General features: G+C 59.3%; 38 protein-coding genes (2 of these 38 only partly in view). 27 read left to right on the top strand and 11 right to left on the bottom strand.

Annotation, left to right across the window (positions count from 1 at the left end):
- The 14 genes from murB to QZ766_RS02615 form a co-directional block, all read left to right on the top strand.
- Positions 1–924, top strand: partial view of a UDP-N-acetylmuramate dehydrogenase gene (gene murB, locus QZ766_RS02680; protein WP_297196963.1) — the 3' portion only. The gene continues 105 nt to the left of window position 1, outside the view; 924 of the gene's 1,029 nt are visible here — the last part of the coding sequence; its start codon lies beyond the left edge, outside the window; the stop codon is at positions 922–924.
- Entirely contained in the window at positions 921–1,883 is a 963-nt protein-coding gene (gene birA / locus QZ766_RS02675; RefSeq protein WP_297196962.1) for a bifunctional biotin--[acetyl-CoA-carboxylase] ligase/biotin operon repressor BirA, read from the top strand. The genes murB and birA overlap by 4 nt, the downstream gene beginning before the upstream one ends.
- Before the next feature lie 619 nt (positions 1,884–2,502).
- The gene (gene dppA / locus QZ766_RS02670) at positions 2,503–4,110 is read left to right on the top strand and encodes a dipeptide ABC transporter periplasmic-binding protein DppA (RefSeq protein WP_297196960.1); all 1,608 of its coding nucleotides are present in this window, start codon (positions 2,503–2,505) and stop codon (positions 4,108–4,110) included.
- A gap of 160 nt (positions 4,111–4,270) precedes the next feature.
- On the top strand, positions 4,271–5,290 hold the full coding sequence (gene dppB / locus QZ766_RS02665; RefSeq protein WP_297196957.1) for a dipeptide ABC transporter permease DppB: 1,020 nt from the start codon (positions 4,271–4,273) through the stop codon (positions 5,288–5,290).
- Positions 5,291–5,299: 9 nt separating this feature from the next.
- The gene (gene dppC / locus QZ766_RS02660; protein WP_297196955.1) at positions 5,300–6,199 is read left to right on the top strand and encodes a dipeptide ABC transporter permease DppC; all 900 of its coding nucleotides are present in this window, start codon (positions 5,300–5,302) and stop codon (positions 6,197–6,199) included.
- Positions 6,200–6,209: 10 nt separating this feature from the next.
- Complete coding sequence (gene dppD, locus QZ766_RS02655) at positions 6,210–7,193, top strand: dipeptide ABC transporter ATP-binding protein (protein ID WP_297196954.1); 984 nt, start codon at positions 6,210–6,212, stop codon at positions 7,191–7,193.
- A complete protein-coding gene (gene dppF, locus QZ766_RS02650; protein WP_297196952.1) occupies positions 7,190–8,206 on the top strand; it encodes a dipeptide ABC transporter ATP-binding subunit DppF in 1,017 nt (338 codons plus the stop codon). The genes dppD and dppF overlap by 4 nt, the downstream gene beginning before the upstream one ends.
- Before the next feature lie 459 nt (positions 8,207–8,665).
- Positions 8,666–9,193, top strand: a complete 528-nt coding sequence (gene bcsO / locus QZ766_RS02645) for a cellulose biosynthesis protein BcsO (protein ID WP_297196950.1) — start codon at positions 8,666–8,668, stop codon at positions 9,191–9,193.
- Entirely contained in the window at positions 9,184–9,987 is an 804-nt protein-coding gene (gene bcsQ / locus QZ766_RS02640) for a cellulose biosynthesis protein BcsQ (protein ID WP_297196948.1), read from the top strand. The genes bcsO and bcsQ (QZ766_RS02640) overlap by 10 nt, the downstream gene beginning before the upstream one ends.
- A gap of 17 nt (positions 9,988–10,004) precedes the next feature.
- The gene (gene bcsA / locus QZ766_RS02635; protein ID WP_297196946.1) at positions 10,005–12,131 is read left to right on the top strand and encodes a UDP-forming cellulose synthase catalytic subunit; all 2,127 of its coding nucleotides are present in this window, start codon (positions 10,005–10,007) and stop codon (positions 12,129–12,131) included.
- On the top strand, positions 12,128–14,734 hold the full coding sequence (bcsB, locus tag QZ766_RS02630; RefSeq protein WP_297196944.1) for a cellulose biosynthesis cyclic di-GMP-binding regulatory protein BcsB: 2,607 nt from the start codon (positions 12,128–12,130) through the stop codon (positions 14,732–14,734). Before bcsA (QZ766_RS02635) ends, bcsB (QZ766_RS02630) begins: the two co-directional genes overlap by 4 nt.
- Positions 14,734–18,771 carry a cellulose biosynthesis protein BcsC gene (locus QZ766_RS02625; protein ID WP_297196943.1) on the top strand — a complete coding sequence of 1,346 codons (4,038 nt, stop codon included), beginning with the start codon at positions 14,734–14,736 and terminating at the stop codon, positions 18,769–18,771. Before bcsB (QZ766_RS02630) ends, QZ766_RS02625 begins: the two co-directional genes overlap by 1 nt.
- 1 nt (position 18,772) lies before the next feature.
- Positions 18,773–19,240: a cellulose biosynthesis protein BcsD gene (bcsD, locus tag QZ766_RS02620; protein WP_297196941.1), complete on the top strand. Its 468-nt coding sequence runs from the start codon at positions 18,773–18,775 to the stop codon at positions 19,238–19,240.
- Positions 19,241–19,257: 17 nt separating this feature from the next.
- On the top strand, positions 19,258–20,250 hold the full coding sequence (locus QZ766_RS02615) for a glycosyl hydrolase family 8 (protein WP_297196940.1): 993 nt from the start codon (positions 19,258–19,260) through the stop codon (positions 20,248–20,250).
- Between the two features lie 105 nt (positions 20,251–20,355).
- On the opposite strand, the gene bcsG is transcribed toward QZ766_RS02615, so the two are convergent.
- Genes bcsG through bcsE form a run of 3 tightly spaced genes read right to left on the bottom strand, consistent with a single transcriptional unit; the run spans position 20,356 to position 23,725 of the window.
- The gene (gene bcsG / locus QZ766_RS02610) at positions 20,356–21,990 is read right to left on the bottom strand and encodes a cellulose biosynthesis protein BcsG (protein WP_297196937.1); all 1,635 of its coding nucleotides are present in this window, start codon (positions 21,988–21,990) and stop codon (positions 20,356–20,358) included.
- The gene (gene bcsF / locus QZ766_RS02605) at positions 21,987–22,169 is read right to left on the bottom strand and encodes a cellulose biosynthesis protein BcsF (protein ID WP_297196935.1); all 183 of its coding nucleotides are present in this window, start codon (positions 22,167–22,169) and stop codon (positions 21,987–21,989) included. The genes bcsG and bcsF overlap by 4 nt, the downstream gene beginning before the upstream one ends.
- The gene (bcsE, locus tag QZ766_RS02600) at positions 22,166–23,725 is read right to left on the bottom strand and encodes a cellulose biosynthesis protein BcsE (RefSeq protein ID WP_297196933.1); all 1,560 of its coding nucleotides are present in this window, start codon (positions 23,723–23,725) and stop codon (positions 22,166–22,168) included. Before bcsE ends, bcsF begins: the two co-directional genes overlap by 4 nt.
- A 207-nt stretch (positions 23,726–23,932) precedes the next feature.
- On the opposite strand from bcsE, the gene bcsR reads away from it, so the two are divergent.
- The 8 genes from bcsR (at position 23,933) to QZ766_RS02560 (ending at position 38,480) form a co-directional block, all read left to right on the top strand.
- The gene (gene bcsR / locus QZ766_RS02595; RefSeq protein ID WP_297196931.1) at positions 23,933–24,133 is read left to right on the top strand and encodes a cellulose biosynthesis protein BcsR; all 201 of its coding nucleotides are present in this window, start codon (positions 23,933–23,935) and stop codon (positions 24,131–24,133) included.
- Positions 24,134–24,883 (top strand): cellulose biosynthesis protein BcsQ, encoded by a 750-nt coding sequence (gene bcsQ / locus QZ766_RS02590; protein WP_297196929.1) that lies wholly within the window; start codon positions 24,134–24,136, stop codon positions 24,881–24,883. It begins immediately after the preceding gene.
- Positions 24,880–27,480, top strand: coding sequence for a UDP-forming cellulose synthase catalytic subunit (bcsA, locus tag QZ766_RS02585; RefSeq protein WP_297196927.1), 2,601 nt, complete (start codon positions 24,880–24,882; stop codon positions 27,478–27,480). Before bcsQ (QZ766_RS02590) ends, bcsA (QZ766_RS02585) begins: the two co-directional genes overlap by 4 nt.
- A 16-nt stretch (positions 27,481–27,496) precedes the next feature.
- The gene (bcsB, locus tag QZ766_RS02580) at positions 27,497–29,782 is read left to right on the top strand and encodes a cellulose biosynthesis cyclic di-GMP-binding regulatory protein BcsB (RefSeq protein WP_297196925.1); all 2,286 of its coding nucleotides are present in this window, start codon (positions 27,497–27,499) and stop codon (positions 29,780–29,782) included.
- A gap of 5 nt (positions 29,783–29,787) precedes the next feature.
- Entirely contained in the window at positions 29,788–33,135 is a 3,348-nt protein-coding gene (gene bcsC, locus QZ766_RS02575; RefSeq protein WP_297196924.1) for a cellulose synthase complex outer membrane protein BcsC, read from the top strand.
- A gap of 154 nt (positions 33,136–33,289) precedes the next feature.
- Positions 33,290–35,287: a sensor domain-containing phosphodiesterase gene (locus QZ766_RS02570; RefSeq protein ID WP_297196922.1), complete on the top strand. Its 1,998-nt coding sequence runs from the start codon at positions 33,290–33,292 to the stop codon at positions 35,285–35,287.
- Positions 35,288–35,421: 134 nt separating this feature from the next.
- A complete protein-coding gene (locus tag QZ766_RS02565) occupies positions 35,422–36,702 on the top strand; it encodes a dicarboxylate/amino acid:cation symporter (protein WP_297196920.1) in 1,281 nt (426 codons plus the stop codon).
- A gap of 281 nt (positions 36,703–36,983) precedes the next feature.
- Positions 36,984–38,480, top strand: coding sequence for a pitrilysin family protein (locus tag QZ766_RS02560; RefSeq protein ID WP_297196918.1), 1,497 nt, complete (start codon positions 36,984–36,986; stop codon positions 38,478–38,480).
- A 41-nt stretch (positions 38,481–38,521) separates the two neighbouring features.
- Here QZ766_RS02560 and QZ766_RS02555 read toward each other — a convergent pair whose 3' ends face one another.
- Positions 38,522–39,451, bottom strand: coding sequence for a sugar kinase (locus QZ766_RS02555; protein WP_297196916.1), 930 nt, complete (start codon positions 39,449–39,451; stop codon positions 38,522–38,524).
- Positions 39,452–39,677: 226 nt separating this feature from the next.
- Here QZ766_RS02555 and QZ766_RS02550 point away from each other — a divergent pair, with 226 nt between their 5' ends.
- On the top strand, positions 39,678–41,717 hold the full coding sequence (locus QZ766_RS02550; protein WP_297196914.1) for an AsmA family protein: 2,040 nt from the start codon (positions 39,678–39,680) through the stop codon (positions 41,715–41,717).
- 43 nt (positions 41,718–41,760) lie between these two features.
- Here the strand turns inward: QZ766_RS02550 and QZ766_RS02545 are convergent, their stop codons facing one another.
- The 7 genes from QZ766_RS02545 to QZ766_RS02515 all read right to left on the bottom strand — a co-directional run bounded on the left by QZ766_RS02545 (position 41,761) and on the right by QZ766_RS02515 (position 51,181).
- Positions 41,761–43,083 (bottom strand): MFS transporter, encoded by a 1,323-nt coding sequence (locus tag QZ766_RS02545; RefSeq protein ID WP_297196913.1) that lies wholly within the window; start codon positions 43,081–43,083, stop codon positions 41,761–41,763.
- A 242-nt stretch (positions 43,084–43,325) separates the two neighbouring features.
- A complete protein-coding gene (yhjD, locus tag QZ766_RS02540; protein ID WP_297196911.1) occupies positions 43,326–44,375 on the bottom strand; it encodes an inner membrane protein YhjD in 1,050 nt (349 codons plus the stop codon).
- Positions 44,376–44,420: 45 nt separating this feature from the next.
- The gene (locus QZ766_RS02535; RefSeq protein ID WP_297196910.1) at positions 44,421–45,326 is read right to left on the bottom strand and encodes a LysR family transcriptional regulator; all 906 of its coding nucleotides are present in this window, start codon (positions 45,324–45,326) and stop codon (positions 44,421–44,423) included.
- Positions 45,327–45,469: 143 nt separating this feature from the next.
- Positions 45,470–46,003, bottom strand: coding sequence for a GNAT family N-acetyltransferase (locus QZ766_RS02530; RefSeq protein WP_297196908.1), 534 nt, complete (start codon positions 46,001–46,003; stop codon positions 45,470–45,472).
- Between the two features lie 152 nt (positions 46,004–46,155).
- A complete protein-coding gene (locus tag QZ766_RS02525; protein ID WP_297196906.1) occupies positions 46,156–47,817 on the bottom strand; it encodes an alpha,alpha-trehalase in 1,662 nt (553 codons plus the stop codon).
- Positions 47,818–47,946: 129 nt separating this feature from the next.
- Complete coding sequence (locus tag QZ766_RS02520; RefSeq protein ID WP_297196904.1) at positions 47,947–49,587, bottom strand: AarF/UbiB family protein; 1,641 nt, start codon at positions 49,585–49,587, stop codon at positions 47,947–47,949.
- Between the two features lie 184 nt (positions 49,588–49,771).
- Positions 49,772–51,181 (bottom strand): hypothetical protein, encoded by a 1,410-nt coding sequence (locus QZ766_RS02515; RefSeq protein ID WP_297196902.1) that lies wholly within the window; start codon positions 51,179–51,181, stop codon positions 49,772–49,774.
- Positions 51,182–52,129: 948 nt separating this feature from the next.
- Between QZ766_RS02515 and QZ766_RS02510 the strand changes: the two genes are divergently transcribed.
- The 4 genes in view from QZ766_RS02510 to QZ766_RS02495 are tightly spaced (at most 10 nt apart) and all read left to right on the top strand, a layout consistent with a single transcriptional unit that may run on beyond the window.
- Complete coding sequence (locus QZ766_RS02510) at positions 52,130–53,674, top strand: aspartate aminotransferase family protein (RefSeq protein ID WP_297196972.1); 1,545 nt, start codon at positions 52,130–52,132, stop codon at positions 53,672–53,674.
- Between the two features lie 10 nt (positions 53,675–53,684).
- Positions 53,685–54,977: a SidA/IucD/PvdA family monooxygenase gene (locus QZ766_RS02505; protein WP_297196900.1), complete on the top strand. Its 1,293-nt coding sequence runs from the start codon at positions 53,685–53,687 to the stop codon at positions 54,975–54,977.
- Between the two features lies 1 nt (position 54,978).
- Positions 54,979–57,333 carry a GNAT family N-acetyltransferase gene (locus QZ766_RS02500; RefSeq protein WP_297196898.1) on the top strand — a complete coding sequence of 785 codons (2,355 nt, stop codon included), beginning with the start codon at positions 54,979–54,981 and terminating at the stop codon, positions 57,331–57,333.
- A 10-nt stretch (positions 57,334–57,343) separates the two neighbouring features.
- Positions 57,344–57,671: the 5' portion of an MFS transporter gene (locus QZ766_RS02495; RefSeq protein ID WP_297196896.1), read on the top strand. Its footprint extends 908 nt past the window's final position; 328 of the gene's 1,236 nt are visible here — the first part of the coding sequence; the start codon lies at positions 57,344–57,346; the stop codon falls past the right edge of the window.

Below are 57,671 nucleotides of genomic sequence, written 5' to 3'. Positions count from 1 at the left end.
GCTATCGCCGACGGCCTGCCGGCAATCATTCTCGGGGAAGGGAGTAACATCCTGTTTCTGGAAGACTATGCAGGTGCGGTTATCATTAACCGCATCAAGGGCATAGAGATAAATGAGACACCGGATGCGTGGCTTCTGCACGTGGGCGCCGGAGAGAACTGGCACCAGCTGGTCAGCCTGGCTCTGGAAAAGGGGATCGCGGGACTGGAAAATCTGGCACTGATCCCCGGCTGCGCAGGTTCGTCCCCCATTCAGAATATCGGCGCCTATGGCGTTGAGCTAAAACAGGTCTGCGACTATGTGGACTGCATCGAGCTTGCCACGGGCACAACTAAACGGCTGATGGCCGACGAGTGCCGCTTTGGCTACCGGGACAGCATCTTCAAGCATGAATATCAGGATCGCTACGCCATCGTGGCCGTTGGCTTCCGGCTGGCCAAAAAGTGGCAGCCGGTACTGAGCTACGGCGATCTCACCCGGCTCGATCCCGCTACAGTCACGCCGCGTCAGGTATTTGATGCCGTCTGCCAGATGCGCAAGAGCAAGCTGCCGGATCCTAAAGTGAACGGTAACGCAGGCAGTTTTTTCAAAAATCCCGTTATCAGCGCCGCCAGGGCGGATGCCCTGCTGGCACAGTTCCCGAACGCGCCGCATTATCCCCAGCCCGGCGGGGAAGTGAAGCTCGCCGCCGGCTGGCTTATCGACCAGTGCCAGCTTAAGGGTACCGCCATGGGCGGTGCCGCCGTGCATCGCCATCAGGCGCTGGTGCTGATTAATGAAAATCACGCCACCAGTGGCGATGTCGTCGGCCTGGCACGCTACATTCGCCAGCAGGTGGGCGAGAAATTCGACGTCTGGCTGGAGCCCGAAGTACGCTTTATGGGTAAAACCGGTGAAGTTAACGCCGTGGAGGCCATTTCGTGAAGGACAACACGGTACCGCTGACGCTCATTTCGATTCTCTCCGACGGCGAGTTTCACTCTGGCGAACAGCTGGGCGAAATGCTCGGCATGAGCCGCGCGGCCATCAACAAACATATCCACACTCTGCGGGACTGGGGCATCGATGTTTTCACCGTGCCCGGAAAAGGCTACAGCCTACCGGAGCCCATCCAGCTGCTGGACAGCGAATTTATCCGCGGGCAAATCAGCGACGACTCCGTCACCGTTTTGCCGGTTATCGATTCTACCAACCAGTATCTGATGGACCGCATCGCCACCCTCCGATCCGGTGACGCCTGCATTGCCGAATATCAGCAGGCCGGCCGCGGACGCCGCGGCAGAAAATGGTTTTCCCCTTTTGGTGCCAACCTCTATCTCTCCATGTACTGGCGCCTTGAGCAGGGCCCGGCCGCCGCAATCGGCCTGAGCCTGGTGATCGGAATTGTGATGGCCGAGGTATTGCAGAGCCTCGGCGCGCAAGATGTTCGGGTGAAGTGGCCTAACGATCTCTATCTTAACGATCGTAAACTTGCGGGTATCCTGGTGGAATTGACTGGAAAAACCGGCGATACCGCGCAGATCGTGATTGGCGCGGGCATTAACCTGGCCATGCGTCGGGTCGAGTCGGATATCGTCAATCAGGGCTGGATCAACCTGCAGGAAGCGGGTATTGCCATTGACCGCAACACTCTGGCGGTACGGTTAATTAATGAGCTGCGCGCCGCGCTGCGTCTTTTCGAGCAGGAAGGCCTCGCGCCTTACCTGTCACGCTGGGAAAAGCTGGACAACTTTATTAACCGCCCGGTCAAATTGATCATCGGTGATAAAGAGATCTACGGTATTTCCCGCGGTATTGGCTCACAGGGCGCGCTGCTGCTTGAGCAAAACGGTGAAACAAAACCGTGGGTTGGCGGCGAAATCTCTCTGCGCAGCGCCGAGTAACACCGCGCTACCGGCCTGGATCCACATGCGCATCCAGGCCTGTTTTTCATCATTTTTGATGAAACTTTCCAAAATCTCCTTCAGTTCTCTTTCCTTCCCTGAACGCGCTATTTTGTGACAGATTCCATTGTATTTTTTTATATTACATTGGTATTTATTTGGCGTTACTTATGGCTAAGCCCAGCATTTTCCCCTGTCGACATTCATATTCACACCATGAATCGTTTATATAATCATCATTTCGCAATAATTTTTTATCTTCGTATAAATTTGTTAATCACTGGTTATTTCAACGTATCAAGTAGATTGTGCTGGCATTGAGCCGCTAGCATAAATTTCTCTGCTGATAAGGAGCGCCTGAGGTTTTTTTAATCTTTGCCTGCCGATTCTCAACGCGGTTGTAAATCCCGGTTGTCTGTATTGACGTATTCACATTCTGTTGACAGATTGTAGGGCACGAGGGGCATTTCAGGGAGAATCTGCGCTGCAACTCTGCTGTTCTCCTGAAAGGAATCTCCACGCCTCCCGGTGCCTGCGGGCACAACTGCCGAGACCGGTCAAAACATAAATAAAGGTCCGGCGGCTAATACAACAACAACATCACATTTGGAGCAGAATAATGAGTATTTCCTTGAAAAAGTCAGGGATGCTGAAGCTTGGTCTAAGCCTGGTGGCCCTGACCGTTGCAGCCAGCGTTCAGGCGAAAACCCTGGTGTACTGTTCTGAAGGCTCGCCGGAAGGCTTTAACCCACAGCTCTTTACCTCTGGTACCACCTATGACGCCAGCTCGGTGCCGATTTATAGCCGACTGGTTGAGTTCAAAACAGGAACTACCGAAATCATTCCGGGCCTGGCTGAGAAGTGGGAAATCAGCGACGACGGCAAAACCTACACTTTCCACCTGCGCAAAGGCGTGAAGTGGCAGGACAATAAAGATTTCAAACCGACCCGCGACCTGAACGCCGATGACGTGGTATTCAGCTTCGATCGTCAGAAAAACGACAAAAACCCCTACCACAAAATTTCCGGCGGCAGCTACGAATACTTTGAAGGTATGGGCCTGCCTGACCTGATCAGCGAAGTGAAAAAAGTCGACGACAGCACCGTTCAGTTCGTACTGACCCGCCCGGAATCGCCGTTCCTCGCGGATCTGGCGATGGACTTTGCCTCTATCCTTTCCAAAGAGTATGCCGACAACATGCTGAAAGCCGGCACGCCGGATAAAGTGGATCTCAACCCGATCGGTACCGGTCCGTTCCAGCTGCTGCAGTATCAGAAAGACTCCCGCATTCTCTATAAAGCCTTCCCGGGCTACTACGGTACCAAGCCGAAAATCGATCGCCTGGTCTTCTCCATCACGCCAGATGCCTCCGTGCGCTATGCCAAGCTGCAGAAAAACGAATGTCAGATTATGCCGTATCCGAATCCGGCCGACATCGAACGCATGAAGCAGGATAAGAGCATTACCCTGATGCAGCAGGCGGGGCTCAACGTGGGCTATCTCTCCTTCAACACCGAGAAAAAGCCGCTGGATAACGTCAAAGTTCGCCAGGCGCTGACCTACGCGGTCAACAAAGAAGCCATCATCAAAGCGGTCTATCAGGGCGCCGGTGTTGCCGCGAAAAACCTGATCCCGCCAACCATGTGGGGCTACAACGACGACATCAAGGACTACTCCTACGATCCGGAAAAAGCCAAACAGCTGCTGAAAGAAGCGGGCATGGATAAAGGCTTCACTGTCGATCTGTGGGCGATGCCGGTTCAGCGTCCGTATAACCCGAACGCGCGCCGCATGGCGGAAATGATCCAGGCCGACTGGGCGAAAGTGGGCGTTAAAGCCAACATCGTCACCTACGAATGGGGTGAATATCTCAAGCGTGCGAAAGCGGGCGAACACCAGACGGTGATGATGGGCTGGACCGGCGACAACGGGGATCCGGATAACTTCTTCGCCACCCTGTTCAGCTGCGACGCGGCAAAAGACGGCTCCAACTACTCACGCTGGTGCTACAAGCCGTTTGAAGATCTGATTCAGCCGGCCCGCGCTACCGATGACCACAACAAGCGTATCGAACTCTACAAACAGGCCCAGGTCGTGATGCACGACCAGGCGCCGGCGCTAATCATCGCGCACTCCACGGTGTACGAGCCGGTACGTAAAGAGGTCAAAGGCTACGTGGTGGATCCGTTAGGCAAGCACCACTTCGATACCGTCTCTTTCGAATAACAACAGGCACGGCGCTTTATTCCCTCTCCCGTTCGGGAGCAGGCCAGGGTGAAAGGCAGTACGCCGCTTCACCCTGGCCTTTCTTTACGGGAGCGGAAAAGCATTTGAGCAATTAAAGACGCTGGCGCCAGGCCAGTCGTCACTATAGAGAATCCGGGTTATGTTGCAGTTCATCTTCCGACGTCTGGGGCTGGTTATCCCGACGTTTATCGGTATTACCCTGCTTACCTTTGCCTTCGTTCATATGATCCCCGGTGACCCGGTTATGATTATGGCCGGCGAGCGCGGTATCTCACCCGAGCGCCACGCGCAGCTCCTGGCGGAGCTGGGCCTCGATAAGCCCATGTGGCAGCAATATCTGCACTATATCTGGGGCGTCCTGCACGGCGACCTGGGCATTTCATTAAAAAGCCGCCTGCCGGTGTGGGAAGAGTTCGTCCCGCGCTTCCAGGCGACGCTGGAGCTTGGCGTCTGCGCCATGATCTTTGCCGTTGCGGTCGGTATTCCGGTCGGCGTGCTGGCGGCGGTAAAACGCGGCTCAATCTTCGATCACACCGCGGTGGGCCTCGCGCTGACCGGCTACTCCATGCCCATCTTCTGGTGGGGCATGATGCTGATCATGCTGGTCTCGGTGCAGCTCAACCTTGCCCCGGTGTCCGGGCGCATCAGCGATTCGGTGTTCCTTGACGATACCCTGCCGCTGACCGGTTTTATGCTGATTGATACCGCCATCTGGGGTGAACCCGGCGACTTCACCGACGCGCTGGCGCACATGGTGCTGCCGGCGGTGGTGCTGGGCACTATCCCGCTGGCGGTGATCGTGCGCATGACTCGCTCGGCGATGCTGGAAGTGCTGGGCGAGGACTATATCCGCACCGCGCGCGCGAAAGGCCTGACCCGGATGCGGGTGATCATTGTTCACGCGCTGCGCAACGCCATGCTGCCGGTGGTGACGGTTATTGGCCTGCAGGTGGGAACCCTGCTGGCGGGGGCGATTTTGACGGAGACCATCTTCTCCTGGCCGGGCCTCGGGCGCTGGCTGATTGACGCGCTGCAGCGCCGCGATTATCCGGTGGTGCAGGGCGGCGTGCTGCTGGTGGCGACGATGATCATCCTCGTCAACCTGCTGGTCGATCTGCTGTACGGCGTGGTGAACCCGCGTATCCGACACAAGAAGTAAGGGGCCGTCATGTCACAAGTCACTGAAAATAAAATTGCAGCGCCGGTGCCGATGACCCCGCTGCAGGAGTTCTGGCACTACTTTAAGCGCAACAAAGGCGCGGTTGTTGGGCTGGTCTATGTCGTGGTGGTGATGCTTATCGCCATCTTTGCCAACTTTATCGCGCCGCACAACCCGGCAGAGCAGTTTCGCGACGCGCTGCTGGCGCCGCCGGTCTGGCAGGACGGCGGGACCTTAACGCACCTGCTCGGCACTGACGATGTGGGCCGCGACGTACTGTCGCGCCTGATGTACGGCGCCCGCCTGTCGCTGCTGGTGGGCTGTCTGGTGGTGGTGCTGTCGCTGGCGCTGGGCATCGTGCTCGGCCTGGTAGCGGGCTACTTCGGCGGCCTGGTGGACAATATCATCATGCGTGTTGTCGATATCATGCTGGCCCTGCCGAGCCTGCTGCTGGCGCTGGTACTGGTGGCAGTCTTCGGCCCGTCAATCAGCAACGCCGCGCTGGCGCTCACCTTCGTGGCGCTGCCGCACTACGTGCGCCTGACCCGCGCGGCGGTGCTGGTGGAGGTCAACCGCGACTACGTCACCGCCTCCCGGGTTGCGGGCGCGGGCGCGATGCGCCAGATGTTCATCAACATTTTCCCCAACTGCCTCGCGCCGCTGATAGTCCAGGCGTCGCTCGGCTTCTCAAACGCCATTCTTGATATGGCTGCTCTTGGCTTTCTGGGCATGGGCGCGCAGCCGCCAACGCCGGAGTGGGGCACGATGCTCTCCGACGTGCTGCAGTTTGCGCAAAGCGCCTGGTGGGTGGTGACCTTCCCGGGTCTCACTATCCTGCTGACGGTGCTGGCATTTAACCTGATGGGCGACGGTCTTCGCGACGCGCTCGATCCCAAGCTGAAGCAGTAAGAGGCATGCAATGGCGTTATTAAATTTAGATAAACTCTCCGTGCACTTCGGTGACGAAGGCACACCGTTTCGCGCCGTCGACCGCATCAGCTACAGCGTCAATCAGGGTGAAGTGGTCGGCATCGTCGGCGAATCCGGCTCCGGAAAATCCGTCAGCTCGCTGGCGATCATGGGGCTGATTGATTATCCCGGCCGGGTGATGGCGGAAAAGCTTGAGTTCAACGGCCGCGATCTGCAGCGCATCTCCGAAAGAGAGCGCCGCCAGCTGGTAGGTGCCGAGGTGGCGATGATCTTCCAGGATCCGATGACCAGCCTCAATCCCTGCTACACCGTGGGTTTCCAGATTATGGAAGCCATTAAAGTGCATCAGGGCGGTAACCGGAAGACCCGCCGCCAGCGGGCTATCGATCTGCTCGATCAGGTCGGCATTCCCGATCCGGCCTCGCGTCTCGACGTCTACCCTCACCAGCTTTCCGGCGGTATGAGCCAGCGGGTGATGATTGCGATGGCGATCGCCTGCCGGCCGAAGCTGCTGATTGCCGATGAACCGACCACCGCGCTGGACGTGACCATTCAGGCGCAAATCATCGAGCTGCTGCTGGAGCTGCAGCAGCAGGAGAACATGGCGCTGGTGCTGATTACGCACGATCTGGCGCTGGTAGCCGAAGCCGCGCACAAAATCATCGTGATGTACGCCGGTCAGGTGGTTGAGACCGGCGCGGCGCAGGAGATCTTCCGCGCGCCCCGCCATCCCTACACGCAGGCGCTGCTGCGCGCCCTGCCGGAGTTCGCCCAGGACAAGGCTCGGCTCGCCTCGCTGCCGGGCGTGGTGCCGGGCAAGTACGATCGCCCCACCGGCTGCCTGCTCAATCCGCGCTGCCCCTACGCTAACGACAAGTGCCGCGCCCAGGAGCCGGAGCTGAATACCCTCAGCGGCGGACGCCAGTCCAAATGCCACTATCCCCTCGATGATGCCGGGAGGCCCACACTATGAGTACGAAAGAGGCTATTGGGCAGCAGCCGCTGCTGCTGAAGGCTATCGATCTGAAAAAACACTACCCGGTCAAGAAGGGCATTTTCGCTCCCGAGCGGCTGGTAAAAGCGCTGGACGGCGTGTCGTTCACGCTGGAGCGCGGTAAAACCCTGGCGGTGGTCGGCGAGTCCGGCTGCGGCAAGTCCACGCTGGGCCGCCTGCTGACCATGATCGAAACCCCGACCGGCGGCGAGCTGTATTATCAGGGACAGGATCTGCTCAAGCACGATCCCCAGGCCCAGAAGCTGCGCCGCCAGAAGATCCAGATCGTGTTCCAGAATCCCTACGGATCGCTTAATCCGCGCAAGAAGGTCGGGCAGATCCTCGAAGAGCCGCTGCTGATCAATACCGAACTCAGCAAAGCGCAGCGCCGGGAAAAAGCGCTGGCGATGATGGCGAAAGTGGGGCTCAAAACCGAGCACTACGACCGCTATCCGCACATGTTCTCCGGCGGCCAGCGCCAGCGTATCGCCATTGCCCGCGGGCTGATGCTTGACCCCGATGTGGTGATTGCCGACGAGCCGGTATCCGCGCTGGACGTGTCGGTGCGGGCGCAGGTGCTAAACCTGATGATGGATCTCCAGCAGGAGATGGGGCTCTCTTACGTGTTTATCTCCCACGATTTGTCGGTGGTGGAGCACATTGCCGATGAAGTAATGGTGATGTATCTCGGACGCTGCGTGGAGAAGGGCACCAAAGAGGAGATTTTCAGCAACCCGCGTCATCCTTATACCCAGGCGCTGCTTTCGGCTACGCCGCGTCTGAATCCGGACGACCGCCGCGAGCGCATTAAGCTTACCGGCGAGCTGCCCAGCCCGCTGAACCCGCCGCCGGGCTGTGCGTTTAGCGCCCGCTGCCGCCGCCGATTTGGGCCGTGCACTCAGCTTCAGCCGCAGCTGAAATCTTACGGCGGCCAGCTGGTGGCCTGTTTTGCCGTGGAGCAAGATGAAAACGTTGAAAAGCCTACCGCATAGTCATTAAATCATTAAAAAAGCCGGAGCATATTGCTCCGGCTTATTGGCGTAACACCCTGCCATTATTCTTATCTGCTTCGTTAATTAGTATTAATTGTTATGTTACCGTCACTGGAAACGGCTAAATATATAATATTGCATTAATCACTCTACGGATTTATTCAGCCAAACATAGTTCCCGCGCGCACCTACAAAAATTGATGTTATTGGCGCTAAACTACAGATTCTCCTGGCATTACATACCAAAAATTATTTACACTCAGACACGTCTTAACAAAGCCCGCGATTTTTCCTACAGCATTACTTATCAACTCTGGTTATCCAGCCCCGCAGACAAGCGACAGTACCGCTGAGGTTTTATACTCAATCGGGAAAAATACACTATGCTGTAGGGAAGAGATGTAACAATAAAAAACAATCTGTGATTACTTTTAATCTTTTCCAAATCATGGGGTTAGAATGAACCGTTATGATGATTTGCAGCGATTCAAGGATAAGACGCATACGCAAAGTTTGACCTTTAAGGACCTTTCAGGCCAGTCCTCCGCCGCCGAGCGCGGAGACTGGGCTATTGTGAACCAGCTCTCTCCCTCCGCCGATGGCGATGAGAAGAAAGCTCTCGGTTCAGGCGGCTCCGTTGGCCAGGCAATCCCCCAGCCGGTTTCCAGCGACACATTCGCTTATAGCGGGCCGCCGCCGGCACCGGTACGCCCGGCGATCCCCGAAAGCCGCGTTACTGCACCCCAGGTGCCAGCCAGCCAGCCCACCGTTGCCGAACAGCCCGCGCCCGCTGCAGCCCAGCCGGCTGCGCCAGCCGCTCCCAGCGTTGTACCGGCTCAGGCCCCGCGCCCGGCCGCAGCCGCAGGACCGCTAAATTATTCGCAGCTCTTTGCTGCTCAAAAAGACTCCGCTGCGGACATTGCGGAGAAACAGGCAAAAGATCTGCCACTGAAATCTCTTCTGGAAAGGATTGCTTCATGCCGTTAATTTGCGTCTGCTCTCCCAAAGGAGGCGTTGGTAAAACGACTCTTACGGCCAATTTAACCTATGCCCTGGCCCGTACCGGCAGCAAAGTGCTGGCGCTGGATTTTGACGTGCAAAACGCGCTCAGGCTGCAGTTTGGCGTACCGCTTGCCGACGAGCGCGGCTACGTCGCTGCCTCCTCCGAGTCTTCGGACTGGAGTCAGAGCGTACTGAGCGCCACGAGTAATATTTTTGTCCTGCCTTACGGTGAAGTGAGCGAATCCCAGCGGCTGGAGTTTGAAGACAAGCTGGCCCACGACGAGCATTTCGTCAGCCGCGGCCTGAACGCGCTGCTGAACTATCCCGGCCTGATTATCATTGCCGACTTTCCTCCTGGCCCGTCGCCGGCGCTGAAGGCCCTCTCGCCGCTGGCGGATCTGCACGTGGTCACCCTGCTGGCGGACTCTGCCTCAATGGCGGTGCTGCCGCATGTGGAAAACCATCGTCTGACCGGCGCGCCCCTCAACCAGCGCCAGGGCGAATATTTTGTGATCAACCAGACCGACAACCGCCGGCAGGTGAGCCGCGATATTGCCGCCTTTATGGAAGAGCGATTAGGCGATCGTCTGCTGGGCGTCGTCCACCGGGATGAAAGCGTGATTGAAGCGAACGCCTCGCAAAAATCGATTTTCGATTTTAACCCCAATTCCGCGGCGGCATTTGATATCGAAATTATCGCTAAAAAAATTGCGGCAAAACTGGGCATTCAGGTAGGAGACGGTACGGTTCACGCCATGCCGCGCATGTCCGGGCTTTAATCTATTCAGGGCCACATATGAAAAAGTTACTTTTCTGGATGCTGCTACTGGCACTGTCGCCGGTCGCCTTGCTGATCATCACGACGCCGATGGATAGCCAAAAACAATTTATCTTTGGCGCGCTCAGTATTGTTATTTTGCTGTTACTGGGTTTCAGTAAAAAACGCAGCATTTCCGTTATTATGGTGGTGACATCGCTGCTGATGTCCACCCGCTATATGTATTTCCGACTGACCCAAACCCTGCATTTCAATTCCGAAATTGAAACTATTCTCGGGCTGGGCCTTTTTGTCGCCGAAGTTTATATCTGGGTCATGCTGCTGCTGAACTATTTGCAGACCGTCTGGCCGCTCAACCGCGGCATCGTGCCGATGCCGGACGACATGTCCAAATGGCCGACGGTAGATGTTTATATTCCGACCTATAACGAGCCGCTGGACGTGGTGCGCGACACGGTGCTGGCCGCGCAGTGCATCGACTATCCCAGCGACAAGATGAAAATCTACATTCTCGATGACGGCTCGCGCAGCGAATTTGCGGTGTTCGCCGCGGATGTCGGCGTAGGCTACATCACCCGCGCTGAGCACAACCATGCGAAGGCGGGCAACCTCAACCACGCGATGACCATCACCAAAGGCGAGCTTATCTGCGTCTTTGACTGCGATCACGTCGCCACCCGCATGTTCCTTCAGTCCACCGTCGGCGGCTTCCTCGAAGATCCGATGCTGGCGCTGGTGCAGACGCCGCACTACTTCTATTCGCCGGACCCGTTCGAGCGCAACCTGTCGGCGGGACGTGATATTCCCAACGAAGGGATGCTGTTCTACGGCCCGATTCAGAAAGGCAACGATAACTGGAACTCCACCTTCTTCTGCGGCTCGTGCGCCGTGATTCGCCGCGCCGCGCTGGATGAGATCGGCGGCTTCGCGGTTGAGACAGTAACCGAAGATGCCCACACCGCGCTGAAAATGCAGCGCCTGGGCTGGAAATCGGCGTTTCTGGCGATCCCGCTGGCGGCAGGTCTTGCCACCGAGCGGCTGGTGGTTCACGTTATCCAGCGTAACCGCTGGGCGCGCGGCATGACGCAGATATTCCGCGTTGATAATCCGATGTTTGGCCGCGGGCTTACTTTCCAGCAGCGCTGCTGCTACCTCAGCGCGATGCTCTACTATCAGTTTGCCCTGCCGCGCGTGGTGTTTGTCACCGCGCCGCTGGCCTACCTGCTGTTTAACCTCAACATTATCCACGCCTCGGCGAGTCAGATTCTGGCCTATTCCCTGCCGCACCTGTTCCTCGCAATTTACGTGGGGTCGAGAATGAACGGCCGCTACCGCTACAGCTTCTGGGGTGAAATCTACGATATCGTGCTGGCGTTCCACCTGGTGCTGCCGACCATGATCACCATGATTTTCCCCAAGCGCGGCAAGTTTAACGTGACCGACAAAGGCGCGCTGCTGGACGTCGGCTTCTTCGATTTCCGCGTGGTGCGCCCGCACATCATCGTCGCCGTTCTGCTGGCGATAGCGATTATTGCCGGTATTACCCGCGCCGTGGGCTATCAATACTTCGATGTCGATCCGTGGGTTATTGCGCTCAACGTCGGCTGGGGGCTGTACAGCCTTATCTTCCTGCTGGCGGCGATTGCCGTTGCCCGGGAAACCCGCCAGGTGCGTAAAACCATCCGTATTGACGTCGATGTACCGGTACTTATTCACTACGCCAGCGGCGTGGTTTCCCGCAGCTCGAGCGTTGACCTGTCGATGGGCGGCTGCCGCATTCTGGCCCCGGACGATCGCCACAAAACCGATGAAGTGGAAGAAGTTGAGCTGATGCTGGCCTCCGGTTCTATCTCGATTCCGGCCAAAATGATCTCCTTTGACGACCGCTACATTCGCCTGATGTTTGCCGAGGATATTCCTCTTGGCCGCCGCCGGGAGCTGGTGCGCGTAGTGCTGGCCCGCGCCGACGCGTGGATCCAGCCGACCCGCCCGCAGGATAACCCCCTGCGCTCCTTCGGTATCATCCTGAAATCTGTATTTGAACTGTTTTGGCTAAGCTGGAAGTCACGCAAAGAGAACCGGCGCCTGCGGCGCGCGGCCGCCGTTGCTGCCGCGACAGCAGGTGAAGAGGACGGCAATCTATGAAGCGCGTGACCATGTTAACGCTGGTGGTGGGCAGTTTACTGACCCCGCCTCTGCACAGCGAAGAGGCACAGCCCCAGGAGCAGCGCACCCTGAGCTTCCCGTCGCTGGTGCCGGATAACGCGGGCGACGCGCCCGCCACCTCCGCGGCACCGGCAGGAGCTTCAGCTGCGCCGGCTGGCAATTCATCCACAGCAGGCACGTCTGCCGCGACAGCGCCTGGCGCGCAGGCGGGCACGCCCGCTGAGCCGGCAGCCTCGGCGCCCGCAGCGGCTTCTCCTGCTGCGCAAACTCCTGCCGCGTCTGCGCCGACTGCATCGTCAACGCCAGCGGTGCCCGACGCGGCGGCCAACCCGACAGTCTCTGCCCCGGCTGATGCTTCAGCCGCACCCGCTTCGGATACTGTAAACGCCGCTGCTGACGCCACTCAGCCCGACGGCGCGGACGCGCTGGCGGGCATGGCACCGACCGTGGTCAGTAGCCTGACCTTCGCCCAGATGGGGATGCCAAAAGGCGTCTCCCTCAGCGGCGGCCAGCTGCTGGGCGGCGCGAACTTCACGCTGCCCGGCGATCAGGTGGTCACCAGCGCCCAGCTGCGGCTGGACGTTAAAGTCACGCCGGAGATGGCTGCCCGCAATGCCACCCTTGAGCTGATGCTTAACGGCCAGTCCCTCGGCAGCCTGCCGCTCGGTGCGGAAGGCGAGGACGTCTCCCACTACCAGCTCGATGTCCCCGGCCAGCTGATGGTGTCGAGCAACAACCTGAGCTTTCGCATTAGCGACGGCGAGGCGCAGCAGTGCATCCGCGATCTGAACAACCGCTATGGCGTCACCATTCTTCCCGAATCCCGCTTCTCGTGGGAAGGGCAGCAGCTCGACGTTGGCGACGATCTCAGCCACTTCCCGCGGCCGTTCTTCGACAGCATGCAGATGACGCCGGCCAGCATCGCCATGAGCTTCCCGGCGAAAATGAGCAACGACGAAGTCAGCGCCGCAGCGCTGGTCTCCTCGTGGTTCGGTATCCAGACCGACTATCGCGGCATCTCCTTTGATGCCCTGCGCGATAAACTGCCGGAAAAACACGGGATCGTCATCGGCCATCCCGGCGAGCAGGTGGGGGAGCTGACGCTGCCGCAAACCGCGAAGCCGCTGCTGAAAATCGTCGATAACCCGAACAATCCGGTCTACAAGCTGCTGCTGATTGTCGGTCGCGACGACAGCGCGCTGCGCGCCGCCGCCTGGCGCCTGACCCGGGGCGGCTTCACGCCGCAGACCGGCAGCGCGGAGGTGGCCGCCCAGAGCATTCCGCTCAGCAAGCCGTACGACGCGCCGCGCTGGATAAGCACCGATCGTCCGATAAAAATCAGCGAGCTGCTGCGTAAAGATCAGAGCATGACCGTGAGCGGCGTCTGGCACGATCCGCTGCGGGTGGCGTTTCGCGCCGCGCCGGATCTCTATCTGTGGGACGGCGAGAGCATCCCGCTGCAGATAAGCTACCGCTTCCCGTCAGAGAGCTGGATCAACGAGCAGAAAACCCAGCTCAGCGTCACGCTAAACAACACCTTCCTGCGCAATCTGCCGATGAACAAGCAGGGCCTGCTGGAGTCGCTGTGGCACCATCTCGGCGGCGATGCGCGGCAGGAGAAAATGATGCTGCCGCTGGAGCCGTACCTGATTTACGGCGACAACCAGCTGCAGCTCTATTTCAACGTAGTGCCGAAAGACAACGCGCCGTGCGCCGTGCTGCTGAACAACAACATCAAGAGCCGAATTGCGGATGACTCATGGATAGACCTGAGCCACACCCGCCACTTCTCGATGCTGCCAAACCTGGCGTATTTTGTCGGCGCCTCGTTCCCGTTCAGCCGCCTGGCAGACTACTCGCAGACGCTGCTGCTGCTGCCTGACCAGCCGTCAGACACCGAAGTGGCGACGCTGCTGAATATGGCCGCGCGCTCCGGCACCGCCACCGGCACCGTGCTCGGCAATAACCGCGTGGCGATGGGCATTCCGTCCGGCGGCGCCAGCCTGGATCTGCTGCGCCACCGCGATGTGCTGGCGGTGAGCGGCCTCGAGCAGCGCCTGTTTAACCAAAGCCTGCTGGCGGATTCGCCGTACTACGTTAATGACAACACGCTTGGCGTACGTTCGCAGAGCCTGTGGCAGAAGGCGCAGCGCTGGCTGCTGGGGGACTGGAACGTGGACAGCCTCGACGCCGACCGTTATCTCTCGTCCAACAACGCCTGGCGCGGCTTTATCAGCTACCGCTCGCCGTGGAATAACGAGCGGGTCGTGGTGGTGGCGCTCGGCAGCGATGACGACCAGCTCGGGCGCCTGAATGGCGACTTAAGCTCGGCGCGCATCAACGCCAGCATTCGCGGCGATACCGCGATTATCACTAACGATAATATGCGCAGCTTCCAGGTCGCCCCGCAGTTCCCGAGCGGACAAATGCCCTGGTATCAAATGATCATCTGGTATGCCAACCAGCACTCCGGATTCCTCGCCATACTGGCGCTGCTGATGACCAGCGCGATTGGTATCGCACTGACCGCTATGTTTAAACAGCATGCCCGTAAGCGTTTAAATCCGGGGGAAGACAAATAATGAAAAATAACCATACCCGCAGATTATCGACGCTGTGCCTCTCTTTGGGGCTGGCGCTGGGAACCACGGACGTCGCGCTGGCCGGTCCTAACGACGCGGCGCTGAAAGCGCTGTTTGACCAGGCCAACTACTGGCACGGCAAGTCTCACGACGAGCTTGCCGCCCAGTCGCTGCAGAAGGTGCTGATGGTCGAGCCGAACAACGCCCAGGCGCTGTACCTGCTCTCCCTCTGGGCGCAGCAGAACGGCAATATGCAGGAAGCGGCGAAGTGGCGCGAGCAGCTCACTAAGGCGGCGCCGAACAGTAGCGGCCTGCAGGAGCTGGAGAACGCCCGCAAGCTGTCTCAGGTGCCGCAGGGGCAGTTAACCCTCGCGCGCCAGCAGGCGCGACGCGGCAACGTGCCGGCCGCGCTGGAGACCTGGCGCGGCATGTTCAACGGTAACGTCCCGCCCGCCGGGCTTGCCGCCGAATACTACATGACGATGGCCAGCGACAAATCTCTCTATCCACAGGCCGTGAGCGATATTCAGGGATTTATTGCCAGAAATCCGCAGGACACCGCCTCCCGGGTGGCGCTGGGCAAAATGCTGACCTGGCGCGAAGAGACGCGCCGGGAAGGGATCGACATGCTTGAGCAGATGGCCAGCGGCAGCAAAGACGCCGATGCCGGGCTGCGCCAGGCGCTGCTGTGGCTGGGGCCTAAAGAGGGCGACCAGCAGTATTACAACCTGTGGATGCAGCGCCATCCGCAGGATAACGCCGTGCTGGCCTACTACCGCGAGCACGTCGGCGGTCAGGCCAAAGGGCAGGGCTACAGCGATCTGAACAGCGGCAACACCGCCGCCGCGAAGCGCCAGTTTGAGCAGGTGCTGCAGGCTAATCCGAACGATGCTGACGCGCTGGCGGGCCTGGGCTACGCCGCCCAGCGCAGCGGCGACTATCAGGCCGCGGCGGACTATCTCCAGCGCGCCGCCAGCCAGGGTGGAAGCGCCTCCGCCGAGCGCGGCGAGCAGGCGGCCGATGCGCAGTTCTACGGCCAGCTGGCCCAGGCTCAGGCGGCGTTTAAGCAGGGTAATACCCAGCAGGCGCTGGCGCTTTCCGAGTCGCTGGCGGCCCAGAGCGGCAAGCGCGGTGCGGCGGCCAAGCTGTTCCGCGCCGACGTGCTGCGCCAGAGCAAAGACTATCCGCAGGCGGAGCAGACGCTGCGCGCCCTGTTAGAAGAAGAGCCTGACAACGGCGCGGCGCGGGAAAACCTCTACTACGTGCTGCGCTCGCAGAATAAAACCGCCGAAGCGCAGGAGATGCTGCAGACGCTGCCGCAGGGCCTGCAAAACCGCCTCCAGCCGCGCCCCGGCGCCACGGGCGCGCCCGGCGACAGCATTCGTCGTCTGGCCCAGCAGCAGGTAAGCAGCGGCAATACTACTCAGGCTATTGGCACCCTTCGCCAGGGCGTGATGCGCTATCCGGATGATGTCTGGATGCGCCTTGACCTGGCGCGGCTGCTGCAAAAATCCGGTGCCACTAACGAAGCCTCCGCGCTGATGGCGCAGGCCTGGCGCCCCGGCGCCGGCAGCAGCTCCCTGTACGCCGCCGCGCTGTTCGCCAGTGAAAACAAAGGCTGGCAGCAGGCGCAGACGTTACTGGCGCGTATCCCCGCCGGCAGCCAGACCGCGCAGATGCGCGCCCTGCGCCAGCGGGTTAACTTCAACCTGCAAATGGCCACCGCTGAAAGCTATCTTGCTCAGGGCAACAGCATTGCCGCGGCGAACACCCTGAAAGCCCTTTCCGGCACGCCGCCGGAAGATCCGGCCGACGTGGGCAAGCTGGCGCGCCTGCTGGCGGACAGCGGCGATATCAACACCGCCGTCTCGCTGGTGCACGGCAATATCAGCCGCGGCGTCAAGGGCAACGTTGGCGACTATGCCGATCAGATAACTGTCCTCAATCAGGCCGGGCTGACCAGCGAAGCGCAGATGCTGGTCTCTAACCCGACGCTGCAGGCGGACAGTACGCCGACCCAACTGGCAGGGATCCGCAACGGCTATGTTATTCAGGAGGCGGACAGCCTGCGCGAGCAGGGCAACTACGCCACCGCCTACGACAAGCTGATGGCCGCGCTGCAAAACGATCCGCAGAATACCGACCTGATGTTTGCCATGGCGCGCCTGTACCAGAGCGGCAAAATGAACAAAGAGGCGGGCGTGGTCTACGACTACCTGATGACCCGCGATACGCAGGATCAGGCCGCGCGCTCCGGCGCTATCGACGTCGCGCTCTCCGCGGGCGACAACGACAAGGCCGAGGCGCTGGCGAAAGGACTGCGTAACGACAACACGCCGGATCGGCTGCTGCTGCTGGCCCGCGTCGAAGAGGCGCAGGGCAACCACCAGCAGGCGATGACCTACCTGCGCAACGCCCGCGGCAGGCTGGTGGGCCTCTCTTCCAGCAACGGTGCCGGTACACCGAGCATCGGTGGTCTGCTGATGGCCGATAACCCGTTCATGAGCACCTCCCGCACGCCGCCGCCGCGCCGCACTGTTTCCCAGTACGGGGCAACTATGCCGTGGCAGGTGTCGCAGGTTTCTGCTGATGGTAACGTGTTGCCGGGCATTCAGCGCACGGATCTGCCGGTTGAAACGGTGCAGAGCCGCACGCTGCGCCAGGTGGACACCATGATCGAGCAGATGGAAGAGAAGACCGGTACCTGGCTGCAGGCGGGTACCATGGCGCGCAGCCGCGACGGCGAGTCCGGCAACAGCAAGCTCAGAGAGCTGAAAGCGCCGCTGACCTGGTCATCATCGCCGTTCGGTGAATCGCGTCTCGACTTCACGGTGACGCCAATCACCCTCAATGCGGGCAGCGCCAAGGGCGACGCCTGGCGCCGCAGCGGCAGTAACCCGCTGGCCAACGCCGCCTCAAATATTGCCTCCACGGTCAATAACGAGCAGAAAGCGATTGCCGCCATGACCGACGATCAGCGCAAGCAGTACTTTGCTGCTAATCCGGGGGCGGAAGCGCTGTCGAAAATGGGGCCGGTTAACGGCGCCGATCTGAACCCGCTGACCGATGTGGGGATGGAGAACCTGGCCAAGCTGGGGCGCTATGACAGCGGTCGGGTAGGTGCGTTCCTCGCGGCGTCGAACAATAAGCCGAACGTGGATGAACCCGGCGATGTCTCCACCGGTTCACAGAAAGGCAACGGCGTTGAAGTGAATATGGCCCTGAGCGGCGACAGCTATAAAGCCGATATCGGCAGTACGCCGCTCGGCGAAGATCTCAGCACGCTGGTGGGCGGGGTAAAATGGTCGCCGAAGCTGACCAACTACCTGACGCTGATCCTCACCGGCGAGCGCCGCTCGCTGACCGACAGCCTGCTCTCCTATGTCGGCATCAAGGATGACTACTCCGGCAAGCGCTGGGGCCAGGTCACCAAGAACGGCGGGATGGCGCAGCTCAGCTACGATGACGGCGATGCCGGTTTCTACTTTGGCGCGGGCGGCTACAGCTACAACGGTAAAAACGTGAAGAGCAACAACAGCGTCAACGCCAGTGCCGGGCTGTATATGCGCCCGTGGCACGATGACTACCGCACGCTGCAGGCCGGGCTCAACATGAGCTATATGGACTTCTCGAAAAACCTGAGCTACTTCACCTACGGCCAGGGCGGCTACTTCAGCCCGCAGAACTACGTCAGCGTCTCGCTGCCGGTGGATCTGACCGAGAAGTACAACAACTGGACCATGCGCCTCGGCGGTTCGGTGGGCTATCAGTCCTACACTCAGGATAAGAGCCCGTACTTCCCGACCCGTCCGGACTGGCAGAACTCGTTGGAAAGCGCGGTGGCGGGCGGCTTTGCCAAAGAGGCCTACTACGACAGCAGCAGCGAAAGCGGTATCGGCTACACCGTTCGCGCCGGTGCCGATTATAAAGTGAATAAACAAGTGACCATTGGCGGCCAGGTCGGCTATGACACCTTTGGCGATTACAATGAAAGCACGGCGGGACTCTATTTCCGCTACATGTTGGGAGATAAATAATATGACGGATCGCGCCACCTCAACCGCGATGGCCTGGTTTCAGCAGCAGCAGAGCGCTGCCGGTTGGTTTGATCTGTTAACCGTGATGGTTGATGGCATGGTGCGCAACGCGGGCGAAGCCGAGAGCGCGCCCTTTTTGCGCCAGATGGGCGAGTCGCTGGCGCAGGAGTGGCCGCTGCCGGCGTCGGAAACCGTTGGTGAACTTGAAGCCAACATCAACCATTTTTTAACCCTGTTTAAGTGGGGCGTAGTGACCTTTAGCCCCACTGAGTCAGGCATTGAGCTGCGCCACCAGGCCATCCCGGTCAGCCGCGATCCCGAGCGCCAGATGCGCTGGTGCAATGCCTTTTGTGCAATACTTGAAGGCATGTACTCACGCTGGCTGCTGACCCAGGGCGGCGACGTTCGGCTGGCGGTGACGCGAGAACGCCTGTTCTCCACCGCCGACGTGCTATTTCGATACAACTAATCCACAGTGAGTTCGCCATGCTGATGCGCATCCTGATAACAATAACCTTAATTTTTTCATCTTTTGCCCACGCCGATATGGCCTGGGAGAGTTATAAATCGCGCTTTTTGCAGCCGGAAGGCCGCATTGTCGATACCGGAAACGGCGGCGTTTCACACACCGAAGGCCAGGGCTTTGCGATGCTGATGGCGGTGGAAAATAACGATCGCCAGACCTTTGATAAGCTCTGGCAGTGGACGGATAAAACCCTGCGCAACAAGCAGAACGGCCTGTTTTACTGGCGCTACACGCCGGGCGCGGCCAATCCCATTGCCGACCGTAACGACGCCACCGACGGTGATACCTTCATCGCCTGGGCGCTGCTGCGCGCCGAACAGCGCTGGCAAGAGCCCGCTTACGGCAAAGCCTCTGATGCCATCACCCGCGCCCTGCTCAAGCATACGGTGATCTCTTTTGCCGGCTATCACGTCATGATGCCCGGCGCGCAGGGCTTCAACCTGAGCGACAAAGTAAACCTTAACCCGTCCTACTTTATCTTTCCGGCCTGGCAGGCCTTTTACGAGCGCTCGCACCTCGCCGCGTGGCGCGATCTCTCCGCCGATGCGAAAAAGCTGCTCGCCAAAATGGACTGGGGCAGCTCGCACTTGCCCAGCGACTGGGTGGCCCTCAGCGCCGACGGTAAGTTAACCCCTGCCCAGGGCTGGCCGCCGCGCATGAGCTACGACGCGATCCGCATCCCGATGTACATCTACTGGCAGGATCCGAAGAGCCCGCTGCTGTCGCCGTGGCGCACCTGGTGGCAGGGCTTCTCCCGGGATAAAACCCCGGCGTGGGTCAATGTCTACACCAGCGATATGTCGCCGTACTCGATGAACGAAGGCCTGCTGGCGGTGCGCGATCTGGTGCTGGGCAGCAACGTTAAAAATCCTTACGTTACCGCGAAAGATGATTACTACTCGGCGAGTCTGAAAATTCTGGCCTCACTGGCGCAAAAAATGGCGCCGCAGTAAGAGCCTGTGCCATTCGGCAGGTTTAACGTCGGGTGGGAAAGGCTAACAGCCTGAACATACGATGAGGATCCGGAGGTGTTGCCACCTCCGGATTTTTTTTGCCTGCTACTGCGGGTAGGGCACCCAGTCGCCGCCGTTGAGGCGCACGTAAGGCTTGCCCTGATACTGGACCACAACCGCGTTGGCGTTTTCAGAGACCGGCGCGGTCTGCGGCAGGCCGCGGGTATACGCACTCCAGTCAACGCTGTCGGCACTGAACATCTTGCCGTCGACGGCGCGTGCCACCAGCTCGGATACCGCCAGATAGCTTGCCGGCGTCGCTATCTCTATGGCGCTGCCCTGGTGCGGCGCTTTCATGCCGAAGAACTTCACCGCGGCCGGAACGTTGGTGATGGAAGGGGAAGGAATATCGCGCAGGCCGGAGACCTGCATCTTGTCGCCCCGCAGCGCCGCGCCGTGCTCGGGCACGATAACCACCATCACCCGGCGGCCGGATTTCTCAAGCGTGGTAAAGAAGGCGTCCAGCTCGTCAAACAGCTTCTGGCCTCGGGCCTTGTAGTCCGCCGTTTTGCTCTGGCCGACGTTGTGGTTGCCGTCGTGTAGGGAGAGCACGTTGAAGAAGGTCGCGCTGCGCCCGCCCGCCTCGCCGTCATTCCAGCGGTTGAGCACCGCCAGGTTGTCGTAGACCGGTGAATTATCGAAAGCCTGCAAATCCTGCCTGAGTCCTTGCTGATCCATTAGCGGCGCCTGAATGCCGCCGTCGTTGCGCAGCTCCTTGAGGAAGTCCCCGAACACGCCGTTATGGTCCATCATCAGCTGGGTCCTGAAGCCCAGCGCGGCCAGATTATCAAACAGGTAGCACTGCTTGCCCGCCGGTGCGTAGAGATTGGTGTGCGAAGGCTGGCCGCAGCTGGCGCGCAGCAGACGAATAGCCGCCGGGCCGCTGTAGGAGGTAGCCGAGTTGAAATTTTTAAACAGAATATCGAAGTGCGACCACAGCGGATGCTGCGCCAGCCCCGCCGCGCTGATGTCGTCCCAGGAGAGGGAGCAGATATTTATCACCAGCAGCTCGAAAGGCTCGGCGTCCGCGGGCAGCGCGGCGGGAAATGCCGTTTGACGCTGGGATTCGGCGCTGTAGAACGATGTCAGCCAGCCGCTAATGCCGGCGGTGGTCGGCGGCGCGCTTTGCGCTGCGCTGCTGCCCGATGCGGTACTGGCCGCAGCCTGCGCCGGTGCCGTATCAGCAGCCGGCTGGCGCTGCGCGGTCAGCAGCGCGCTCTGCTCAACCAGCGGAGCGACGTTCAGCCACGCCAGGATCGCCACCACGAATGCCGTGACGCGCACCCAGCGGGCGATAAACAGCCACGCCACCAGCAGGACAAAAAACAGGCCCACCATCTGCCAGTTGATGAAGCGGGAAACCAGATCCAGCAGATAGTCGGCGCTAAAGCCTGCCAGCTGCGATCCTTCGCTGAGCAGGCTCTGCGGGCCCGGCAGCCAGGTGTCGTGCCAGAACAGCGCTATCCCGGGGACTATAGCGATTGCGTTACGCCAGGCGTGCAGCCGCGGGCCGGGCACCGGCAGCAGTAAAAATGCCAGAAACACCAGGTTCGGCAGCGGATGAAAGTTGAGATACCCCGCCCACAGCAGGGCGAACTTCAGCAGAAAGTAGAAATTCCAGGCGGAGAGTCCGCGCCAGACGGTGGCGCGGGAAGAAGACGCGAGCGGTGCGCTGTTCATTTTTTATTTTTGCCTTGCCGGTAGAGAACGCCCGCGGGTTTGACATAGCGAGGGCGGGAAAACAGTAACCTGAGGATGGTTTCGATGCGTCGGGCATATTTGCGGATCAGGTAGCCCAGCGGTACGAACAGCAGGGCGCAAATCGCCATCAGCTCAATAATATCGGCGAGCGACATCATTCTTGCTTCTCCTTACCGGCGCTGAGCAGGCGGTGCGGGGTCGGCGTGCGCCGCCAGCCGCGCCCGTCGTGAACGACATTAAGCGCTTTGCTTTTTACCACTTCCGGCGGCTGCCCCGGCGTCCAGAACTCCGCTTCGCGCGTCTGCATATCGAGAAGCTCCGCGCGGATCTGGCGGTCTTCGTGCCACACCTTGCGGTGGGTAAAAAGATCGCTGATGGGCAGGGGGAAAATATGACCGAGCGCGATCTCAAGATCGTTAATGCGGCAGAAGGTGAGGAACAGCACCAGCGCGCGGTTGTTGAGGGTGACAATGTCGCCGATGCGGCCCGGACGGCACAGCGTCAGCGCCTGTTCGGGGCGCAGGCCGGGCGCGGGACGCAGGGCCACCAGCACGCCGCGGGCGTCCGGGGTCATCAGAGGATGATCCATCACGCCGGTAACGGCATCGCAGAACGTCTGCCATTTCTGGAATCCGCGCAGCTTCAGCGGGCGGCTCATGTCGAGCAGCGGCCTCGGATCGTCCGGGACGTGGCGCTGAAAAATTTGCTTTTGCACGCTCTCAATCAGCGTCAGGGCGCGGGAGAGCGGGGCGTTCCACGGGATCACCAGATTCGCGCCGCAGCCGAGCAGCAGCCGCTCGTCCGGGGTGCGCAGGCAGGCGGACATTTCGCGAACCACGATTTTCAGGGCGCTGCCGCGCTGGCGGCGCAGGGCGTGAATGTGGCGAGCGAGGGGCTCAATCTGGCTGATTTGCTCGGCGGAAAAGAGCAGGGTTGCCGCCTGAGCTTCCCGGGCGGCGTGAAAGAGCGCTTCGTTGGAGTCGAACACCGACCAGTACTGGGACAGCAGCGGAGTGCCTTCCAGCGCGGCGGCGGTGCAAAGCACCTGATTCTCATCGCTGCGCGGCTGGACGGCAACCGTTTCCTGCGCCGACATCAGCCAGCGCCCATCGGTATGGCTCACCGCCAGCTGCTGCCCGGCGCTGACGCCCTGCTCGTTGCGCCAGAAGGTAATGTCAAAGCGGTGGCCGTCGCCGGTATCCCGCAGGCCGGCAAGGCCGGACAGGGACTGGTGCTGGTTAAACAGGGAGGCCTGGCGGGCGTCAATATTATTACCGGCGTTCAAAATGAGCAGCGTACAGTGATAATCGGTTACCCACTGCTTAATTTTATTTAGCCAGCTAACTAAATTTGCCGTCGACGTTTTTTCCCAGACGCTATCGTTAGTTAAAAGTATAAAAAGATAATCATTTGGGTTAACGGAACAAAGTAAATCGCGGGATAAAAAGTATAGACTATTTTCATTTTTCGGCATTGAAAATAAAGATATTTTTTGTGGTCCGCGATCGGCATCTAATTTAATAATACGATGCGGGTCTTCTCCCATTGTAATAATTGCAACATTAGCATTATCAACTTGTGACGCAATGGTTTGATTTAACAAACTTATAGCATCCTGACGTTTATCTATGTTGATCCACCAGACGCCGCAGGGCGGCATGTGGCTTACTTCGCTCCATAAAGACTGGATTCCGAATGAAAATACAGGCGTCACCTTACCCTCTACCCACGAATCTATCTGAAACTAAGTTTACTCGTAAAATGTACAATTGGGGACTATTATTGAAATTAAACCACGACAGTCCTAGAATGATTTTGAATTCCACTGATGCCGCGTTTATTTATTGAGACTTAATCTCATTTACCTGCGTTAATGGGATGGCTTCTTATTTCTTTAATATTAATTAAAGGCCTGCATAAAATGTCTGAGGAACAACTCAGAGTATCGGCAGATTATTATTCTTTGCAGAATGACTTTAAGGCGTTATGTCAGGTGTTTTCATTGCCTGAAATAAACTATCGCGATATATCGCAGGATGAGCATTTAGCGTCGGCGCTTAAACGCTGGCCGCTGCTGGCCGACTTTGCCGCGCCCGGCGCGGCGTCCCGTAAGGATGACTGAATGCCTGTCCTCGGAATACAAGGCCTACGGGGCGGCGTCGGCGCCACCTCGCTAACCGCCGCGCTTGGCTGGGCGCTGCAGGCGCTGGAACAGTCGGTCATTATCGTGGATGCCTGCGCGGATAATATGCTGCGCCTTTTCTTTAATGATGCCACCGACAGCGCTAACGGCTGGGCGCGGGCGCTCATTGACCAGCAACCGTGGCAGGATGCAGGAATGCGCTACTGTTCGCGGCTTGATTTTCTGCCTTTCGGGCAGCTTACCGCCGCCGAGCGCCTGGATCTGCCGTCTCTCGCGCCGGTCTGTGGGCGGCTTAACGCGCTGGTGGAGGCGCTGCATCAGCAGGGCGGCTATCAGTGGATATTGCTCGATCTTCCCCACCAGAATGCGCCCTGGACGGCACCGCTGATTGACGCCTGCGATGAACACCTCACCGTCGCGGTGCCGGACGCCAACTGCCACATCCGCCTGCATCAGCAGCCTTTACCCACCCGCGGCCGGCTGCTGGTCAATACGCTGCAAACCGCCAGCCAGCTGCAGGAAGACATTTATCAGCTGTGGGTCAAAAGCCAGCCGCGCCTGCTGCCCGTTGTGGTTCACCGCGATGAAGCCATGGCGGAGTGCCTGGCGGCGAAGCAGCCCCTCGGCGAGTATCGCCCGGATGCCCTGTCCACTGAAGAGGTGCTCATTCTGGCGAACTGGTATCTGCTGCGCGCGGCCGGTGCTGCGGAAACGGAGCATCAGCCGTGAGCCGGTTTATTTCGCCCGACATGGTGCGCAGCCTGCGCGCGCCTTATGACGCCTGGCGCAGCGGCTATATTTCGCTGATAGCAATGCTGCTCGGCAGCATCTGGGTGGCCGCGGCGTGGATTATTTTTTCGCTGGAGCAGGCGAGCTGGCGTCGGGTTCGCGCCCGCCAGCGGGCGCTGTTCCCGCACATCAATCCCCGCCGCCCGCGGCCGCTCGATCCGCTGCGCTATCTGCTGCAGGCCCTGTGGCTGGTTGTTACCCGCCAGCCCGCAGCCATAAACCGGATAAGCCCGCCGCGCCTGAAAAAAGCCGCCGCTCTTGCCGCCCGCTGCCTCCGCGGGCTGGATAACGCTGGTGAACGGCTGAGCGGCAGCGTAATCCCGCTCGCGGATAAAAACGCCTTTGCCGCCGCGAGCCCACGCCTGCGCAGGATTTGCCTCGGCCTGACGGTAGCCGGCGCGCTGGTGCTGGCGCTGATGTGCGTCACCCAGCCGTTCAATCCCCTGTCGCAGTTTATTTTCCTGCTGCTGCTGTGGGGCGTGGCGCTGCTGGTCAGGCGCATTCCCGGGCGCTTTGCGGTGCTGATGCTGGTGGTGCTGTCGCTCACCGTCTCCTGCCGCTATATCTGGTGGCGCTACACCGCCACCCTGAACTGGGACGATCCAGTGAGCCTCACCTGCGGCCTGACTCTACTGTTCGCCGAAACCTATGCCTGGCTGGTGCTGGTGTTCGGCTACTTCCAGGTTATCTGGCCGCTCAACCGCAAGCCCGCGCCGCTGCCGGAGGATACCGCCAGCTGGCCCACGCTGGATATCTTTATTCCGACCTACAACGAAGAGCTTAACGTTGTAAAAAATACCGTTTACGCCTCCCTCGGGCTCGACTGGCCGAAAGACAAGCTCAACATCTGGATCCTTGACGACGGCGGGCGCGATCTTTTCCGCGAGTTTGCCGGTGACGTTGGTGTGCGCTACATCGCCCGCGAAACCCACGAACATGCCAAAGCGGGGAACATAAACCACGCCCTGCGCTACGCAACCGGCGAATACGTGGCCATTTTCGACTGCGACCACGTGCCTACCCGCTCGTTCTTGCAGACCACCATGGGCTGGTTTTTAAAAGACAAAAAGCTGGCGGTGCTGCAAACCCCGCACCACTTCTTCTCGCCGGACCCGTTTGAGCGCAACCTCGGACGGTTTCGTAAAACCCCCAACGAAGGCACGCTGTTTTACGGTCTGGTGCAGGATGGCAACGACATGTGGAACGCGACCTTCTTCTGCGGTTCCTGCGCCATTATCCGCCGCAGCGCGCTTGACGAGATTGGCGGCATCGCCGTGGAGACCGTCACCGAAGACGCCCACACCTCGCTGCGCCTGCACCGCAAAGGCTACTCGTCGGCCTATATCCGCATTCCCCAGGCCGCCGGGCTTGCCACCGAGAGCCTCTCTGCGCATATCGGGCAGCGCATCCGCTGGGCGCGGGGCATGGTGCAGATATTCCGCATGGACAATCCGCTGCTGGGCAAGGGACTGACGCTCGCCCAGCGCATCTGCTACGCCAACGCGATGCTGCACTTCCTGTCCGGCATTCCGCGGCTGATCTTCCTCACCGCGCCGCTGGCCTTCCTGCTGCTGCATGCCTACATCATTTACGCCCCGGCGCTGATGATCGCCCTGTTCGTGCTGCCGCACATGATCCACGGCAGCATCACCTCGTCGCGCATTCAGGGGCGCTATCGCTACTCCTTCTGGAGCGAAATCTACGAAACGGTGCTGGCCTGGTATATCGCTCCGCCCACGGTGATGGCGCTGATTAACCCCAAAATCGGCAAATTTAACGTGACCGCCAAGGGCGGGCTGGTGAAAGAGGAGTACGTGGACTGGGTGATTTCCCGTCCCTATCTGGGCCTGGTTCTGCTCAACCTGCTGGGCGTTGCCTTCGGCATCTGGCGCTGCTTCTCCGGCCCGGCGACGGAGGTGCCCACCGTCTGGGTGAGCCTGGTGTGGGTGCTCTACAACCTGATCGTGCTCGGCGGCGCGGTGGCGGTTTCCGTCGAGAGCAAACAGATCCGCCGCGCGCACCGGGTTGAGATCAAGCTCCCGGCGGCGATAGCGCGTCCTGACGGGCACCTCTTCTCCTGCACCCTGCATGATTTTTCCGACGGCGGCGTCGGGCTGCACACCGCCGGCAACAGCCAGGTGGTGGAAGGGCAGCAGGTGCAGCTGCTGCTCAAGCGCGGCCAGCAGGAGTTTATGTTCCCGGCCAGAGTGATGCGGGTGATGGGCCGCGAGCTGGGCCTGAGCCTGCTGCCGATGACCACCCGCCAGCATATCGATTTTGTGCAGTGCACCTTTGCCCGCGCCGATACCTGGGCGCGCTGGCAGAACAGTTTCCCGGAAGACAAACCGGTCGAGAGCCTGATTGACGTGCTCAGGCTGGGCTTTCACGGCTACCGGCACCTGGCGGAATTTACCCCGCCGGCGGTGAAATACCTTTTCCGCTTCCTTCTCACCGCCACCGCGTGGATTGCCTCGTTTGTTCCGCGCCCTCCGGTGCAGCCGGAAGCGATACGCTCCTCGGGGCAGACGTTAGCTTAATAATGACGATAAGACGATGAATAATAGATACTTCTGGAAGTATGCTGTGGCAGCGACGATAGGCGGATTGCTCCCGCTGTCGACCTGGTCTGAAACGGTGCCGCCCGAGAGCGCCCCGACGGCGACTGCCGCCGTCGCCAGCCCGCCGGTGACGCTAGCCAACGCGCCGTTCCGGGACGTGAAGCTCAGCTTCGCGCAGATTGCGCCGGCGCCCGGCAGTATGGCGCTGCGCGGGGCCAATCCCGACGGCAACGTGCAGTTCGGTACCCGCAGCGATGAGGTGGTGTCGAGCGCGGTGCTGAACCTGGTATACACACCGTCGCCCTCGCTGCTGCCGGTAGAGTCCCAGCTGAAGGTCTACCTCAACGACGAGTTGATGGGCGTGCTGCCGGTAACCAAAGAGCAGCTCGGCAAAAAAGTGATGGCCCAGGTGCCCATTGACCCGCTGTACATCACCGATCTGAATAACGTGCGCCTTGAGTTTGTCGGCCACTATCGCGACGTCTGCGAAAATCAGGCCAGCACCACCTTGTGGCTGGACGTGGCGCGCTCCACCTCGCTCGACATGAGCGTGCAGAAGCTGAACGTTAAAAACGATCTGTCGCACTTCCCGGTGCCGTTTTTCGACGCCCGGGACAGCCGCCCGCTGAATCTGCCGTTCGTGTTTGCTGCGGTGCCGGATCCGGCGCAGCAAAAAGCCGCGGCGATCGTCGCCTCGTGGTTTGGCTCGCAGGCGGCGTGGCGCGGGCAGACCTTCCCGGTACTGCTCAACGCGGTGCCCGCCAGCAACGCTATCGTGTTTGCCACCAACGATCGGCGGCCCGACTTCCTGCGCGACCGCGCGCCGGTGAACGGCCCGACTATCGAGATGATCGACAGCCCCAGCGATCCTTACGTTAAGCTGCTGGTTATCCTCGGCCGCGATGATAAGGATCTGCTGCTGGCGGCGCAGGGCATTGCCGCCGGCAATATTCTGTTTCGCGGCAGCAGCGTGACGGTGGATGCGGTGAAGCCGCTCCAGCCGCGAGTGCCTTACGATGCACCAAACTGGGTAAGCACCCGCCGGGCGGTGACCTTTGGCGAGCTGAAGACCTATGACCAGCAGCTCCAGTCCTCCGGGCTGGAACCGGCGTCGATCAATCTCAATCTCAACCTGCCGCCGGATCTTTACCTGCTGCGCAGCAGCGGCATTGATATGGATCTGAAATACCGCTACACCATGCCGGCTATCAAAGACAGTTCGCGGATGGACATCCATCTTAACGATCAGTTTCTGGAATCCTGGAGCCTGAGCTCGACCCAGGACACCAAAAGCCTGCTGCTGCATCTGCCTATCGTGCAGGGGCTGCTCGACGGCAAAAATCAGGTCACTATTCCGGCGCTGCGCCTGGGTGCCGCCAACCAGATCCGCTTTGATTTTCAGTACATGAACCCGATGCCCGGCGGCTCGATTGAGAACTGCGTTACCTTCCAGCCGGTGAAGAATTACGTGGTGATAAGCGACGACTCCACCATCGATTTCTCCCACTACTATCACTTTATGGCGATGCCGGATCTGCGCGCCTTCGCCAACGCTGGTTTCCCCTTTAGCCGGATGGCGGACCTGTCCGAAACGCTGATCGTGATGCCGCCGGCGCCGACTGCTAATCAGGTAAGCACCTTGCTGAACGTGGCGGCGACTGTCGGTGGCCAGACCGGCCTTGCCGGCTCGCGCCTGACAATCACCAGCGACGGCACGCAGATGCAGCAGCGGGATGCCGATATTCTGCTGATCGGCACGATCCCGCCGGCGCTGAAAGACGACAAGCATATCGATCTGCTGGTGGATGCCGCGAAGAGCTGGGTCAAAACGCCGACCCGCCATCACGCGCTGGCCAACAGCGTGCCCGAGGACGGGCAGCGCCAGGCGATGACCCAGACGACCGTCAGCTCCTCCGGCCCGATGGCGGCGGTAGTCGGATTCCAGTCGCCCTACAACAGCCAGCGCAGCGTCATCGCCTTTATGGCCGACAGCCCGCGCGGCTTCGAGCTGCTGAACGGCGCACTTAACGACAGCGGCAAGCGGGCGGCGATGTTCGGCTCGGTGGCGGTTATCCGCGAGTCTGGCGTCAACAGCCTGCGGGTGGGGGACGTTTATTATGTAGGCCATCTGCCGTGGTACGAGCGGGTCTGGTTTGCGCTCTCGACCCATCCGGTGCTGCTGGCGATCCTCGCCGCCCTGAGCGTGGTGCTGCTGGCCTGGGTGCTGTGGCGCCTGCTGCGGGTGCTCGGCAGCCGCCGCCTGCGCCCGGACGATGAGTAAAGACCATGAAGGATGTTAACAAACAGCACCGCTGCGGCGCTTTTCCGGGGGCCTGCGCGTTTTCCCTGCAGGCGCTGACGCTGGCGCTGGGCCTTGCCGCCGCGCCCGCGGGCTACACCGCGCCGTCGGCCCAGCAGCAGCTGCTGGATCAGGTACGCCTCGGCGAGGCCAGCAAGCGCGAAGATCTGGTGCGCCAGTCACTCTACCGGCTGGAGCTTATTGCCCCGGACGATCCGCAGGTTATCGCCGCCCGAATGCGCTACCTGCAGCGGCGGGGCGATACCGCGGGCGCGCAGAAGCAGCTGGAGCGCCTGCGGCACGCGTCAGCGGGCCCCGAAGCCTATCGCGCCGCACAGGTTGAGTTGCAGATTGCCAGCCCCGAAGGTCGGCAGGCGCTGCAGCAGGCGCGGCTGCAAATTGCCGGTGGACACCTTCCCGAAGGGATTGCGCTGTACGACCAGCTGCTGAATGGCGCCGCCCCGCAGGGGGATCTGGCTATTGAGTACTGGACGGCGGTGGCGCAGATCCCGGCGCGCCACGAAGAGGCGGTCGGCAAGCTGCAGGCGCTGAATGCGCAGGCACCCGTCAACGTGCAGCTGCAGGCGACGCTGGCAAAAATGCTGTTCCGCGACGGCCGCGATGCCCGGGCTTACGCCGTGCTGGAGCAGATGTCGCGCTCAAGCGGCGGGCGCAATACCGCGGCGGACATCTGGTACGACCGCATTAAAAACCGGGGCGCGAGCAGCGATAGCGTTAGCGCCCTGCAGCGCTTTTTACAGATATTCAGCAGCGGTGAGCAGGCGGACGATGCCCGCCAGCAGCTGGTGGACTGGCAAAGGCAGCTCGCCGATCCGCAGTTTCGCGCGGCCGCCGACCGCCGGGAGCAGCAGGCGCGCATTGCCCAGGCGGCGGCGAACGCTCCCCAGACCTGGCAGATTTACTGGCCGCTGATCCGCAAAGGAGATGCGGCGCTGAAAGCCGGTAATCCCGACGCCGCGCAGCGCTTTTATCAGCAGGCCCGGCGGGTCGATCCCGGCAACAGCTATGCGGTGCTCGGGCTGGGTGACGTTGCTCTCGCGCGCGGGGACAGCGCCGGCGCGGAGCGTGATTTTCTGCAGACCCTGCGCCTTGACGGCGGCAACAGCAGCGCCGTGCGCCGGCTGGCAAATCTCTATCGCCAGCAGTCGCCGGAGAGAGCCGAGGCCTTTATCAGCGGCCTGACGCCGCGCCAGCGCCGCAGTATCGACGATATCGAACGCAGCCTGGCCAGCGACCGGCTCGCCGCCCGGGCGGCGTCTTTTGAAAGTGAAGGGCGCTGGGCCCAGGCCGCAGAAGTACAGCGCCGCCGGCTGGCGCTCGATCCCGACAGCGTCTGGATCGTTTACCGGCTGGCAAAAGATTTGCAGCAGGGCGGCGAGCGCGCCGAAGCGGATACCCTGATGCGCAATCTGGCGCGCCGCCAGCCCGACTCGCCTCAGCAGGTGTACGCGGTAGGGCTGTATCTCGCCGCCGACGACGAGGACGCGGCGGCCCTTGCTCATCTCCGCACGCTGCCGGAAAGCCGCTGGGATGACGATATCCGGGCGCTAAACCAGCGCCTGCAGGAGAGCAGCCTTTTGCGCAAGGCTAACCAGCTGCGCGACGGCGGCAGCGAAGCGCAGGCAATCGCGCTGCTGCGCCGCTGGCCATCGGCGCGAAGCGATATAACTCTTGCCGACTGGGCGCAGCAGCAGGGAGACGACGCGGCGGCGATCCGCAGCTATCGACAGGCGCTGGATAAAGAGCCGGACAACGGCGACGCGCATCTTGGCCTGGCCGAGCTGTACGCGGGTGAAGGCGAGGCCGCTGACGCTGCCGCTTCCCTTGCCCGCATGAACACCGCAGACGCGTCGCTGAATATGCAGCGGCGCATGGCGCGGGTGAAATCGCAGATTGGCGACGACGCCGGCGCAGAACAGATCTACAGCCGCATCCTGCCGCAGGCGAAAGCCGCGCCGCCGTCGATGGAAAGCGCGATGGTGCTGCGCGACGGCGCCCGCTGGCGGGCGCAGCAGGGCAATCCGGCGCAGTCGTTTGAGGATTACAAAGACGCCATGGTCGCCGCCGGCATCGCGCCGGTACGGCCGCAGGATAACGACGCCTTTACCCGCTTGACGCGCAATGAGGCTAAAGACGACTGGCTGCGGCGCGGCATCCGCAGCGACGCTGCCGATCTCTACCGCCAGCAGGATCTGAACGTCACCCTGGAGCACAACTACTGGGGCTCCAGCGGCACCGGCGGCTATTCCGACCTTAAAGCGCACACCACGATGCTGCAGGTGGACGCGCCGCTGGCGGACGGGCGCATGTTCTTTCGCAGCGACGTGGTCAGCATGAACGCCGGTCGCTTCGCCACCGAAGAGGACGGCCGCTATTCGCCGAAGTGGGGCACCTGTAAAGATCTCGACTGCCGCGGCGGCCGGCTGCGCCAGCGCGATACCGGTACCAGCGTGGCGGTGGGCTGGCAGAACGCGACCTGGGCGATGGACGTGGGTACCACGCCGCTGGGATTTGAGGTAACTGACGTGGTCGGCGGCCTGAGCTACAGCAGCAGCGCCGGGCCGATTGGCTATACCGTTGAAGGGCACCGCCGGCCGGTCTCCAGCTCGCTGCTGGCCTTTGGCGGCCAGAAAGACACCCGCACCGGCACCACCTGGGGCGGCGTGCGCGCCGACGGCGGCAGCGTAAGCATGAGCTACGATCGGGGCGGGCGTAGCGGGGTCTGGGCCTCCCTCGGCGGGGACACGCTGACCGGCAAAAACGTCGCCGACAACTGGCGCGCCCGCTGGATGGCTGGCTACTATTATAAGCTGATTAACGACAGCAACCGGCGGGTCACCGTCGGCCTGAATAACATGCTCTGGCACTACGACCGGGATCTCAGCCACTACACGCTGGGACAGGGCGGCTACTACAGTCCCCAGCAGTATCTGTCGTTCGCGGTGCCGGTAAACTGGCGCCAGCGCACGGAGAACTGGTCCTGGGAGCTGGGCGGCTCGGCGTCCTGGTCGCACTCGAAAACCCGCGACGAGCGGCGCTATCCCCAGGCCGGCCTGCTGCCGGACACTTTTCGCAGCGCGGGCCGGGAGATTATCGAGAGCGGCAGCAGTTCGTCCGGCGTGGGCTACACCGCGCACGCGCTGGTGGAGCGCCGCATTACCGGCCACTGGTTTGTGGGCGCGGCGGTGGATATTCAGCAGGCCAAAGACTATACCCCGAGCCACGCGCTGCTGTACGTCCGCTACTCGGCTGCGGGCTGGCAGGGGGATATGGATATGCCGCCGAAGCCGCTCGTTCCTTACGCTGACTGGTAACAGAATAGGCTTAATTGCGCGCGCTGATGTCTCCCTCAGCGCGTGATTAACGTATAATGTGCCAAAAATCACTGAATACCGGGTTAATTTGTGTTAATCCGGCCTGACTGTGCTGCGCTCGCGGGCGCGTGGTATTACTCCAGGGAGAGTCCTTTTGCGCGTTAGCCGCTCACTTACAATCAAGCAAATGGCCGCGGTGGCAGGCGTCACCGCGGTGTTTGTCTTTGTGTTTTGCTCTATTTTACTGTTCCACTTCGTCAAGCAGCACCGCTATCTGGTGGCGACCCAGCTTGAGACGGTGGCGCGATCGGTTCGCGAACCGCTCTCGTCGGCGATTCTGAAGGGCGATATTCCGGAGGCGGAAGCCATTCTGGCACGCATCAAGCCGGCAGGGATTGCCAGCCGCGCCGACGTGGTGCTGCCGAATCAGTTTCAGGCGCTGAGAATGCGCTTCGTGCAGGAGCGTCCGGTGCCGGTGACCATGACCCGCCTGTTCGAACTGCCGGTGCAAATCTCGCTGCCGATCTATTCTCTGCAGCGCCCGGCCAACCCCCAGCCGCTGGCCTATCTGGTGCTGCAATCGGACTCTTACCGCACCTATAAGTTCGTCATGAGCGCGCTCTCAACGCTAGTGACCACTTACTTTCTTTTAGTGCTGATATTAACAGTGGCGATCACCTGGTGCATCAGTCGGCTGATTGTCCGCCCGCTGCGCGCCATTGCCCGGGAGATCAACGACGTTTCCCCGGAGGCGCGGGTCGGCCATCAGCTGGCGCTGCCCCGGCTGCACCACGATGACGAACTGGGGATGCTGGTGCGCAGCTATAATCGCAACCAGCTGATTTTGCAGGAGGCGCTGACAAATCCCGAACGGCGTCACGCCATTTCGGCGCTGCCGGATGAAGCATTCCTGCTGCTGCGCCTTGCGCAGACCGTGCGCGAGCAGAAAACCACCGCGCTGCTGCTGGTAAGCTGCGAAACGCTGCTGGAGACGGCGGGCGCGCTGTCGGACAGCCAGCACGCGACCCTGCTGCTGACGCTGACGGGTAAAATCGCCTCGGCGCTCTCGCCGCGCATGCTGCTGTGCCAGACCGGCCTCGGTGAATTCGCCATTCTGGCCGACGGCGTCAAGGAGCCGGGGCATGCGATGGCGTTAAGTCAGCAAGTACTCACTTTAATTAACGAGTGCCGCCTGCCGGGCGAGCTTCAGCTGCGTCCCGCCGCCAGCATCGGCATTGCGATGTTTCACGGCGGCCTGAGCGCCGGCCAGCTCTATCACCGCGCCTGCTCGGCGGCGCATGCCGCGCGCGGCAGAGGTAAAAATCACATCGCTTTCTTTGATGATGAGCTTGCCCACAATGCCCGCCAGCGCCTGGCCGAAGAGAGCGATATTCTGGCCGCCCTTGAGGATCGCCGGTTCGCCCTGTGGCTGCAGCCGCAGATGAGCGCCGAAACCGGCAGGCTCGCCGGTGCCGAAGCGCTGCTGCGCGTGCGCCAGCCGGACGGCAGCTGGACGCTGCCGGCGGATCTTATTGAGCGTATCGAAGTCTCCGGGCTGATGGTGCCCGTCGGCCACTGGGTGCTGGAAGAGGCCTGCCGCCTGCTTGCCGGCTGGCAGAGCCGGGGCATTATGCTGCCGCTGTCGGTGAACCTCTCCGCGCTGCAGCTGATGCACTACGACATGCTTTCGGCCACCCTCGAGCTGCTCAACCGCTACCGGATAGCGCCGGGCACCCTGACGCTGGAGGTTACGGAGAGCCGCCGGCTCGACGATCGCGAGGCAATGATGGTTACGCTGCGCCCGTTGCGTAAAGCCGGAGTGAAAATTGCGCTCGATGATTTTGGCATGGGCTACGCCGGGCTGAGCCAGCTCCAGCAGATTAAATCGCTGCCGGTGGACGTGCTCAAAATCGACAAGCTGTTCGTGGACGCGCTGCCGGAGGATTCCACCGTTATTGCGGCGATTGTGTCGCTGGCGCGCGCCATCGGGCTGAATATCGTTGCTGAGGGGGTTGAAACCCAGGAGCAGCACGACTGGCTGCGCGACGCGGGTATTGATGTCCTGCAGGGCTTCTTCTACGGGCGGGCGCTGCCGCCGGCGCTTTTTGAGCAGGACTACTTCCCGGTTTACGAAAATAGCGAAAACCGCTGACCGCGAAACTGCTTTCGCGAGTCAGCTCAAAGTTTTTGATACTTTGTATCTGAAAATGTTTACAGGATGTTATTTTAAGGCCGCGGGCAAATAAAAACCTCATTCAGCCCGTGGTTTTATTTCAAGGACATCCTATGAAAACCTCACTGTTTAAAAGTCTCTATTTTCAGGTCCTGACGGCGATTGCCATCGGTATTTTGCTCGGCCATTTCTATCCGGAACTGGGCGCGCAAATGAAACCGCTGGGTGACGCATTTGTTAAGCTCATTAAGATGGTGATCGCTCCGGTCATCTTCTGTACGGTCGTGACCGGCATTGCCGGCATGGAAAGCATGAAGGCGGTAGGCCGCACCGGGGCGGTGGCGCTGCTTTACTTTGAAATTGTCAGCACCATTGCGCTGATTATCGGCCTGATTATCGTTAACGTGGTGCAGCCGGGCGCCGGGATGAACGTCGATCCCTCAACGCTGGACGCGCAGGCCGTGGCGGTTTATGCCGAGCAGGCGAAAGATCAGGGCATTACCGCCTTCCTGCTCGATATTATCCCCGGCAGCGTTATCGGCGCCTTCGCCAGCGGCAACATCCTGCAGGTGCTGCTGTTTGCAGTGCTGTTCGGCTTTGCGCTGCATCGTCTGGGCAATAAAGGCCAGCTGATTTTTAACGTTATCGAAAGCTTCTCGCAGGTGATTTTCGGCATCATCAATATGATCATGCGTCTGGCACCCATTGGCGCGTTCGGCGCGATGGCGTTCACCATCGGTAAGTACGGCGTCGGCACGCTGGTGCAGCTGGGTCAGCTGATCGTCTGCTTCTATATCACCTGTATTCTGTTCGTGGTGGTGGTGCTGGGCTCTATTGCCCGCGCCACCGGCTTTAGCATCTTTAAGTTTATTCGCTACATTCGCGAAGAGCTGCTGATCGTGCTCGGCACCTCCTCGTCGGAATCGGCGCTGCCGCGGATGCTCGATAAAATGGAAAAGCTCGGCTGCCGCAAGTCGGTGGTCGGCCTGGTTATTCCCACCGGCTACTCGTTTAACCTCGACGGTACCTCCATTTATCTGACAATGGCGGCGGTGTTTATCGCCCAGGCCACCAACAGCCACATGGATATTTTCCATCAGATAACCCTGCTGGTGGTGCTGCTGCTGTCGTCGAAAGGCGCGGCAGGCGTAACGGGCAGCGGCTTTATCGTGCTGGCGGCCACCATTTCTGCGGTCGGGCATCTGCCGGTTGCCGGGCTGGCGCTGATTCTGGGCATCGACCGTTTTATGTCCGAAGCCCGCGCCCTGACGAACCTGGTGGGTAACGGCGTGGCGACCATCGTTGTTGCCAAATGGGTGAAAGAGCTCGACAGCAAACAGCTGGACGACACCCTCAATAACCGCGTATCTGACGCAAATCCGCGCGAAGTTTAATTAAATATCCCTAACTTCAGTTCCTGTTTGCCCGCCGTCCTTGAAGGACGGCGGGCACCTGCGCATAATTGGCCTTAATTTTTTTCAAACATGTGACTTTTCAGCATTTATACGGTCTATACCCTAAATCATTCGCGCTATTTACCGGGCATTTGCTCAAATCAGAGACCGGCATGTGGACAACTCGCCAGCGCGCGCCGCTTTATGCAGGATGATTTAGCCAATGTATTTAATGTATTCAGTGAGTCGTTCACATAACCGGGATTGTTTTAGGGGTTGATATGCAGGGCACAAAAATTCGACTCGTAGCGGGCGGGATGCTGTTACTGGCAGCGGCTGGCTATGTGCAGGCAGAAACACTCCAGCCGGATCAGGCCTGGCAGCAGGGCACCCTGGCGAACGGCTTCCAGTGGCAGATATTAGCCACCCCGCAGCGCCCCAGCGACCGCATCGAAATTCGCCTGCAGATTAATACAGGCTCGCTTAGCGAAAATACCCAGCAAACGGGCTTTAGCCACCTCCTGCCGCGCCTCGCCCTGAGCCAGAGCGGCAGCCTGCAGGCGACCCAGGCCCGCTCGCTGTGGCAGCAGAGCATCGCTCACCAGCATCCGATGCCGCCGGCCACCGTTTCCTACGACTACACCCAGTTCAGCCTCAGCCTGCCGAATAACCGCAGCGATCTGCTGAAAGAAGCCCTGACCTGGCTGGCAGATACCGGCGGCAGTCTGATCATTACCCCGGCGACGATTAACCGCGCGCTGAGCGGCGAAGATCCGGTGGCCACCGAGCCCCAGGATCCGAAAGACGGCTGGTGGCGCTATCGCCTGAAGGGATCGGGCATGCTGGGGCACGATCCTTCCGATCCCGTTGCGCGTCCGGTCAATATCGAACAGCTACAGGGCTTCTACCACAAGTGGTACACCCCGGACGCCATGCAGCTGGTTATCGTCGGCAATATTGACAGCCGCAGCGTCTCCGAGCAGATCGGCAAAACCTTCGGCGAGCTGAAGGGCAAGCGCGAAACCCCGGCGCCGATGCCGACGCTTTCGCCGCTGCCTGCCGCCCCGGTGAGCATCATGACCGATAAAGTTAGCCAGCCGCGGCTGGCGATTATGTGGGACGTGCCGTGGACGCCGATCCGCGACTCCGCGGCGCTGGAGCGCTACTGGCGTGAAGATTTAGCACGCGAGGCCCTGTTCTGGCACATCCAGCAGCGGTTGAGCAAAAACAACCTGAAAAATACCGGGCTGGGATTCGACTGCCGGGTTGTCTGGCTGCGCGCCCAGTGCGGCATCAACCTGGATTCCCCGTATGACAGCCTGAACGGCAACCTGGCGCTGCTGGGCAAGGCCCTGGCGGAAGTGCGCGACAGCGGGCTGCAGCAGGAGGAGTTTGACGCGCTGGTGGCGCAGAAAAACCTCGAGCTGCAGAAGCTGTTTGCTACCTACGCCCGGACTGACACCAGCGTGCTGATGAGCCAGCGCCTGCGCTCGCTGCAAAATCAGGTGGTGGATATTGCCCCGGAGCAGTACCAGAAGCTGCGCGAGGCGTTCCTGAATTCGCTGACGCTGTCGATGCTCAATCGCGATCTGCGCCAGCAGCTCTCCCAGGATATGTCGCTGGTGCTGCACCAGCCGAAAGGCGAACCGGAGTTCAACATGAAGGAGCTGCAGGCGACGTGGGATAAAGAGCTGGCGCCGGCCGCCGATGCAAAAGCTCCGGCGGCGGATGCCGGGCGGCAGGACGTGGTAAGCGATATTCCCGCCGCACAGCAGTAATTTTCAGAGACCCTCTCCCGGGCGGGAGAGGGTATTGCGCATCAGGCAGGCATGGCGTCGCGGGGAATGATCGCCCCGCGGTGTTGAATCACCGTGCTGGCGGTCAGATGGCCGCGCCGGGCGGCCTCTTCGGCGCTGCCGCCGGTCAGGCGCACGGAGAGATAGCCCGCGCTAAAAGAATCTCCCGCGGCAGTGGTGTCCACCACGTTCTCTTTCGCCAGCTTCACCGCCGGCACTTCTACCTGCGGTTCACCGTCAACCGCCACCAGACAGGCGTCCGCGCCGCGTTTGATAACCACTTCGCTTACCCCTGCGGAACGGGTGCGGGCAATCACCTCCTCCACCGGTTTCGCGCCCCAGAGCGCGTCTTCGTCATCCAGCGTCAGGAAGGCGATATCGGTGCAGGCGAGCATCTGCTGGTAAACCTGCTGTGTCTCTTCGCGGCTGCTCCACAGGCGCGGGCGATAGTTGTTATCGAAGATAACTTTTCCGCCGTTGGCGCGGCACTCGTGCAGCAGCGAAAACAGTTTGTCCCGGCTGGACGGGCTGAGGATCGCCAGGCTGATGCCGCTGAGGTACAGATAGTCGAAGGTCGCCAGCTCTTCGCAGATGGCGGCAGACTGCGCGCTGTCGAGCCAGAATTTTGCCGCCGCCTCGCTGCGCCAGTAGTAGAAGGTGCGCTCGCCGGCGTCGTCGGTTTCGATGTAGTACAGGCCGGGCAGGCGGTTTTCCATGCGCTGTATCAGCGAGATATCGACGTTTTCGCTTTCCCAGGATGCCAGCATCTGCTGGCTGAACGTGTCGCAGCCCAGCGCGGTCACATAGCTCACCCGCAGCGCATCAGCATCTACCTGGCGGGCAAGATATACCGAGGTATTCAGCGTATCGCCGCCAAAGCCGCGGTTTACCGCAGAGCCTTTTTCTGACAGCTCAATCATGCATTCGCCGATGACGGCAATATTTTTAGACATCGTCTTAACACCTGCTCCGGAATCGAAATAAGCGCTAGTTTGCGCCGGGGGTAGAAGAGGGTCAATTATATTAAAACAACGTTCCATTATTCTTTGAGCTGGCGCGTATTACGGTGCAAAAGCTGAAATCCGGGCGCGGCGGCCATCAAACTTGCCTGAGCAGCGGGCCTTTCTGTCAGCCTCAACTATATTTATGAAAAGTGAGGTAAAAAGGAGAGCACCAGGCATGACAAAAACGAAAAAGGCCATCAGCATCGCGTCGGGCGCGCTGGTGCTGCTGATCGTTGCGGCCATTATCATTATCGCCACCTTCGACTGGAACCGTCTCAAGCCAACCATTAACAAGAAAGTCTCGGCGGAGCTGAACCGGCCCTTTGCTATTCGCGGCGATCTTGGCGTGGTCTGGGAGCGTCAGCCTTCCGAGCGCGGCTGGCGCAGCTGGGTGCCGTGGCCGCACGTTCACGCCGACGACGTGATGCTCGGCAACCCGCCGGATATCCCGGAAGTGACGATGGTGCACCTGCCGCGGGTGGAAGCCACGCTGGCGCCGCTGTCCCTGCTGAGCAAAACCGTCTATCTGCCGTGGATAAAGCTGGTGCAGCCCGATGCCCGCATTATTCGCCTGTCGGAAAAAACCAACAACTGGACCTTCAATCTGGCCTCCGACAAGGACGCTGACAAAAACAAGCAGCCTTCGGCGTGGTCATTTAAGCTCGACAACATTCTGTTCGATCGCGGGCGGATCGCCGTTGACGATCGTGTCTCCCGTGCCAACATCGAGATCCTCGTCGATCCGCTCGGCAAGCCGCTGCCGTTTAGCGAAGTGACCGGCGACAAAGGCAAAAGCGACGCTAAGGCCGGGGACTTCGTCTTCGGCCTGAAAGCCAGCGGGCGCTACAACGGCGCGCCCCTGACCGGCACCGGTAAAATCGGCGGCATGCTGGCGCTGAAAAGCGAAGGCACGCCGTTCCCGGTGCAGGCGGATTTCCGCTCGGGCAATACCCGGGTGATGTTCAGCGGCACCGTTAACGATCCGATGAAAATGGGCGGGGTTAACCTGCGCCTTAAGTTCTCCGGCGACTCGCTCGGCAACCTTTACGATTTGACCGGCGTACTGCTGCCGGACACTCCGCCGTTTGAAACCGACGGCCGGCTGGTGGCCAAAATCGACGCCGATAAAGGCTCGGTGTTTAACTACCGCGATTTTAACGGCCGCATCGGCGACAGCGATATTCACGGCACGCTGCAGTACAGCACCGGCAAACCGCGGCCGAAGCTGGAAGGCGATCTGGTGTCGAAGCAGCTGAGGCTGGCGGATTTAGGGCCGCTTATCGGCGTTGATTCCGGGAAGGGAACCAAACCCAAAGCGGGGCAGAAAAATATTCAGCCCGCCGATAAAGTGCTGCCCTACGATCGTTTTGAAACCGACAAGTGGGACGTGATGGACGCGGACGTGCGTTTTAAAGGCCAACGTATCGAGCACGGCAGCTCGCTGCCGCTCAATAACCTGACCACGCACGTCATTCTGCAAAAGGGCGATCTGCAGCTGAAGCCGCTCAAGTTCGGCATGGCCAGCGGCACCATCAGCGCTACGATCCACCTGGCGGGAAACAAAAAACCGATGCAGGGCGAAGCGGATATTCAGGCCCGGCGGCTGCGTCTCAAGGAGCTGATGCCGAAAGCCGAGATGATGCAAAAAACCATTGGCGAGGTTAACGGCGACGCGAAGCTGCGGGGCACCGGTAATTCTGTAGCGGCACTGCTCGGCACCAGCAACGGCAACCTGAAGCTGCTGATGAACGACGGCGTGGTCAGCCGCAACCTGATGGAGATCCTCGGCCTGAACGTCGGTAACTTTATCGTCGGCCAGATTTTTGGCGACGAAGAGGCGCGGGTGAACTGCGCGGCGGCGAATCTGGATATTAATAACGGCGTGGTGCGCCCGCAGATCTTCGCCTTTGATACCCAGAACGCGTTGATTAATGTTACCGGCAACCTGCGCTTTGCCTCCGAGCAGATGGATTTAACCATCGACCCGGAGAGCAAGGGTCTGCGCATTATCACCCTGCGCTCGCCGCTGTACGTGCGCGGCACCTTTAAGCATCCCGATTACGGCGTGAAGCCCGGCCCGCTTATTGTGCGCGGCGCGGTGGCCGCCGCGCTGGCGACGCTGGTCACGCCTGCGGCGGCGCTGCTGGCGCTGATCTCCCCGTCAGAAGGCGAGGCCAATCAGTGTCAGGTAATTCTGTCGCAGCTGAAAAAGTAGCGGAGCGCGCCCTCTCCCGGACGGGAGAGGGCAAGAGGTAAAATTACAGGGACTGGTGGCGGGTTTCGTGGGTCAGCAGCAGGGCAATCAGCGTCAGCGCCGCCATTGCCGTCAGGTAGTAGCCGACGTAGGCCAGCCCGAAGTTGCCGGTCAACCATGCGGCGATATAGGGCGCCACGGATGCGCCGAGAATGGAGGCGAGGTTATAAGAGAACGACGCCCCGGTATAGCGTACTTCCGTCGGGAACAGCTCCGGCAGCAGGGCGCCCATCGGGCCGAATGTTAGCCCCATCAGGCTCAGGCCCAGCAGCAGGAAGACCATGATCAGCGCCGGGCTGCCGGAGCCGAGCAGCGGCTGAAACAGGAACAGGCCAAACAGAATAATCAGCGTGGTGATGGTTATCATGCTTTTGCGGCGGCCGTAGTGGTCCGCCAGCACGCCGGCAATCGGCACCATCACGCCAAAACCAATCACCGCCATCATCAGCATCCACAGCACTTCATTGCGCGGCAGGCCGAGACCAACCGGCGCCGCCGCCGTGCTGTAGGTCATGGAATAGACCGTCATGATGTAAAACAGCGTGTAGGTTGCCAGCATGATAAAGGTGCCGAGAATGGTCAGGCGCAGGTGCTGGCTGAGCAGCGTGCCCAGCGGGATTTTTACCTGCTTTTTCGCCGCGGCGACTTTGGCGAACACCGGCGTTTCGTGCAAAGAGACGCGCACGTACAGGCCGATAATCACCAGCACCGCCGAGAAGATAAACGGCACGCGCCAGCCCCAGCTCATAAACTGTTCGTCCGTCAGCAGCCACGAGAGCAGCAGGAAGGTGCCGTTAGCGAAAAAGAAGCCGATCGGCGCTCCGAGCTGCGGGAAGGAGCCGTACAGGGCGCGTTTTTTCGGCGGCGCGTTTTCCGTCGCCAGCAGCGCCGCGCCGCCCCATTCGCCGCCGAGGCCGAGCCCCTGGCCGAAGCGCGCCAGCGCCAGCAGCAGCGGCGCCATAATGCCGATACTCTGATAGCCCGGCAGCAGGCCAATCACCACCGTGGAAATGCCCATCGTCAGCAGCGAGGCCACCAGCGTGACCTTGCGGCCTACCCGGTCGCCGAAGTGGCCAAACAGCGCCGAGCCAATGGGGCGGGCGACGAAAGCGATGGCAAAGGTTGCCAGCGACTGGAGCGTGGCGGCGGCGGCATCGCCCTGCGGGAAGAAGATGTGCGGGAAAACAATCACCGCGGCGGTGGCGTAAATGTAGAAGTCAAAAAACTCGATGGCGGTGCCGATAAGAGAGGCGACCACCACTTTATTGCGGGAGTTCACCGGCGCGGCGTCCTGGGCGGTGTCGAGCGTTGTGGCGGCTGTTTGCATAATATTTATTTCTTATTTTTGACAAGCGAACCGCCATATTACGCACAGCAAAAGTCATATTTCAATGTGTTACAAAAGCGCGATTCGGGCAGAAAATGCGCGAAAAGTGAATAATGTGTGCTGGTGGAGTTTCACATCTATGAAATGCTTCACAGAAGAGAGAATAAGGCAGATAAAACCAGTTTAGAGTTAAATAAAAGTTACCAACTGGTTTTATCTGCTGAGGTACTGCGGGGGATAAGTCAGTTATGCGAGCGGCCCGGCATCTGGGCATCGTCTTTATACTCGGCGGTGGCGATCCATGCGGCGCAGAACAGCGTCAGGCGGGCAAAGAAGTAGAAGAACGCCATCAGGCCGAGCACCGAGCCAAAGGCGGCCCCGGAAGGGGATTTCATCAGCGACGGCAGGGTCCAGGTCATGACGATCTTAATCACTTCAAAGCCGATAGCGGCGATAAAGGTGCCGCGCACCAGCGCTTTTTTACGCGGGCGGTGGCGGGGCAGGCGCCAGAAAATCCAGAAGAACAGCAGATAGTTAGCAAAAATAGAGATCGCCAGGCCAATCAGCTGCCAGGCAGGCTTCAGCCATTCAATGCTATCAAGATGCAGGGCGGAGATGATCAGCTGCTGCGCCGCCCCCGCCGCCGAGGTTATCGACAGCGTAATCACCAGCGCCACCAGCAGGCCGATCAGCGAAATCAGATCGCGGAAGTATTTGATCCAGATTTTCTCCTGATCCTGTTCGGTGCGCTCCCAGACGTCCCGCGACTGGGCGCGGATCGCCTCGCGGAGGTTGCCCATCCAGTTGATGCCGGAGTAGAGCGCCACCAGCAGACCGACGATACCGACGGTGGTGCGCTGCTGAACGGCGGTACTGATGGTGCTTTTCAGGGTGCTTGCCAGCGTGGGATCGCTGACGTTAACCAGGATTTTATCGAAGATATCCTGCAGCAGCGTCGGGTGCGACGCCAGCACGAAGCCCGCGGCGGCGAACGACACCATCAGAATCGGGATCATCGACAGAAACGAGAAGTAGGTGATCGCCGCGCCAAACTGGTTGCCGAGGCGATCGTTAAACCGCTCGATGGCCCGCAGCAGGTGCGCGATCATCGGCTGGCGCTGCACTTTCTGCGCGGTGTCGGTGGCGACTTTGATTGCCTCGCTGGCCTTCTTCGTCACCGTTGAGGTATCCGCTTCTTCGTTTTCGGCCTGCGGCGCTTCGGGCGCAATTTTTTTGACCGGCTGGTAATCCAGATCCCGGGTCGGGCGTACCGCGTCATTATCCTGCGTCATAAGAGGGTTATTCCTTTATTTTTACAACGTAAATTCCATTATAGCCTAATGCTCGTCAACCCAGCCCGCCAGCCGCGATGTTAGCCATTCCATAACCAGATGCACCCGCCGGGAGAGATTGCGCCGGGGTGGGTACACCAGCGCCACCGGTAGCGGCGCGGCCCGATATCCGGGCAGGATCTCTACCAGCCTGCCGCTGCGCAAATCCGCTTTCACGCTGGCGCGCGGCGTCTGGATGATGCCCAGTCCGGCGAGGCCGGCGGCGAGATAGTTTTCCATGTTGTTGACCGTCAGCATACCTCCCGCGCGTATCCGGCGGTTCTGTCCTTCCGCCTGCAGGGCGAAGCCTTCGGGGCGGCCGCCGGGCGTATCGACGCAGTGGATCAAGGCATGATCCGCCAGACATTCCGGAGTTTGCGGATAGCCGAACCGCGCCAGGTAATCCGGACTGGCGCAGTTAATCACCGTGAGGCTGCCGACCGGGCGGACGGTCAGACCGCTTTCGCCGCGCGGCCCGAGCCGCACTGCGCAGTCAATATCTTCCCGCAGGATATCCATCCGGCGATCGCTGCTGTTGAGATCGAGCGCGATACCGGGATACTGCTGGAGAAAGGGAGAGAGCGCCGGCAGCACCAGGCCGCGGGCTATCCAGCCGGGCATATCGACCCGCACCAGGCCGCTGACGCTGGCGGCATCGGGCTGAAACAGGTGGTCCAGCTCCTCAATGTTGCTGAGCAGGTCTTTTGCCCGCTCGTAATAAATAATCCCTTCCTGCGTCAGCGTAACCCGCCGGGTGGTGCGGTGCAGCAGGCGGGCGCCGAGCGCCTCCTCCAGGGCCTGGATCTGGCGCGATACGCTGGCTTTTGGCAACGACAGGGCCTGCGCCGCCAGGGAGAAGCTTTCCAGATCCGCGACGCGCAAAAACAGCTTCATTGCGTGAATTTTATCCATCCGCAGCGCCTTCTGTTGTCCATGTTGGAACAATGTAAATAATCAATCCTCGATTGTTGTTTTTATAGCAATCAATCAGGGTGAAATCATCAGGCGAGGGCGCAGAAAGTGATTTTTCAGCGACAGAGGCAAAGATTTAAAGGTCAGCGGCTGCGGTATTCGCGAGAAAGCAGGCCAAAAAGCCAGTCGTTATGCCATTCTCCCGCCAGCTGAAAGCTCTCGCGCAGCTCCCCTTCAAGCCGGAAGCCGACTTTTTCCAGCGCGCCGCGCGAGGCAAAATTGCCGGCGGTAACTGTGGCACTCAGGCGGCGAAGCTCCCCGCTGCTGAAGGCGAAATCGCATACCGCCCGCAGGGATTCGGTGCCGTAGCCTCTGCCCTGGGCAGCGGGAAAAAACAGAAATCCCACTTCGCCCGCGTCCGGCTCCCGCTGAATATAGCCGGTCACCCCCAGCGCGCGGCCACTCTCTTTTTCCCGCACCATCAGGCACAGCCAGTGGGCGCAGCCCGGCGACCACCGCGGGAGGCGGGATTCAAAGGCGGCGCGGATTTCCTCTTCGCTGCGGGGATCGGACACGTAGCGCATGACGGTGCTGTCCTGCTGGAGGGCGAGGAACAGCGGCCAGTCGGCTTCGCTGAGGGGGCTGAGACAAAGGCGGGATGTTTGAAGCGCGTTCATGGCATTTTCCCTGCGGGCTGCGGTGATAGTGGTGGGTGGACAGAGGCCAGTAAAGCGCAGTGCGATAAAAACGGCCAGGCGCGGGCGACATGTTTTTCCGGACAAAAAATAGCCGACGCGAAGGTTGGCTATTTATTGTACAGTTCGCGAGATCACGGTTCGCCGTACAGGCCAATTAATCTGCGCACCACGCCGTTGGTCCAGCCGAAGCCGTCCTGCAGCGGATATTCGCCGCCGCCGCCTTCCCGGGCGGTGCTGCACGAGATGTGGTATTTCTCAATCAGCTTGTGGTGCTGCTGGTAAAAGTTGTTGACCATTTTCAGCCAGCTGTGGGCAATCTCATTTCCGAGCGCGTCGTTACCGTAGAGCTTGAAGCCCTGAATTGCCATCCACTGCAGCGGCGCCCAGCCGTTGGGGTAATCCCACTGCTCGCCGCTGTCGTATTCGGTGGCCATAATCCCGCCCGGCGTCAGCAGGCGAGTACGTATTGCGGTGTCGAGCTTGTCAGCCTGCTCATGGGTGGCGAGGCCCACATACAGCGGCACCACGCTTGCCGCAGAAAACAGCGCCATCTCCTCGCGCCGCCAGTCGTAGTCGCGGTAGCAGCCCTGCTCGTCGTCCCACAGATAGCGGGTAATCGCCGCCCGGCGCTCGCTGGCCCGGTGGCGGAAATCGGCCTCGGTTTCGCGATCGCCGTTTAATGCCGAAATATTGGCGATGGTACTTTCCAGCTTGAACATCAGGGCATTGAGATCCACCGGTACAAACTGGGTGGTGCGGATACTCGCCAGCCGGTTGCCGTCCCGCAGCCAGCGCGAGGTATAGTCCCAGCCGGATTCCGCACCGGCGCGCAGGTCGCGGTAGACCTCGTTCGGCGGGCGGCCCGAGTGGCGGGCGGTTTCCACGTCTTCAAACCAGGATTCGTCCCGGGGCGTGTCGCGGTCGTCCCAGTAGCGGTTGAGCAGTGAGCCGTCCTGCATTCTGACTACCCGGCGATAGGCCTGGTTGGGCAGCAGGGAACCGGCGCCGTCCATCCAGAAGGCGTACTCCATTTTCAGATGCTCAAGGTAGCGCCGCGCACCGCGCACGCCGTCCTCTTCGAACAGCTCCACCATCAGCGCGAACACCGGCGGCTGGGAGCGGCTCAGGTAATAGGTGCGGTTGCCGTTGGGAATATGGCCGTAGCGCTCGATCATCCACGCGAAATTGTCCGCCATACACTTCATCAGGTCGCTGCGCCCGCTTTCTGCCAGCCCCAGCATGGTGAAGTAGGAGTCCCAGTAGTAAGTCTCGGTAAAGCGGCCGCCGGGCACGATGTAGGCCTGGGGCAGCGCCAGCAGCGACGACCACGGAATGTGGTCCTGCGGCTCACGGGTCAGCACCGGCCACAGGTTATCAATGTGTTCTTTGAGCGAGCTGTTGGGATCGGAAACGTAGTTATCGTCAGTATTGTCGGGCAGCCAGAAGTGCGACACCACGAACTTGCGCAGATCGAAACCCGGCAGATTTTTCAGCCGGCGGTAGCGGATCAGAATATCCAGCGGCTCGATACGCGGGGCGCAGTCCGGAAAGGTTTTGCTGTCGGTAAAGATGCGCGACGCCTGTACCTCTTCGAACAGTTCGAGATAGCGGTCTGAAGGCGTCAGGGCATCGGATGCGGGCAGGCCCTCGATGATCTCCGGCTCCGGTTCGACCTCCAGCATCTCATCCAGCTTCAGCTCGCAGGGATCCGTAAGATAACCGGGCTCGGCCTGTTCAATTTGCAGGATATCCTCTGGTGGGAAACGTAATTTTTGGCTGATCTGGCTCGGCATACAATCGCAACCTCCGGTAGTGTCGGGCGCTCATTTTTTTGACAAACGTCTATAAGCATAGCCATTGTGCCGCCAGACGATGAGCAAAATATGCGCAGGATCACATTTTTGAGTGAATTCTGAACTGTATCAGCGCATCCACAGTCGGCGAATTAACCACGCGGATCCGCCCACGCCACACAGGCAAAGCAGCACCGGGATCACCGGAATGCCGAACAGCGTCCAGTGCAGCCGGATGAGCCACGGCGTCAGCGCCAGCACGGTGGCGGCAAGCACGATAGCCAGCGCCAGCGTCGAGGCGGCCCGCTCCAGCGATTTTCCCAGCTGGCTGATGTTTTCTACGTTGATATCGGCGTGAAGACGCCCGTGGCGCAGGCGTTGTATCACCAGCCGCAAGGTTTGCGGCAGGGTATCACCGCTGTCCAGCAGGCGGTTGCCGAGCATCACCATCCGCCGGCGGCTGGCAAAGCCCGCGTAGCGCTGGAGCATCTGTTTTTTCAGGATCGGCTGCAGAATGGCGATGATATCGAACTGCGGATCCATGCTCTGCAGCACGCCGTCTGCGGTGATCAGCGCCTTGAACAGCAGTACCAGATCCGGCGGCAGCGGCAGGCGGAACTCGCGGGCGGTAGCGAGCATGTCCGTCAGCGCTTTGCCAAGCTGCAGCGTGCGGCTGCCCTGCTTTTGCAGGAAGTAGTTGGCGGCCAGCTCCAGCTCGGTGATATTGAGCGCGTCGCCGTCGCTCCAGGCGATCAGCGCGTCGGCAATGCCGCTCGCGTCGCGTTCGCTGATGGCGTACAGCAGGGAGAGCAGCTCGCTGCGGCGGGTTTCGCTGAGATAGCCCACCATGCCGAAGTCAATAAATCCCACCCGGTTGCCCGCCAGCGCCATCACGTTGCCCGGATGGGGGTCGGCGTGATAAATGCGAAAATCGAACAGCATCTTAATAAAGGCTTCGGCGCCGCGCCGTGCCAGCACGCTGCCGTCCAGCCCGGCGGAGGCCAGCTGCCGGCTCTCCAGCGGCGCGGCGGCGCGCAGAAATGCCTGCACCATCAGGCGCGGGCGGGTCCAGGCCTGGTAAATCTGCGGGATAACCACCTCTTCGCTGTCGGCAAAGTTCTGGAACATCTTCTCGCCGTTGGCGGCTTCATAGCTGAAGTCCAGCTCCTGGTGCAGGGCATTTTCCAGATAGCGCACCAGCATCGCCGGGCGAAAGCGGGCCAGCGAGGCGCTCTGCTGTTCAATCGTTTCTGCCAGATAGTGCAGCAGCCGGAGATCCGCGCGAATGGTGGGTTCGATGCCGGGACGCTGAATTTTAACCACCACCTCGTCGCCTTCGGCGAGGCGCGCGCGGTGGATCTGCGCCATTGAGCCGCTGGCGAGCGGCGCTTCATCAAACCAGGCGAACAGGTTGTGGGGCGCGTCGCCGAGGGTGGCGACCACCTGCGCTTCCAGGGATGACCAGGGCAGCGGGCTGGCGCTGGTGTTCAGCTGGCCGAGAGCATCGGTCCACTCCGGGCCGAGCAGATCGCTGCGGGTAGAGAGGATCTGGCCCAGCTTAACGAAGGCGGGCCCGAGCTCTTCCAGCGCCGAGCACAGCCGCTCGGGCAGCGGGCGCGCGTCCTGGGTTTTACCGACGCTAAATTTGTCGAACAGGGCAGAGAGGCCCAGCAGGCGCAGCAGATCCTGCAGCCCGTAGCGCACCAGCACACCGGTTATTTCCTGTAAACGCGCCCGATCGCGGGCGGTGGCCATTATTGCTTTTAGCATTTTGCCGGAACTCCATGTTTTCGGACTCAGCGGGGAAATAAAAAAGGGTTCTCTAACGTTAGCAGCAATTGAAATTCAAACCCGTGCGGATAGCTAGCGGTAAGTTCTGTAAATGATGCGGAGAGGATAAATTGTCAAAAAGGGCCCGAACGCGGTCGGGGCCCTGGTGATCTAAATGCCAATATTAAGGCGCAAAATAGCGGGAGATTTGCGAGAACACGCCGCTAAAATCGGAGAAGTAGTCATAGCGGTCGGCTGTAGAAACGCGGCAGCTTGATGGGCCGCCAAACAGTCCGCCGCGCAGTTGATAGTTGCCGCTGTTGGATACGGTAAGCAGCCCCGAGCCAGAAGAGCCGCCTTCTACTACGGCAGCAGGCCACTGCACGCGGATGAGATGTGTAAAGCCCTGGTAGGGTTTATCTACCGCGGTAACCAGACCTTTAGAGTATTTCAGCGCATCGCCCTGCGGATGGTGAAGATCGTCAATATCAACGCCATTGGCAATTTGTTGCGCGTTCCAGCCTTGATAAAAGGTGCCTGCCGGCGGGGTGCGTTTCAGCTCCAGCAGCAGGGTATCGCGGCTGGCATTGCGGAACAGCAGCGTCGCGCCGCCGGTCAGGACGGTAACGCGCGGATCCAGCGTCGAAACATCGCCGGCGCACTGGGTCGTGCGGAAAAGCCAGACCGTCTGCAGCGTGTCCGCTTCTTCCTGATCCGCCAGGCAGTGCGCCGCTGACCAGAACAGCTGCCGCTTCGGCGAGTTGCTGTTGTTAAGCAGCGAGCCGGTGCAGATATAGCTAAAGCCATCGTGCTTGGTATAAATCATTTTTGCTACCGCCCGGGTAGCGTCATCGTAGGCCGGCGTGCCGCTCTGGGCGGCGCACACCTCATCAACCTGGCAGGAGCCACTGTCGCCAAAACCATTGCTGTAGCCGCCTGCTTTCGCACCTTTAATGGATTCCGGGAAATAGGAAAGCAGCGGTACCGAAACCTGCAGATCCTGCGGCGTCAGGCCTGCGGGCAGCACCAGCTCCACCGTGAGCCGATCGCCGACCACTGCCGGGCTCCAGTAGAGCTGATTGTTTTTCAGTTCGCTGCCGGTGGTTTCAAAAATGTCGCCGTCCTCGCCCTTAAAATGCAGGATCAGGTTGTCGGGGATCTGGCCGCTGAGGGTTTTGATAATCAGCCCCGCGCGAACCGACTCCGCGCCGAGGGATTTGATGCTGAAGTGCGCGGCGCGGCGCTGGCCGGTAATATTGACCCAGCGCAGGGTGCTCAAATCTACATCGGGTGCATCGTTTTTCAGGCTTATCCCCACCTGTAACGGCGTGGCGGCTTTGGCATCGCTTTCAGGCGGCTTCACGCGCTTTTGCTCCTCCGTCGGCGGCGCAAACGTGACCGTGGGCTCGCCCCCTGATTTTGACGTGTCAGGGCTGGCGAAGTGCGCTTTACCGGTGCTGCCCGGTGCGGCTTCTTTTACCGCCGGATCGCCATCCATTTCCGTAATATTCGAAGCGGCGCTGCTGGCCCCGGCGCTGATTAATAATGCGAAAGTTAATCCGGATAATAACGCGAGTCTTTTCTTCTTCTGCATATCTACCTTTCTCCTGTGGCAGGAAAATATCTGTTCATCGCCCAGCGATAACAGCAGAGGTTTATTGGTATGCGGCCGCGTGGCTATGGATGATATTCACCCGTCATATTTCAGGCTGCATGCAGCTTGAAATGCTCAGGATGTACGCCGCAGCGCGTTGCTCCGCATTCTGGTAATACAAGTTACATTTAGTGATTGGCGGAAATATTCTGTAGGACATTTAATAGATAATGTGAGGGAGGAGTAATGTCAAGGAGGGTTAATTATTATTCTGATTAGAGGGTGATATAGTGGAAAATACGGTTACTCAGGAAGTGTGTGTATTAATTTTTTCTTATAATCAGTGGGTTAAGTTCTTATTTGTGAGCAGTTTCATTCAAAGGGCATGTTCTTATCTGTCAGGTCTGTCATAGGTATCGTATTGAATTTAAGGTTTTATTTAATCTTTCATATTTCAGCTGAAATATAATTTATTATGCGAGTTAGTGTCTGCAGTAACTTATTCTATAAAATTATAATATAGTCTTTTTAATTATGTTGTTGATAAAATAGTATTATTAAATGGAAATAAAGAGGTAGGTATTGCCATTCTTTTTTCATGGGGATAGTGAATTTTCTTGGTGAAAAGTGCGTTGTTGCTGCGCGGTTTTTATACCCTTATGAACATTGTGTGTCTGGTGTTATCTGAAATATATAAGCATTCATTGTAACACATTTTAACTTCATTGAAGTGGAATGATAACCATTTGCATTTATACTTTAGCTCTCCTGACATTGTGTTATTGTTTAAATATAACTCCATGAAATTATTAAATTAAAAAATGCGTTCTTGAGTTTGGCGTTGTATCTCAACCCTTCATCTCATTTATCTGGAATTTAGAGCGAGCAAGATGACCTGCAGTGCCGTACCTGCAGGATTTCTCAGAACTAAATAAACAGGAATGGAAAATGGCGACACAATTGTTCGCACCATCAGTATCAGAATTATCGAATCCTTTTGAGGGCGTTAGCTCAGCCGACTGGCTTTTCAATGATCAACAGCTTGGATTATGGCAGCAGCAGAGTCAGAAGGTGCTGGATCTACTTGCTGATACGGTTAAGAAGGTAGAAAAGCCTTTCAGCGGAATACTGCCTGAAGAACTGGCGGGCCAGTTCAGAAGCGTCGATTTGAATCACCCTTTGGGTGACAGCGATAAAGCATTTTCCGAGCTTTATAACCTCTACCTTCGTGATGCCATCTGGTTCCATCACCCTAAATATCTTGCGCATTTAAACTGTCCAGTGGTCCTGCCGTCGCTGGCGGCTGAGCAAATCCTCTCGGCGGTGAATACCTCGGTGGATACCTGGGATCAGAGCGCTGGCGGGACGCTTATTGAACAAAAGGTCATTGACTGGACGCTGCAGCGTATCGGGCTGCCGCCCTGTTCTGACGGTATTTTTACCAGTGGAGGAACCCAGTCAAACCTGATGGCAATGCTGCTTGCCCGCGACAGCTGGTGTGAATCTCATCATCCGGGGCACCTTGTTAAATATCGTGGTTTGCCGCCGGATGCAGGCAAATGGCGTATTTTCGCTTCATCGCTGAGCCACTTCAGTATTCAGAAGTCCATGGCAATCCTCGGGCTGGGCTACGATGCCGTGGTGGCGGTGGACTGCGATGCGCGCTACCGCATGGATGTTAAAGTGCTTGAGCGTGAGATACAGCGCTCTCGCGATGAGGGGCTGATCCCGATAGCGATCGTTGCTACTGGCGGTACAACTGACTTCGGCAGTATCGATCCGCTGGAGGAGATCGCCGACTTGTGCCAGCGCAGCAATTTATGGATGCACGTAGATGCCGCCTACGGCTGCGGTTTGCTGGTTTCAGAGCAACATCGCCAGCGCCTGCGCGGGATTGAACGGGCCGATTCTGTCACCGTGGATTACCACAAATCCTTCTTTCAGACCGTTAGCTGCGGCGCTTTTTTTGTACGGGATAAACAGAATCTGAAACACGTCACGCACCATGCTGACTACCTCAATCCGCTTAGCGCCCAGCAGGAAGGCACGCCAAATCTTGTGAATAAAAGTATCCAGACGACCCGGCGCTTTGATGCCTTAAAAATGTGGCTGACGCTGCGCATTATGGGCCCGGTTGCGTTAGGTAACGCTTTCGATTCGGTGCTGCATCTGGCGCAGATCGCACACCGGCTGTTAAGCGATCATCCTGAGATTGAGGTATTACACGCGCCGGAGCTCTCCACTCAGGTTTTCCGCTTCAGGCCCGATCGGATGCTCAGCGATACCCAAATTGATGAGATGAATGCAGCGATTCGCAAAGCCATATTCCGTTCCGGGAGGGCTATCATCGCCGGCACCCGAGTAGATGGGCGGCAGTATCTAAAATTTACCCTGCTTAATCCAACGACCACCAGCGCCGACCTGGACGAAGTTATCAGCCTGATAGCGCACTACGGACGGGAATATCTCCGCACCTCTTCGGTAACTCAATGAGAACTCCGATATGAATCATACAATTTACGATTTTGTGGGTATTGGGATCGGCCCATTTAACCTGGGCCTGGCCTGCCTCAGTGAACCCATCGAGGATCTGAACGGTATTTTTCTCGATCGGAATGCCGGATTTGACTGGCATACCGGGATGATGCTTGAGAGCGCCCATCTTCAGACGCCTTTTATTGCCGATCTGGTTACGCTTGCCGACCCAACCAGCCCGTATAGTTTGCTTAATTATATGAAAAAAAAGGGAAAGCTTTATTCTTTTTATATTAGAGAGAACTTTTTTCTGATGCGCAAAGAGTATAACCAGTACTGCCAGTGGGTTTGCTCTCGCCTTAGCAATTTACGCTGGAACAGGCGCGTGGATTATGTCAGCTATGACGAGAAAAAGTCTGCCTGGTGTGTACGCGCTACCGATACTCTTAATGGGCAAACGCAAGAGTATTATGCCCGTCAGCTTGTCCTCGGTACTGGCCCTACGGCATGGGTACCGGAGTGTAGCTTGCCGCTGCGCCCGTATTTTACCCACTCCAGCGATTACCTTGAAAATAAAGATCAGCTGCAGCAAAAGCGCTCAATTACCGTACTGGGGAGCGGACAGAGCGCAGCCGAAATTTATTATGATCTGCTCAATGATATCGACAAATTTGGCTACCAGCTTAACTGGATCACCCGCGCGCCGCGCTTCTACCCGCTTGAATACACCAGGCTGACGCTAGAGATGACCTCTCCAGAATGGGTGGATTATTTTCATGACCTGGCTCCTGCTAAGCGAGACCAGTTAAATGCCAGCCACAAAAGCCTTTATAAGGGCATTAATAGTAGTTTAATCAACGATATCTATGACCTGATGTACGTTAAACAGCTCGATGGGGAACTGAACGTTAATCTCTTCACCCATTCTGCATTGACAGGTATGCGACGGCTGCCCAACGGGGAGCTTGAACTCTCGCTCTATCAGCAGGAGCAGGAACGCGCATTTACCCGCCGTACTGAAGGGCTGGTCATGGCAACGGGATATCACTCCAGCCCGCCAGCGTTTCTTGAAGGTGTTACCCGGCGCTTGCGCTGGGACGAGCAAGGGCGCTACGACGTGCAGCGTAACTACAGCATTGATTTCTACAATCGCGTCTTTGTTCAAAATGCCGAGCTGCATACTCACGGTTTCGTTACGCCCGATCTCGGTATGGCAAGCTACCGTAACTCCGTCATTCTGCGCGAACTTACCGGAAGGGAGGTGTATCCGGTCGAACGTCAGATTGCATTTCAGACTTTCCCGGCCAAAACGGAACATTGATATGTCTTCACAATCTATTTTTAGCGCCGTGCGTCCGGCGGGGAGCTTTACTCTGCGTCCTGTGCAGGCCGATGATGCTGTGCTTATCCATCAGTGGGTGACGCGCGACTATGCCCTTTTCTGGGGTATGCAGAATGACACTCTTGAGCAGGTGAGCGCATTTTATCAAACGCTGACGGCATCCGATCCGCACGCGGCACTCATCGGCTGCTGCGATGAAAAACCGGTTTTCCTGATCGAGTGCTATCACGCCTGTAGCGACGCGGTGGCGCAATTTTATCCTGCCGAGTTGGGTGATTACGGCATGCATATCCTTCTTGCTCCAGCGACAGCACCGGTCAGACAGTTCAGCTGGCAGGTATTTACTGTTGTGATGGATTATCTGTTTAGTCTGCCGCAGGTCGCGCGAGTGGTGGTCGAGCCCGATGTGCGCAATGAAAAGATTCATCGCCTGAATAAGCGAGCGGGTTTTCGCTATCAGCACACAATTGAAATGGAAAATAAAACGGCCTGGCTGGCTTTCTGCCGGCGAGAAGATTACCAATATGCTCTTAATCAGGATTCACTGCCCATGGATAACACTAACACACTTCTTACCGGCGCCCATTTGACGGGTGATAACTGGGCGCAGGCGAACCGTATGCTTATCCGCAAGGCCATCGCCGAGTTTGCCCATGAAAAAATTGTGTCTCCACAAGAAACTGACGTCGGCTGTTTTAGTCTGGCCGTGCCGGGTAAGGAGGTGGTCTATCAATTTCGTGCGCAGCGCCTGGCCTTGGATCACTGGGATATCGATATCACCTCTTTGACGCGGCAGGAGAATGGCCAGACCCTGATGCTGGACGCGCTGCAGTTTATTGTGGAATTTAATGAGCAGATAGGTATCCCGCAGGCGCTGTTAGCGACCTATATGGAAGAAATCAGCAGTACGCTGTGCAGCAGCGTATTTAAACTTCAGAAACAGAATCCGGACAGCGCAGCTCTGGTGCGTGCGGATTTCCAGGCCGTTGAGGCGGCAATGACTGAAGGACATCCGTGTTTTGTCGCTAATAACGGGCGTATCGGGTTTGATGCTGCTGATTATCTTGCTTATGCGCCTGAAGCCGCTGCATCCGTACACCTCGTCTGGGTGGCGGTACATAAACGCAATGCGCATTTTTCCAGCCTGAGCAGCCTGGACTATAAGCAGCTGATGTGCGAAGAGCTGGGAGAGGCGACGCTTGAGCACTTTCACCGCCAGCTGGAAGACAGAGGATTACTGGCCAATAGCTATCTGCTGATGCCGGTTCACCCGTGGCAATGGCAGAATAAGCTGCTGACCGTTTTTGCCGCCGACATTGCCAATAACGACATTGTTTATCTCGGTCGCGGGGAAGATGGCTATCAGGCTCAGCAGTCTATTCGTACCTTCTTTAACCGCTCCCGGCCCGACAGGCGCTATGTCAAAACGGCGCTATCGGTACTCAATATGGGCTTTATGCGGGGCCTGTCGCCTTACTATATGGCGACCACGCCGGCAATAAATGAGTGGCTCGCGCAGCTGGTGGCGGGCGATGAGTGGCTGCAGCGCTGCGGCTTTCGTATCCTGCGTGAGGTTGCCGCAGTGGGCTATCATAACCGCCATTACGAGCAGGCTCTCAGCGGTGATTCTGCCTATAAAAAGATGTTTGCCGCGCTTTGGCGGGATAATCCGGCGGTCAACCTGCAACCGGGGCAGCGTTTGATGACAATGGCGTCGTTTTTGCACATTGACCACCATCAGAAGGCGCTGCTTCCCGCGCTGATTGCGGACTCCGGTCTGCCGGCAGAGGAGTGGGTGGCCCGCTATCTCCGCTGCTATTTGAGTCCGTTGCTGCACTGCTTCTACCAGCATGACCTGGTGTTTATGCCGCACGGCGAAAACCTGATTATGTTGCTGGAAAATAATGCTCCGGTCAGCGCCTTTATGAAAGATATTGGTGAAGAGATAGCGGTGATGAATCCAGACGCTGTATTGCCAGAGAAAGCAAAGCGGCTGGCAGTCGAGGTACCGGAAGAGCTCAAGCTGCTGTCGATTTTTACTGACGTGTTTGACTGTATCTTCCGCTTTATCAGCGCGATTCTGCACAGTTCGGGCACGCTGACACAGGAGCGGTTCTGGCAGACGGTTGCGCAGTGTGTAACAGAGTATCAGCAGGCACATCCGCATCTGGCGAGTAAATTTGCGCGCTACGACTTGTTTACCCCGGAGTTTATCCGTTCCTGCCTTAACCGCCTGCAGCTGGCAAATAATCAGCAGATGATTAATCTGGCTGACCCGGCAGAGAATCTGAAGTTTGCCGGTACGCTGAAGAATCCGCTTTCCGCATGGCGATAAGGATCCGATCATGGCGCTGTACGACCCCGTATCGCAGCTGACGCAACGTCATATTATTTTTCCGCTATCCCTGGTTTTATTTGAATTTGCTACCTATATCGCCCATGACATGATCCAGCCGGGCATGCTGCTGGTAACCCGCGAATTCAATGTGGGGCCGGAGTGGGTGTCCACTTCGCTAACGGCCTATCTGACGGGAGGCATTGTATTACAATGGCTGCTTGGCCCGCTGTCCGATCGAATAGGGCGGCGGCCTGTAATGCTCTTCGGCACGGCTTTCTTCATGTTGGGCTGCATCGCCATGCTCTGGGTGCAAAATATTGAACAATTCGTTTTAC

This window comes from uncultured Pluralibacter sp. (assembly GCF_913775985.1).
Lineage (GTDB): Bacteria > Pseudomonadota > Gammaproteobacteria > Enterobacterales > Enterobacteriaceae > Pluralibacter.
The sequence above is the reverse complement of the archived record's forward strand: the minus strand, read 5'-3'. Positions and strand labels throughout refer to the sequence as shown.

Bases quoted from the DNA above. Each gene is read 5' to 3' on its own strand.
- bcsF (WP_297196935.1), bottom strand. From the start codon at position 22,169: ATGATGTCGCTCGCCGATATTATTGAGCTGATGGCGATTTGCGCCCTG.
- bcsB (WP_297196944.1), top strand. From the start codon at position 12,128: ATGAAGCGCGTGACCATGTTAACGCTGGTGGTGGGCAGTTTACTGACC.
- dppD (WP_297196954.1), top strand. From the start codon at position 6,210: ATGGCGTTATTAAATTTAGATAAACTCTCCGTGCACTTCGGTGACGAA.
- QZ766_RS02560 (WP_297196918.1), top strand. From the start codon at position 36,984: ATGCAGGGCACAAAAATTCGACTCGTAGCGGGCGGGATGCTGTTACTG.
- QZ766_RS02625 (WP_297196943.1), top strand. From the start codon at position 14,734: ATGAAAAATAACCATACCCGCAGATTATCGACGCTGTGCCTCTCTTTG.
- QZ766_RS02535 (WP_297196910.1), bottom strand. From the start codon at position 45,326: ATGGATAAAATTCACGCAATGAAGCTGTTTTTGCGCGTCGCGGATCTG.
- bcsG (WP_297196937.1), bottom strand. From the start codon at position 21,990: ATGAACAGCGCACCGCTCGCGTCTTCTTCCCGCGCCACCGTCTGGCGC.
- bcsQ (WP_297196948.1), top strand. From the start codon at position 9,184: ATGCCGTTAATTTGCGTCTGCTCTCCCAAAGGAGGCGTTGGTAAAACG.
- QZ766_RS02510 (WP_297196972.1), top strand. From the start codon at position 52,130: ATGGCGACACAATTGTTCGCACCATCAGTATCAGAATTATCGAATCCT.
- bcsA (WP_297196946.1), top strand. From the start codon at position 10,005: ATGAAAAAGTTACTTTTCTGGATGCTGCTACTGGCACTGTCGCCGGTC.
- QZ766_RS02525 (WP_297196906.1), bottom strand. From the start codon at position 47,817: ATGCCGAGCCAGATCAGCCAAAAATTACGTTTCCCACCAGAGGATATC.
- QZ766_RS02515 (WP_297196902.1), bottom strand. From the start codon at position 51,181: ATGCAGAAGAAGAAAAGACTCGCGTTATTATCCGGATTAACTTTCGCA.
- dppC (WP_297196955.1), top strand. From the start codon at position 5,300: ATGTCACAAGTCACTGAAAATAAAATTGCAGCGCCGGTGCCGATGACC.
- bcsQ (WP_297196929.1), top strand. From the start codon at position 24,134: ATGCCTGTCCTCGGAATACAAGGCCTACGGGGCGGCGTCGGCGCCACC.
- bcsD (WP_297196941.1), top strand. From the start codon at position 18,773: ATGACGGATCGCGCCACCTCAACCGCGATGGCCTGGTTTCAGCAGCAG.
- dppA (WP_297196960.1), top strand. From the start codon at position 2,503: ATGAGTATTTCCTTGAAAAAGTCAGGGATGCTGAAGCTTGGTCTAAGC.
- QZ766_RS02615 (WP_297196940.1), top strand. From the start codon at position 19,258: ATGCTGATGCGCATCCTGATAACAATAACCTTAATTTTTTCATCTTTT.
- QZ766_RS02505 (WP_297196900.1), top strand. From the start codon at position 53,685: ATGAATCATACAATTTACGATTTTGTGGGTATTGGGATCGGCCCATTT.
- QZ766_RS02555 (WP_297196916.1), bottom strand. From the start codon at position 39,451: ATGTCTAAAAATATTGCCGTCATCGGCGAATGCATGATTGAGCTGTCA.
- dppB (WP_297196957.1), top strand. From the start codon at position 4,271: ATGTTGCAGTTCATCTTCCGACGTCTGGGGCTGGTTATCCCGACGTTT.
- QZ766_RS02530 (WP_297196908.1), bottom strand. From the start codon at position 46,003: ATGAACGCGCTTCAAACATCCCGCCTTTGTCTCAGCCCCCTCAGCGAA.
- bcsO (WP_297196950.1), top strand. From the start codon at position 8,666: ATGAACCGTTATGATGATTTGCAGCGATTCAAGGATAAGACGCATACG.
- bcsR (WP_297196931.1), top strand. From the start codon at position 23,933: ATGTCTGAGGAACAACTCAGAGTATCGGCAGATTATTATTCTTTGCAG.
- QZ766_RS02565 (WP_297196920.1), top strand. From the start codon at position 35,422: ATGAAAACCTCACTGTTTAAAAGTCTCTATTTTCAGGTCCTGACGGCG.
- yhjD (WP_297196911.1), bottom strand. From the start codon at position 44,375: ATGACGCAGGATAATGACGCGGTACGCCCGACCCGGGATCTGGATTAC.
- bcsC (WP_297196924.1), top strand. From the start codon at position 29,788: ATGAAGGATGTTAACAAACAGCACCGCTGCGGCGCTTTTCCGGGGGCC.
- QZ766_RS02500 (WP_297196898.1), top strand. From the start codon at position 54,979: ATGTCTTCACAATCTATTTTTAGCGCCGTGCGTCCGGCGGGGAGCTTT.
- QZ766_RS02550 (WP_297196914.1), top strand. From the start codon at position 39,678: ATGACAAAAACGAAAAAGGCCATCAGCATCGCGTCGGGCGCGCTGGTG.
- dppF (WP_297196952.1), top strand. From the start codon at position 7,190: ATGAGTACGAAAGAGGCTATTGGGCAGCAGCCGCTGCTGCTGAAGGCT.
- QZ766_RS02545 (WP_297196913.1), bottom strand. From the start codon at position 43,083: ATGCAAACAGCCGCCACAACGCTCGACACCGCCCAGGACGCCGCGCCG.
- bcsB (WP_297196925.1), top strand. From the start codon at position 27,497: ATGAATAATAGATACTTCTGGAAGTATGCTGTGGCAGCGACGATAGGC.
- QZ766_RS02520 (WP_297196904.1), bottom strand. From the start codon at position 49,587: ATGCTAAAAGCAATAATGGCCACCGCCCGCGATCGGGCGCGTTTACAG.